General features: G+C 63.4%; 52 protein-coding genes (1 of these 52 cut by a window edge). 27 read left to right on the top strand and 25 right to left on the bottom strand.

The genetic code is table 11. The annotated features are described in order from the left end of the window. Positions 1–105: 105 nt before the first annotated feature. From tadA to IAE38_RS00015, 3 genes are all read right to left on the bottom strand, one after another. Complete coding sequence (tadA, locus tag IAE38_RS00005; RefSeq protein WP_201215148.1) at positions 106–585, bottom strand: tRNA adenosine(34) deaminase TadA; 480 nt, start codon at positions 583–585, stop codon at positions 106–108. Next, positions 585–1,967 (bottom strand): multicopper oxidase family protein, encoded by a 1,383-nt coding sequence (locus IAE38_RS00010; RefSeq protein WP_201163232.1) that lies wholly within the window; start codon positions 1,965–1,967, stop codon positions 585–587. Before IAE38_RS00010 ends, tadA begins: the two co-directional genes overlap by 1 nt. Positions 1,968–2,146: 179 nt before the next feature. After that, positions 2,147–2,707 carry a GNAT family N-acetyltransferase gene (locus IAE38_RS00015; RefSeq protein ID WP_201215150.1) on the bottom strand — a complete coding sequence of 187 codons (561 nt, stop codon included), beginning with the start codon at positions 2,705–2,707 and terminating at the stop codon, positions 2,147–2,149. Positions 2,708–2,818: 111 nt separating this feature from the next. On the opposite strand from IAE38_RS00015, the gene IAE38_RS00020 reads away from it, so the two are divergent. Both IAE38_RS00020 and IAE38_RS00025 read left to right on the top strand, forming a co-directional pair. Beyond that, positions 2,819–3,418 carry a TetR/AcrR family transcriptional regulator gene (locus tag IAE38_RS00020; protein WP_033728168.1) on the top strand — a complete coding sequence of 200 codons (600 nt, stop codon included), beginning with the start codon at positions 2,819–2,821 and terminating at the stop codon, positions 3,416–3,418. A 24-nt stretch (positions 3,419–3,442) separates the two neighbouring features. Beyond that, positions 3,443–4,021 (top strand): cytochrome b, encoded by a 579-nt coding sequence (locus tag IAE38_RS00025; RefSeq protein ID WP_060483452.1) that lies wholly within the window; start codon positions 3,443–3,445, stop codon positions 4,019–4,021. Positions 4,022–4,100: 79 nt separating this feature from the next. Here the strand turns inward: IAE38_RS00025 and IAE38_RS00030 are convergent, their stop codons facing one another. Beyond that, a complete protein-coding gene (locus IAE38_RS00030; protein WP_201215152.1) occupies positions 4,101–4,535 on the bottom strand; it encodes a hypothetical protein in 435 nt (144 codons plus the stop codon). A gap of 174 nt (positions 4,536–4,709) precedes the next feature. On the opposite strand from IAE38_RS00030, the gene IAE38_RS00035 reads away from it, so the two are divergent. Continuing rightward, positions 4,710–5,657 carry a helix-turn-helix transcriptional regulator gene (locus IAE38_RS00035; RefSeq protein WP_201215154.1) on the top strand — a complete coding sequence of 316 codons (948 nt, stop codon included), beginning with the start codon at positions 4,710–4,712 and terminating at the stop codon, positions 5,655–5,657. Between the two features lie 22 nt (positions 5,658–5,679). Here IAE38_RS00035 and aceE read toward each other — a convergent pair whose 3' ends face one another. Continuing rightward, positions 5,680–8,349 (bottom strand): pyruvate dehydrogenase (acetyl-transferring), homodimeric type, encoded by a 2,670-nt coding sequence (gene aceE / locus IAE38_RS00040; protein WP_201213639.1) that lies wholly within the window; start codon positions 8,347–8,349, stop codon positions 5,680–5,682. A 130-nt stretch (positions 8,350–8,479) separates the two neighbouring features. On the opposite strand from aceE, the gene IAE38_RS00045 reads away from it, so the two are divergent. Beyond that, on the top strand, positions 8,480–8,944 hold the full coding sequence (locus IAE38_RS00045; protein WP_201215340.1) for a MarR family winged helix-turn-helix transcriptional regulator: 465 nt from the start codon (positions 8,480–8,482) through the stop codon (positions 8,942–8,944). On the opposite strand, the gene IAE38_RS00050 is transcribed toward IAE38_RS00045, so the two are convergent. After that, positions 8,929–10,002, bottom strand: coding sequence for a transketolase-like TK C-terminal-containing protein (locus tag IAE38_RS00050; protein ID WP_201215156.1), 1,074 nt, complete (start codon positions 10,000–10,002; stop codon positions 8,929–8,931). The two genes, IAE38_RS00045 and IAE38_RS00050, sit on opposite strands and share 16 nt — an antisense overlap. A gap of 85 nt (positions 10,003–10,087) precedes the next feature. Between IAE38_RS00050 and IAE38_RS00055 the strand changes: the two genes are divergently transcribed. From IAE38_RS00055 to IAE38_RS00085, 7 genes are all read left to right on the top strand, one after another. Beyond that, positions 10,088–10,720, top strand: a complete 633-nt coding sequence (locus IAE38_RS00055; protein WP_201215162.1) for a glutathione S-transferase family protein — start codon at positions 10,088–10,090, stop codon at positions 10,718–10,720. A gap of 35 nt (positions 10,721–10,755) precedes the next feature. Then, positions 10,756–11,454, top strand: coding sequence for a LuxR family transcriptional regulator (locus tag IAE38_RS00060; protein ID WP_236403161.1), 699 nt, complete (start codon positions 10,756–10,758; stop codon positions 11,452–11,454). Positions 11,455–11,581: 127 nt separating this feature from the next. Next, positions 11,582–12,775 (top strand): aminotransferase class I/II-fold pyridoxal phosphate-dependent enzyme, encoded by a 1,194-nt coding sequence (locus IAE38_RS00065; protein WP_201163238.1) that lies wholly within the window; start codon positions 11,582–11,584, stop codon positions 12,773–12,775. Continuing rightward, the gene (locus tag IAE38_RS00070; protein WP_201215164.1) at positions 12,768–13,280 is read left to right on the top strand and encodes a DUF6190 family protein; all 513 of its coding nucleotides are present in this window, start codon (positions 12,768–12,770) and stop codon (positions 13,278–13,280) included. Before IAE38_RS00065 ends, IAE38_RS00070 begins: the two co-directional genes overlap by 8 nt. Further along, positions 13,273–14,073, top strand: coding sequence for a dihydrodipicolinate synthase family protein (locus tag IAE38_RS00075; RefSeq protein WP_201215166.1), 801 nt, complete (start codon positions 13,273–13,275; stop codon positions 14,071–14,073). Before IAE38_RS00070 ends, IAE38_RS00075 begins: the two co-directional genes overlap by 8 nt. Next, positions 14,070–14,915, top strand: a complete 846-nt coding sequence (locus IAE38_RS00080) for an iron-containing redox enzyme family protein (RefSeq protein WP_201215169.1) — start codon at positions 14,070–14,072, stop codon at positions 14,913–14,915. The genes IAE38_RS00075 and IAE38_RS00080 overlap by 4 nt, the downstream gene beginning before the upstream one ends. Then, complete coding sequence (locus tag IAE38_RS00085) at positions 14,908–15,147, top strand: Rieske (2Fe-2S) protein (protein ID WP_201215178.1); 240 nt, start codon at positions 14,908–14,910, stop codon at positions 15,145–15,147. Before IAE38_RS00080 ends, IAE38_RS00085 begins: the two co-directional genes overlap by 8 nt. A gap of 134 nt (positions 15,148–15,281) precedes the next feature. On the opposite strand, the gene guaA is transcribed toward IAE38_RS00085, so the two are convergent. The 4 genes from guaA to IAE38_RS00105 all read right to left on the bottom strand — a co-directional run bounded on the left by guaA (position 15,282) and on the right by IAE38_RS00105 (position 19,967). Then, a complete protein-coding gene (gene guaA / locus IAE38_RS00090) occupies positions 15,282–16,859 on the bottom strand; it encodes a glutamine-hydrolyzing GMP synthase (protein WP_028631457.1) in 1,578 nt (525 codons plus the stop codon). A gap of 126 nt (positions 16,860–16,985) precedes the next feature. After that, positions 16,986–18,455 carry an IMP dehydrogenase gene (gene guaB, locus IAE38_RS00095; protein ID WP_028631458.1) on the bottom strand — a complete coding sequence of 490 codons (1,470 nt, stop codon included), beginning with the start codon at positions 18,453–18,455 and terminating at the stop codon, positions 16,986–16,988. A gap of 150 nt (positions 18,456–18,605) precedes the next feature. Further along, positions 18,606–19,160 carry a hypothetical protein gene (locus IAE38_RS00100; RefSeq protein ID WP_028631459.1) on the bottom strand — a complete coding sequence of 185 codons (555 nt, stop codon included), beginning with the start codon at positions 19,158–19,160 and terminating at the stop codon, positions 18,606–18,608. 51 nt (positions 19,161–19,211) lie between these two features. Beyond that, positions 19,212–19,967 (bottom strand): sulfite exporter TauE/SafE family protein, encoded by a 756-nt coding sequence (locus IAE38_RS00105; RefSeq protein WP_201215341.1) that lies wholly within the window; start codon positions 19,965–19,967, stop codon positions 19,212–19,214. Positions 19,968–20,081: 114 nt separating this feature from the next. Between IAE38_RS00105 and IAE38_RS00110 the strand changes: the two genes are divergently transcribed. The 5 genes from IAE38_RS00110 to leuA all read left to right on the top strand — a co-directional run bounded on the left by IAE38_RS00110 (position 20,082) and on the right by leuA (position 26,071). After that, on the top strand, positions 20,082–20,969 hold the full coding sequence (locus tag IAE38_RS00110) for a LysR family transcriptional regulator (RefSeq protein ID WP_201215180.1): 888 nt from the start codon (positions 20,082–20,084) through the stop codon (positions 20,967–20,969). Between the two features lie 50 nt (positions 20,970–21,019). Beyond that, entirely contained in the window at positions 21,020–21,766 is a 747-nt protein-coding gene (locus tag IAE38_RS00115; RefSeq protein WP_201163243.1) for a transglutaminase-like domain-containing protein, read from the top strand. 79 nt (positions 21,767–21,845) lie between these two features. Next, positions 21,846–23,225: an exodeoxyribonuclease VII large subunit gene (gene xseA, locus IAE38_RS00120; RefSeq protein WP_201215182.1), complete on the top strand. Its 1,380-nt coding sequence runs from the start codon at positions 21,846–21,848 to the stop codon at positions 23,223–23,225. A gap of 3 nt (positions 23,226–23,228) precedes the next feature. Further along, positions 23,229–24,056 (top strand): M23 family metallopeptidase, encoded by an 828-nt coding sequence (locus IAE38_RS00125; protein ID WP_201215184.1) that lies wholly within the window; start codon positions 23,229–23,231, stop codon positions 24,054–24,056. A gap of 341 nt (positions 24,057–24,397) precedes the next feature. After that, on the top strand, positions 24,398–26,071 hold the full coding sequence (leuA, locus tag IAE38_RS00130) for a 2-isopropylmalate synthase (RefSeq protein ID WP_201163246.1): 1,674 nt from the start codon (positions 24,398–24,400) through the stop codon (positions 26,069–26,071). A 153-nt stretch (positions 26,072–26,224) separates the two neighbouring features. Here the strand turns inward: leuA and IAE38_RS00135 are convergent, their stop codons facing one another. From IAE38_RS00135 to zwf, 3 genes are read right to left on the bottom strand one after another with little or no spacing between them, the layout of a single operon-like run. Continuing rightward, a complete protein-coding gene (locus IAE38_RS00135; protein ID WP_201163247.1) occupies positions 26,225–26,905 on the bottom strand; it encodes a bifunctional 4-hydroxy-2-oxoglutarate aldolase/2-dehydro-3-deoxy-phosphogluconate aldolase in 681 nt (226 codons plus the stop codon). A 17-nt stretch (positions 26,906–26,922) separates the two neighbouring features. Continuing rightward, positions 26,923–27,663 (bottom strand): 6-phosphogluconolactonase, encoded by a 741-nt coding sequence (gene pgl, locus IAE38_RS00140; protein WP_201215186.1) that lies wholly within the window; start codon positions 27,661–27,663, stop codon positions 26,923–26,925. Next, on the bottom strand, positions 27,635–29,104 hold the full coding sequence (zwf, locus tag IAE38_RS00145; protein WP_201215188.1) for a glucose-6-phosphate dehydrogenase: 1,470 nt from the start codon (positions 29,102–29,104) through the stop codon (positions 27,635–27,637). Before zwf ends, pgl begins: the two co-directional genes overlap by 29 nt. Positions 29,105–29,314: 210 nt before the next feature. On the opposite strand from zwf, the gene hexR reads away from it, so the two are divergent. Continuing rightward, a complete protein-coding gene (gene hexR / locus IAE38_RS00150) occupies positions 29,315–30,178 on the top strand; it encodes a DNA-binding transcriptional regulator HexR (RefSeq protein ID WP_169774905.1) in 864 nt (287 codons plus the stop codon). Here hexR and IAE38_RS00155 read toward each other — a convergent pair. The 11 genes from IAE38_RS00155 to edd form a co-directional block, all read right to left on the bottom strand. Next, a complete protein-coding gene (locus IAE38_RS00155; RefSeq protein ID WP_201163250.1) occupies positions 30,171–31,025 on the bottom strand; it encodes a D-hexose-6-phosphate mutarotase in 855 nt (284 codons plus the stop codon). The two genes, hexR and IAE38_RS00155, sit on opposite strands and share 8 nt — an antisense overlap. A gap of 117 nt (positions 31,026–31,142) precedes the next feature. Further along, on the bottom strand, positions 31,143–32,435 hold the full coding sequence (locus IAE38_RS00160) for a carbohydrate porin (RefSeq protein ID WP_236403184.1): 1,293 nt from the start codon (positions 32,433–32,435) through the stop codon (positions 31,143–31,145). Between the two features lie 102 nt (positions 32,436–32,537). Further along, a complete protein-coding gene (locus IAE38_RS00165) occupies positions 32,538–33,692 on the bottom strand; it encodes an ABC transporter ATP-binding protein (protein ID WP_201215190.1) in 1,155 nt (384 codons plus the stop codon). Positions 33,693–33,695: 3 nt separating this feature from the next. Further along, entirely contained in the window at positions 33,696–34,541 is an 846-nt protein-coding gene (locus IAE38_RS00170; protein WP_201215191.1) for a carbohydrate ABC transporter permease, read from the bottom strand. Then, positions 34,534–35,442, bottom strand: a complete 909-nt coding sequence (locus tag IAE38_RS00175; RefSeq protein ID WP_028631474.1) for a carbohydrate ABC transporter permease — start codon at positions 35,440–35,442, stop codon at positions 34,534–34,536. Before IAE38_RS00175 ends, IAE38_RS00170 begins: the two co-directional genes overlap by 8 nt. A gap of 125 nt (positions 35,443–35,567) precedes the next feature. After that, positions 35,568–36,854 (bottom strand): ABC transporter substrate-binding protein, encoded by a 1,287-nt coding sequence (locus IAE38_RS00180; protein WP_201163254.1) that lies wholly within the window; start codon positions 36,852–36,854, stop codon positions 35,568–35,570. A 103-nt stretch (positions 36,855–36,957) separates the two neighbouring features. After that, complete coding sequence (locus IAE38_RS00185; RefSeq protein ID WP_201215193.1) at positions 36,958–38,208, bottom strand: D-mannose isomerase; 1,251 nt, start codon at positions 38,206–38,208, stop codon at positions 36,958–36,960. Between the two features lie 122 nt (positions 38,209–38,330). Continuing rightward, positions 38,331–39,785 (bottom strand): ATP-binding protein, encoded by a 1,455-nt coding sequence (locus IAE38_RS00190; RefSeq protein WP_201163256.1) that lies wholly within the window; start codon positions 39,783–39,785, stop codon positions 38,331–38,333. Next, positions 39,766–40,491 carry a two-component system response regulator GltR gene (gltR, locus tag IAE38_RS00195; RefSeq protein WP_201163257.1) on the bottom strand — a complete coding sequence of 242 codons (726 nt, stop codon included), beginning with the start codon at positions 40,489–40,491 and terminating at the stop codon, positions 39,766–39,768. Before gltR ends, IAE38_RS00190 begins: the two co-directional genes overlap by 20 nt. Before the next feature lies 1 nt (position 40,492). After that, positions 40,493–41,452 carry a glucokinase gene (locus IAE38_RS00200; protein ID WP_201215195.1) on the bottom strand — a complete coding sequence of 320 codons (960 nt, stop codon included), beginning with the start codon at positions 41,450–41,452 and terminating at the stop codon, positions 40,493–40,495. Further along, positions 41,449–43,275, bottom strand: coding sequence for a phosphogluconate dehydratase (gene edd, locus IAE38_RS00205; RefSeq protein ID WP_201163258.1), 1,827 nt, complete (start codon positions 43,273–43,275; stop codon positions 41,449–41,451). Before edd ends, IAE38_RS00200 begins: the two co-directional genes overlap by 4 nt. A gap of 263 nt (positions 43,276–43,538) precedes the next feature. On the opposite strand from edd, the gene gap reads away from it, so the two are divergent. From gap to IAE38_RS00235, 6 genes are all read left to right on the top strand, one after another. Further along, on the top strand, positions 43,539–44,540 hold the full coding sequence (gap, locus tag IAE38_RS00210; RefSeq protein WP_028631481.1) for a type I glyceraldehyde-3-phosphate dehydrogenase: 1,002 nt from the start codon (positions 43,539–43,541) through the stop codon (positions 44,538–44,540). Positions 44,541–44,653: 113 nt separating this feature from the next. Further along, positions 44,654–45,166, top strand: a complete 513-nt coding sequence (locus IAE38_RS00215) for an RNA polymerase sigma factor (protein ID WP_028631482.1) — start codon at positions 44,654–44,656, stop codon at positions 45,164–45,166. Between the two features lie 86 nt (positions 45,167–45,252). Next, positions 45,253–46,215 (top strand): FecR family protein, encoded by a 963-nt coding sequence (locus IAE38_RS00220; RefSeq protein ID WP_201215197.1) that lies wholly within the window; start codon positions 45,253–45,255, stop codon positions 46,213–46,215. A gap of 151 nt (positions 46,216–46,366) precedes the next feature. Next, positions 46,367–48,958 carry a TonB-dependent receptor gene (locus IAE38_RS00225; RefSeq protein ID WP_201215199.1) on the top strand — a complete coding sequence of 864 codons (2,592 nt, stop codon included), beginning with the start codon at positions 46,367–46,369 and terminating at the stop codon, positions 48,956–48,958. Positions 48,959–49,095: 137 nt separating this feature from the next. After that, positions 49,096–49,689 (top strand): biliverdin-producing heme oxygenase, encoded by a 594-nt coding sequence (locus IAE38_RS00230; protein WP_201215201.1) that lies wholly within the window; start codon positions 49,096–49,098, stop codon positions 49,687–49,689. A 52-nt stretch (positions 49,690–49,741) separates the two neighbouring features. After that, complete coding sequence (locus tag IAE38_RS00235; RefSeq protein ID WP_201163263.1) at positions 49,742–50,155, top strand: YbaN family protein; 414 nt, start codon at positions 49,742–49,744, stop codon at positions 50,153–50,155. Here IAE38_RS00235 and arcD (IAE38_RS00240) read toward each other — a convergent pair. After that, positions 50,135–51,562: an arginine-ornithine antiporter gene (arcD, locus tag IAE38_RS00240; RefSeq protein WP_201215203.1), complete on the bottom strand. Its 1,428-nt coding sequence runs from the start codon at positions 51,560–51,562 to the stop codon at positions 50,135–50,137. The genes IAE38_RS00235 and arcD (IAE38_RS00240) overlap by 21 nt on opposite strands. A 442-nt stretch (positions 51,563–52,004) precedes the next feature. On the opposite strand from arcD (IAE38_RS00240), the gene arcD (IAE38_RS00245) reads away from it, so the two are divergent. The 4 genes from arcD (IAE38_RS00245) to arcC all read left to right on the top strand — a co-directional run. After that, entirely contained in the window at positions 52,005–53,432 is a 1,428-nt protein-coding gene (arcD, locus tag IAE38_RS00245; protein WP_201215205.1) for an arginine-ornithine antiporter, read from the top strand. Positions 53,433–53,465: 33 nt separating this feature from the next. Continuing rightward, entirely contained in the window at positions 53,466–54,719 is a 1,254-nt protein-coding gene (gene arcA / locus IAE38_RS00250; protein ID WP_028631489.1) for an arginine deiminase, read from the top strand. 65 nt (positions 54,720–54,784) lie between these two features. Beyond that, complete coding sequence (locus IAE38_RS00255; protein WP_201213681.1) at positions 54,785–55,795, top strand: ornithine carbamoyltransferase; 1,011 nt, start codon at positions 54,785–54,787, stop codon at positions 55,793–55,795. 114 nt (positions 55,796–55,909) lie between these two features. Beyond that, positions 55,910–56,716 carry the 5' portion of a carbamate kinase gene (gene arcC / locus IAE38_RS00260; RefSeq protein ID WP_201215207.1) on the top strand. The gene runs 123 nt beyond the window's last position, so the window shows 807 of its 930 coding nt (coding positions 1–807); its start codon is at positions 55,910–55,912; the stop codon falls past the right edge of the window.

The following is a 56,716-nucleotide window of genomic DNA, read 5'->3' on the forward strand; positions in this document are numbered from 1 at the left end:
CGGTGCCATGCACCGCGCTGCCTGCTTCGCGGGTAAACCCGCTCCCACAGGTGGCGTGGCGTGCTTGAGAGATCGGTGGCTTGCCGAGATCAGGGCCGCAGCCGCTCAGCTCTTGGCGCGGCGAGCTTTGAAGAACTCGCTCAAGATCTGCCCGCATTCCTCGGCCAGTACCCCACCCTCGAACATCACGCGATGGTTGAGAAAGCCTTGGTTGAAGAACTGGCCCTGGCTTTGCACGATACCCGCCTTTGGCTCCAGCGCCCCGTATACCACCCGCGCCACCCGCGAATGCACAATCAGCCCCGCACACATGCTGCAGGGCTCAAGCGTCACGTAAAGCGTGCTGCCCGGCAGGCGGTAATTGCTGACCGCGTGCGCGGCAGCACGGATGGCCACCATTTCGGCGTGCGCGCTGGGGTCGCTGTCGGTGATCGGCCGGTTGAAGCCTTGGCCAATCACCTGGCCATGTTGCACCAGCACCGCCCCCACCGGCACCTCACCCAGTTGCGCACCCTCGGCGGCCAGGGCCAGGGCCATGCGCATGAAGTCCTGGTCGCGGCTGCGGTCGATGATCTGCGGGCGCATCAAACCACCGCGATCGCGGCCATCAGGCCGGTTTCCATGTGGTCGATGACATGGCAGTGGAACATCCACGTGCCAGGGTTATCGGCCACCAGCGCCACCTGAGCACGCTCGTTGCGGCCCAGCAGGTAGGTGTCGGTAAACCAGGGCTCCTTGATGTCGTGGCGATTCGACCCGATCACCTTGAAGCTCATGCCATGCAGGTGAATGGGGTGCTGGTACTGGGTCATGTTCTTCAGCTCGAAGATGTAGCTCTTGCCCTGTTTGAGCGTAGCGATCGGGCGGTCGGCGCAGGTCTTGTCGGTGATATCCCAGGCCTGGCCGTTGATCTGCCACAGGCTGGGGGGCTTGCCCTGGTCGGTGCCTACCGACACCTTGCCCGCCCATTCGAAATTGAAGTTCAGCTTTTCGGCATTCTCCAGGTCCGGCTCGGCGATCGGGTTGGCGGGCAATGCTGCCGGCCAGTCACCGGGGGTGTCGTTGCTGGCCACCGAACGCAGGGTACCCAAACGTACAAAACCGTCGCGCAGCGAGATCTCTTCACCCGCCTGTGGGATGCGAATGGCCAGGCAGATGCGCATGCCCGGGCCCAGCCAGTACTCATCCTCCAGCGGCCGCGGAGTAATGGGGTTGCCATCCAGCGCATACACCCGTGCCTCGCAGTTGCCCTTGAGGTTGAGCCGGTAGGTCCAGGTGTTGTCCAGGTTCAGCAGCCGTACCCGCACCACTTGCCCGGCCGGCAACTCGGTGACGGCATCGGCCTGGCCGTTGATGGTGATCAGCCGCCCGGCGGTGCCGTTGCGCGCAGCTTCGCGCGGGACGCTGAAGGGCATCCAGGCGCCCTGCTCGTCCACATGCCAGGTTTTCAGGCTGAGGGTGCGCTCGTGCTGGAAGCCCGTGGGCTCGCGCTCCTCGACAATCAGCGGCCCAACCAGGCCACGGCCCAGCTCTTCGGAGCTGCTGACGTGAGGGTGGTACCAATAGCTGCCGGCGTCTGGCACGCGGAACTTGTAGTCGAAATACTCCCCCGGTTTGACCGGCAACTGCGATACGTAGGGCACCCCGTCCATTTCCAGCGGCAGGCGAATGCCATGCCAGTGGATGGTGGTTTCGATCGGCAGGTGGTTGATGAAGCGCACCCGCAGCCAGGTGCCCTGACGCACCCGCAATTCGGTACCCGGGGCGCTGGGGCCAAAGGCCCAGGCCTCGGTCTTGTGCCCGGCCACCAGCTCTACCTCCAGCGGCGCTGCAATCAGCTCGTAGTCGTGGCCCGCGTTATCGTCCTCGACCTTGCCCAGCCAGTACCGTGCAGCGCCACCGGCGCCCAGGCCAACCACAACCAGGCCGGTCAGGCCTTTGAGCATTTGTCGACGGGTGAAGGACATGCAGCGGGAACCTCGTGTTAGGCGCTATCAAGCTGCCAGCATGGCTGACGATCAAGGGCGAATACGATACACCTGCATTTGCGAAAGATTAAGTGAAGTGTTGCCGCAGCGCCCACCGCGTCCCGCAAAGCGGGTTGCAATACGGAAAATGCCGCGCCAAATTCCCATTTACACCTTATTCAACAGCCCGAAGCACGGTCTCGCAGGGCACACGCCGCTGCCCATTCGTGGCGCAGCAAGGCGTACTGCTGGGTGTTTTCGTAGATCGGCAGCCCGTCCTGGTCGTTCTTGAACGTCACGAACTCTTTGAAGACGCCTTCGCGGCGCATGCCGAGCTTCTCGCACAGCCGCTCGGATGACCGGTTGGTGTCTTCCACGTAGGCGTACAGCCGGCGCGCCGCGCGCTGCTCGAACAGGTGGGCGAACAACTGGGCAGCGGCCTCATAGGCATAGCCTTGGCCGCCGAAGGCTGGGTTGAAGTTCCAGCCCACCGAGAACGTATCGTCCTCCGCTTCAGCGAACAGATCGCCAATCAGCTTGCCGGAGGTACGCAAGCATACCGCCAGGTACTTGCTGCCGGATGCCCGGTCCAGCGCTTCGCACTCGGCCGCCTGCACGTTCGCGAGGGCGAGCGACAAGAAGCAGCTGGAGACGGGTTGATGCAGATACTGGAAAAGATCGGCCGCATCCTCCTTGGCGAATGGCCTCAAGATCAGCCGCTCGGTTGCAATGGCTACCATCTAAGTCTCCTGGCGCCTCAACGGCGCACTGGTTGAGCTGACGATTATATTGACATGCGCCGCGTATGCAAATTAACGTACGCGGCGTATGCGATTCGTTCAGGAAAGCCCATGACCCAGCCACAACGGCGCACCCGCTCCAGCATGATCGAGGAAACCCGTGCCAAGCTGGTGGCGATCGCGCGGCAGGTGTTTGCCAGCCAAGGTTTCGCCAATACCTCAATGGACGACTTCACGGCGCAGGTGTGCCTGACCCGTGGGGCGCTGTACCACCATTTCGGCAACAAAGAGGGGCTACTGATCGCGGTCATCGAGCAAATCGAAGCGGAAGTGGGCGAACGCCTGCAAGCTGTCTCCGACGCGGCCCCTACGCCCTGGGAGGGTTTTCGCCGCCGGTGCCGCACGTACCTGGAGCTGGCGCTGGAGCCGGAAATACGCCGGATCATCCTGCAAGATGCCCGCGCGGTGTTTGGCGATGTGCCTCCCGCTGCGCGCTCGGTCGGCGTTGCCGCTTTGCAGCAGGCGCTGGACGGGCTGGTCGCCGAGGGCAGCGTGGCGCCACTGCACACCGGGGTGACTGCGCGGATGATCTATGGCGCGGTCACCGAAGCGTCATTCTGGATCGCCGAGCCGGACGCCGAAATCGAAACACGCCTGGGCGAGGCCCTCGACAGCCTGGATCGCCTGTTGGGCAACCTGCTTACCCGCTGACGCCACCCTGCCAGGAGAAACACAATGCAATGGCGCAACACCGCCACACGTTTTGGCGCCCTCGCCAAGTTCTTCCACTGGACCACCGCCGCCGCGTTCATCGCAGCCTACATCGTGGTCTATTACGTCATCTGGTTCATGGACGACACCTCGCCAGAGTCCTGGCCCGTGCTGAACGTGCATTGGGCGCTGGGTTTGCTGGTGGGCTTCCTGGTGCTGCCGCGGCTGCTGTGGCGCCTGCTGCAGGTACAGCCACACAGCCCGCCTGGCTCGAAGCTCGAGCATCGGCTGGCGCAGGTAGCCCATTGGGGGCTTTACGGGTTGCTGATCGTCATGCCGCTGACCGGCTACCTGGGTACGGGGGCGCCTACGGACTACGGCGTGTTCAGCGTGACAGGCTTCAACGAGACAGCCGCGTTTGCGTGGATCAGTGCCACGTATGGGGTGAGCTATGAAGCGTTTGAAGTCCCCATCGACGATATTCACCATTTCATCGGCAAATGGGTGGCGTGGGGGGTGGTCGGGCTGCACGTAGTGGCGGCAGTGTTCCACCATCGGGTACGGCGTGACGATGTACTGGTGCGTATGCTGCCGGGTCACTGAGCCGCAAGGGGTACAGAGGTTGCCTCTTCGCGAGCAGGATGCAGGCTTTCGAAGCAGGCATTACCCCTGCAAAGCTGTCTTATTTCTTGGCAGCGAGGTAATCGGTGAGGAAGGCTTCGGCATTACCCTGCTGTGACAGGCCTTCTGAATAGCCCACCGGGCGCGGCTGCGCTTCGCCGGGCAGGTACAGCTCGCCGCCCCACGTGCCCTGCACGATCAGCGCGACGAATTTCTTGCCGTCAACGGTGGTCCAGTAGCGCGTGTCCTTGCTGGTCTTTTCAACGTGCATTTTCTGAATGCGCATATCCCAGTCGTGGTCGATGCCCTCGACCTGCACCAGCGCCTCGTTGGCGGCGCGGTCGCCAATACGCAGCGTCCATACCTTGGCACCTTCAGTGCCCAGGTAAGCGACAACATGCTTTGCCACTTCAGGGCGTTCCTCGGCCTGAGCCTGGCTGAACCACAAGCTGAAGCAAGCAGCCAGCAAAGCTGGCCATTTAAGATAACCGGTCATGATTTTGTTTCCTGATCTGCAACAAACGCGTATTGAAAGCCTCAATATGCACGCTGCCAAGTCACCTGCCCGACCCTCACAACAATCAGCCGGCTGATCACAACGGCCATTGCCGAAAATGCGCGCGCGGTCCCACTTCTGCCCTACGCAACCCTGACGAGAACCACTGCCCCCATGCAATCGCTGACCCCTTACCTGGACACCACCTTCAGTTTCGACAGCCCCGGCTCGCTGGCCCAGGCTGGCGTGCTGGATACGCGTGCAGCGCAGGTAATGGGCAGCGCCACAGGGCACTATCGGGCGCAGACGGTGCGGGAGGGTTTGCAGTACTTCGATTGCCATCTGCATTTTGCAGAACCGCTGCGCATCGACAAGGTGCTACCTGAAAGCCTGTGCATCGTGCAGGTGTTCGACGGGATATGGCAGCACAAGGTAGATGGCACCCTGAACCAGTACGATGCCGGCCGTTTGCATGTGCTGGGCTTGAGCGAAAGCCTGGAAGCTCAAGACCAGTTGCCGGTCCACAGCCATGCGCGCATGGCGGGTGTGCGTATTGCCGGGGATGCGCTGCGCGAGCTGGCCCAGGACGATGAGCAGTTCAAGCCGCTGCTGGCGCTGATGGGCAACGGCATGCAGTTCAACCAACTGCCCCAAAGCCCTTCCTTGAGCCGTCTGTTCCAGCAACTCTACCGCTCGCCCTACCACGGCAGCTTGAGGCGCTTGCACTATGAAAGCCTCAGCCTTGGGGTCGTTGTGGAGTTGGCCAGCCATCTGTCTGGCCTGGCCCCAAAACCCACGCTGCACGAAGACCGCAGCCGCAGTGACCTGGCACTGGAAACACGCCGTTTGCTCGACAGCAGCCCAACTGCCCCGCCAACCGTCGCCCAGCTTGCCCGCCAGTTGAACGTGAGCGAAACCACGCTGCGCCGCACGTTCAATCAGCAGTTCGGGTATTCCATCCTGCAGCACGTACGGCGGCAGCGCCTGGAGCTCGCGCGGCTGCTCGTGCTGGAGCGCAAGTGGCAGATCTCGCAGATTGCCTACCATGTCGGCTATGCCAACCCGGCCAATTTCTGCCATGCGTACAAGGCCTACTTCGGGCACACCCCGGGTTCCGAATAAGGCCTTGCTCGCCGCGACAGCTTCACACGGTAATGGGGTCGACCTTGTCCACGTCGATTTCCATGTCCGCCAGCGCCTTGGCCACCACATCGCGGCCAAGCACGCCGTCGTCCGCCAACGCCTTCAGCGCTGCCAGCACCACAAATTGCCGGTCCACCTCAAAATGCCGACGTAGCGCCTCGCGGGTGTCGGACTGACCGAAACCATCGGTACCCAGCGCCACGAAGCGACGGTTGCCCACCCACGGCCTGATTTGATCGGCATGGATCTTCATGTAATCCGTAGCCACCACCACCGGGCCAGGGTGGCCTTCCAACACTTCGGTCAGATAAGGCACTTTGGGCTCATCCAGCGGGTGCAACAGGTTCCAGCGCTCGGCCTGCTGGGCATCGCGCCGCACCTCGGTGAGGCTGGTCGCGCTCCAGATCTCGCTGCTGACCCCGTAATCACGTGCCAGAATATCGGCCGCCGCGATGACCTCGGGCAGGATTGAGCCGCTGCCCATCAGCTGGACATGGCGCTTTTCGTTGCTGGCGTGCTCGATAGGCAGCCGGTACAGGCCTTTGAGAATGCCCGCCTCGCTACCCTGCGGCAGGTCGGGGTGCGGGTAGTTCTCGTTGAGTACGGTGATGTAGTAGTAGATGTCTTCCTGCTCGACGTACATGCGGCGCATGCCGTCGTGCACGATCACTGCCAGCTCGTAGGCGTAGGTGGGGTCGTACGACACGCAGCAAGGCACGGTAGCCGACATCACATGGCTGTGGCCGTCGTCGTGCTGCAAGCCTTCGCCCATCAGCGTGGTGCGCCCCGACGTAGCGCCCAGCAGGAAACCACGGGCGCGCGCATCGCCTGCGGCCCACAGCAGGTCGCCCACACGCTGGAAGCCGAACATCGAGTAGAAAATGTAGAACGGCAGCGTCATGACGCCGTGGTTGGCATACGAGGTACTGGCGGCAATCCAAGAGGACGTGGCACCCGACTCGTTAAGGCCCTCCTGCATGATCTGGCCGTCTACGCTCTCTTTGTAGTACGACAGCGTACCGGCGTCCTGTGGGGTGTAGAGCTGGCCCACATGGGAGTGGATGCCGATCTGGCGGAACAGGTTTTCCATGCCGAAGGTACGTGACTCGTCCGGCACGATGGGCACCACAAGCTTGCCGATGTTCGGGTCCTTCAACAAGGTGCTGAGAATACGCACAAAGGCCATGGTGGTGGAAATGGAGCGCTCGCCCGTGCCCTTGAGCTGAGCGTCGAGCGTGGACAAGGGCGGGATTTGCAGCGGCTCCACCTGAGCGTGACGCGCCGGCACCTGGCCACCCAGGCTGTCGCGGCGGCCTTTGAGGTAGCGGGCCTCTACGCTGTCATCCGCCGGGCGCAGGTAAGGCAGTTCACCGAGCTGGTCGTCAGTCAGTTCCAGGCCAAAGCGGTGGCTGAATGCCTTCACCGCATCGGCACCCATCTTCTTCAGCTGGTGGTTGATGTTCTGCCCTTCACCCGCCTCCCCCATACCGAACCCTTTGACCGTTTTGGCCAGGATCACCGTGGGCCTGCCTTTGTGGCGGGTGGCCGAGGCATAGGCGTTGTAGACCTTGACCGGGTCATGGCCACCGCGCGACAGCTTCCAGATCTGCTCATCGCTCAGGTCGCTGACCAGCTCCAGCAGCTCAGGGTACTTGCCAAAGAAATGCTCACGCACGTAGGCGCCGTTCTGCGACTTGTAGGTCTGGTACTCGCCATCCACGCATTCCATCATGCGCTGGCGCAGCAAGCCGGTTTTGTCCTTGGCCAGCAGTGCGTCCCAGCCACTGCCCCAGATCACCTTGATGACGTTCCAGCCAGCGGCGCGGTACAGGCTCTCGAACTCCTGGATCACTTTGCCGTTGCCGCGCACCGGGCCATCCAGGCGTTGCAGGTTGCAGTTGACCACGAAGATGATGTTGTCGAGCTTCTCGCGGCCGGCCAGCGAGATGGCGGCCAGCGACTCGGGCTGGTCCATCTCGCCATCGCCGAGGAACGCCCAGACCTTGCGGCCTTGATGTTCCTTCAGCCCACGGCTTTCGAGGTAGCGCATGAAGCGCGCCTGGTACGCCGCAGTGATCGGGCCCAGGCCCATGGATACCGTCGGGAACTGCCAGAAGTCCGGCATCAGGCGCGGGTGCGGGTAGGAAGACACACCATCACGGTCGGTTTCGCGGCGGAAGTTGTCCAGTTGCTCTTCACTCAGGCGCCCTTCGGTATAGGCGCGGCCATAGATGCCGGGTGCCGAGTGGCCCTGGATGTAGACCATATCGCCCGCAAAGGTGTCGCTGCGGCCACGGAAGAAGTGATCGAACCCCACGTCATACAGCACCGCCGCCGAGGCATAGGTGGCGATATGGCCACCAACGCCGGAATGCTTGCCGGCGCGCAGCACCATGGTTAGCGCGTTCCAGCGGATGTAGGCGTTCAGGCGTTTCTCGACATCCAGGTCACCCGGGTAAGGCAGCTCACGCTCGGGGGGGATGCTGTTTACATACGGGGTGGTCACCCGCCCGTGGAAGTCGCCGTGCACGGAAACGTCGAAGTCGAGCAGCTGGTCGATCAGGAAGTGCGCGCGTGGGCGCCCCTCGACCTCGACGACCGATGCAATCGAATCGATCCATTCGCGGGTTTCTTGAGGGTCTTCATCGCGAAGCGGATAGCCCTGCGCCATTGGTCACTCTCCTTGATGTGGCATCAGCTGGTCGTTGTTCAACCAACCCTTAGTTGCACTTGCAATTAAATCTATCGTCAATGTCTGTATGATTGCAACTGCAATGAACAGCCCTGACCTGGAAGAACCCATGACCATCCCGACGCCAGACCTCTGGTACAGCTTCATCCGTGCGCACCGCTGCCTCATCCGGGAAATCGAGCGGCGCCTGGCCGAACAGGGGCTGCCGCCCTACGCGTGGTACGACGCCCTGTGGGGGATCGAAAGCGGCGAACAGGGCGCGCGACGCATGCACGAACTGGCCGACGTCATGGCCATCGAACGCTACAACCTGACCCGCCTGGTCGACCGCCTGGAGAAGGACGGCTACGTGGCCCGGGAGAAAGCGGCCGAGGACGGACGGGGTGCAATTGCCCGTATCACAGACAGCGGCCGGGACCTGCGCAAACGGATGTGGGCGGTGTACAAGCACTCCGTCGAAGAGCTGTTTCTGGTGGCATTCGACGATGAACAACAGCGCGTCTTCGCCAGTGCATTGGAGCAGGCGAGCCGTAACGCTCGCCTGTCGCCAACACCCGGTCAGGCCAAGCGGTAGCGCGACAGCGCCTCGCTCACACTTGCAGTGCCCACTTCGCCACGCTCGGCCAAGGCGCGCAGCACCGTGACCACGATCCAGTGGCGATCGAGGTGCTGGCTAGGGTCCAGGCTATCGGCCCCCAATGCCGTGAAGGGCGCCGCGACATAGGCGCCGAGCTGCGCAGCGACAAACTCGGCATAACCCGTGACCGCGACCACCGGCACCTCGCTGGTACCCAGGCACTGTTGCAGGTGGCAACTGACAGGCGGCTCGGCGCGCTGCAGGCGCCTGGACCGGGCCTGCCGCTCGGCATCACGTGCCAGCCGTGTGTAGCTGGGGCAACTCCAGACCTCTGCATCAAGCCCCCACTCCCCGTGCAGCAAAGCCGCCGCCGCGCGCACCTCGCGCAGCATCAGCCCTGCTCCCAGCAAGCGCACCTGTGCCACGGCCCCCTCAGATGCCGACGTCAGGCGGTACATGCCCAGGTGCGCGGCCGAACGGTCGCAGGCCAGCCCTTCGCCAGGGATATCGTGCAACGTCATGTAGCAGAAGCCTGGCGCGCCTTCCAGATACAGCTCGTGCAGTGCACCGACCAGAATCGCCTTGGCCTCATCCCCGCAGGCCGGGTCGAACGGCGTGCACCTGCGGTTGGACGCCAGCCACAGAGGTAGCCAGGGATGCGCGCCCTTCGCCCAGCGCGACGGTGAGGACTCGATGTCATTGAGGATGATCCCGCGTTCAGCCGTCTGGGCAGTCAGCATGGACACCTCGGCCGACGTCGGTGCCTGCGTCATGTAGAAAAGCGGGCGCTCGTCGCGGCGCGACTGCTCGCTGAACCACAAGGGCCATGCGCTGATCGCCGTACCGCCCTGGGGGTCGGTGGCGCGGTCGTTGATCATCCAGAATTGCCCACTGGTCGTGGTACTGCCCTGCAGTCGCTTGAGCAAATCAAAGACCGTGAACAGCGGCGAGCCATGAGTGCCCGCCTTGTCCCGGTACCCCCGTTCGATCTCGGCGATGCAGGCTTGAGCGGCCGACATGGTATTGGGGGTGTGCTGTAGGCGCAGGTGGTCCATCCTTGAAACTCCTCATGCAGGTCTTGCGATCTGCAATAGGGATAATGCAGACTGATTGCAAATGCAACCACAAAGGAAGGATCCTATGGCTACGTCTGCATCACTGCGCCTGTACACTGCCGACACCCCAAACGGCCAGAAAATCTCGATCGCTCTGGAAGAACTGGGGCTCGACTACGAGCAGACCGACCTCGACCTGGGCAAGGGCGACCAGAAGCAGCCCGACTTCGTCAAGCTCAACCCTAACGGCAAGATCCCCGTGCTGGTCGATACCGCACAGGGGCGCACCTTGTTCGAGTCAGCGGTAATCCTCACCTACCTCGCCGAGCAACAGGGGCAACTGGGCGGTGAACAGGGCGTGGACAAGCTGCTGATCCAGCAATGGCTGAGCTTTCAAATCGCTAGCATTGGCCCGATGCTGGGGCAACTGTGGTGGTTCAGGCACGGCACCGACGTCAAAAATGCCCAGGCGCTGGAGCGCTACACTCGCGAGTCCTTGCGCCTGTATGGGGTGGTCGAGGGCGAATTGAGCAAGCGCCCGTTCATTGCGGGAGACCGCTACACCATTGCCGACATCGCGCTGTTCACCTGGCTGCGCACCTACGAGGAACTGGGCCTGGACATCGGCGCCTTTCCTGCCGTCAAGGCATGGCTCGGCCAACTGGAACAGCGCCCTGCCGTGCGCCAGGGCCTGAAGAAGTCCCGCGCCAACGCCTGAACACTTTCCCGCCTGATATAAAGAAGATGTTGATCATGAATATCAACGCTCACCTTCCCATCAGGCCTGGCCAGGACCCCAACCTGGCCAACCTGATCGAATTGCTGCCCTGCGAAATTGACTGCCCCTTCACCTACACCATCATCGACAAGCGCACGCTTGGCTTGTCGACGTTTCTCTCCAGCTACCCGCTGGCCTGGCAACAGGAGTACTGCAGCAAGGCGCTATACCGCGTTGACCCGGTGGTCGCCCACGGCGTGGAAAGCGTGGCGCCCTATTCGTGGATCGAAGCCTTCCAGCGCAAACCGATTGCCGGGCAAGGCGAGTTCGAAGCGCTGATGCGCCAGTTCTCCCTGGACGACGGCTACACCTTCGTGGTGCATGACCCGCAACACAGAATGGGCCTGCTGAACCTGTTCAACCGCGAACACAGCCCAGACTTCCATGCCAGGATCGATGCGATCAAGGGCACCCTGCAACTGGCTTTGGTGGCCTTCCACAGCTCGCTCAACGTCAGCACGAGCAATGTGTCGAGCATCGATCAGGCGCTCACACTGCGCGAGCAAACGATCCTCGGCTGGGTCGCCATGGGCAAGTCCTACAGCGAGATCGCCTGCATCTGCGACATACGCGAGCGGACGGTGAAGTTCCACATGGCCAACGTGGTGCGCAAACTCGACGTTCAAACCGCCAAGCAGGCCGTGTTCGAAGCATCGCGTCTAGGTATTGCCTGACGGCAGCGCCACCCACCGAGCCTGCCCGACAGCCTGGCCTGTACCTAGGTACAGTTATCAAGGGGCGCGGAAACCACAATGATTGAGCAGCACTACTGGTCAACCCAACAAGAAGAAGGGAATCACCATGAACCTGTCAGTCCTGCCCGCCCCCGCCTCCACCAGCCGTGCCCTGGAGGACATCACGCAACACGAGATCTCGGCGCTCAAGACGCGCCACAATCTTGCTGATGCTCACACGCACCAACACCAAAGTGCGAGCCAGGCGGCCATCGTTCGAAAGCTGCCACAGCTGTGGAACCGTGCGCAAAGCCTGACCCAGTACGAAAGCGAACAAGCCTTTATCAAGGCGTTTTATCAATTCCATGGCCAGCATCACGCGCTCAAGCGCAGCGATGAGATCTACCTGGTGTACGCCGCGTCGATCGCCATGCACATCACCGCGACCTACCTGCGCAAGCACAACCTGAGTGTGGGCCTCATCGAACCCTGCTTCGACAACCTGCACGACTTGCTCAAGCACATGGAAGTGCCGATGACGCCCCTGCCCGAAGCCATTCTGGCGGACCCCACCCAGGTGTATCAGTTGCTCGAGAAGCATGCGGCCAAGCTCGATGCGATTTTCCTGGTAGACCCGAACAACCCGACCGGCAGCTCGATGTTCGCCGACGGGCCGGAAACCTTCATCGAAGTGGCGCGCTACTGCCGCGATCACCAGAAGATCCTGATTCTGGACTTCTGCTTCGCATCGTTCATGAAAGTAGGCCACCGTGACCGCGTCGACGCGTACGCGATCTTGGACGAAGTGGGTACCGACTACCTGGTGATGGAAGACACCGGCAAGACCTGGCCGCTGCAGGACACCAAGTGTGCCACGCTGATGAGCAGCACTCGCCTGAACCCTGAGATCTACAGCATCGTCACCAGCGTGTTGCTCAACGTTTCCCCGTTCATCCTGCAGGTGGTCACCGAGTACATCCAGGACAGCGAGGCCGACGGGTTCGCCTCGGTGCGCGATGTGCTGCAAACCAACCGCAAGGTGGCACGTGAGTATCTCGACGGTACTTTGCTGCGGTATGTGGAGCCTGCGATCGAAACCAGCGTGGCCTGGTTCGAGATTCTGGACAAGGACCTGTCCGGCGACGACTTGCAGGCCTACCTGCTGGACCACCAGGCCTACGTATTGCCCGGCCGCTACTTCTTCTGGAGCAACCCGGAACAGGGCCGCCATTATGTACGCCTGGCCCTGGCCCGCGATCCGGGAGCCTTCGAAGCAGCCATGCAGGTGATCCGCCATGCCCTGGAGGCCTACAATGCCTAAGCACCTGCCCATCATCGATGCCACCGTGTTCATGGGCATGCATCACACCGATGCGGCCATTCGCAACCAGTCGCTCAATTTCTTCACCGAGCGGTTCAGCGACCAGGTGAGCATGAGTTTCAGCCAGATCGGCATCTGCGACGCCATCATCTGGAAGAAGGCGCGTGAACTACAGGATGTCTACTACCCCTTCATGGACGTGCTGCATTCGGAAATGGCAATCCAGCGCGGCGGTTACAGCGATCGGGTGATCGAAATGGCGGCCAGCAGCGCCGAGCTGTCCGGGCTTGCCCCTGAAAAGCGGCTGCAGGGGGCACAGGTGCTCGAATCAGAAGTGCCGTTCTACACCCACGACCGCGACTACCAGCAGTGCATCGCCTTGCGTCCGTTTCTGGCCAGCTTCCGCGAAACGGCGGTACCCGGGTCGTTCCATGGGGCGCTGCAGGCCCTCTACCAGGCATCGCTGGCGCTGAGCGTCGCGCCGGAGGACTTCGCGCATGTCTAAGCATCAGGTGTTGGTACCGCTGGTCACACCCCTGGATGCGCAGGGGGCGGTGTGCCGGCAAAGCGTTCAGCAATTGGTATACAGCTGCGCAGGCGTGGTCAGCGGCTTCATTCCCTGCCTGACCTCAGGCGAAGGGTGGAGGCTGTCCGAGCAGCAGTGGGCAGACATGTTGCGCTACACGCTGGAGTTCGCGAGTGACAGCCATCGTGTGGTGGCCGGTATCGAACTGCCCAGCACTGAAGCGGTGATCCAGCGCGCTGCCCTGGCCGAGCAGTTGGGGGCCAAGGCCATCATGGTCACCTCCCCCTTCGGTGGGCAACTGCATCAGGATCAACTGCTGTCGCATTACCAGCGCATTCATGAACAGGTCCCGCTGGAGCTGCTGATCTACAACGAGGCGGCACTGTCGGGGAACGAAAAGTCATTCGAGACCCTGCTCCAGATCGCGCGCCTGCCGCGTGTCACGGGGCTGAAGGATTCCCCCACCCAGCCGCCCAGCCAGGCACAGGTGGATCGGCTGCGTAGCGAAGGCATCGACTACTTCATCGGCTGGGAGCATCAGCTGGCGGGCACCTTGCTGAGCGATGGCAACGTCGTCTCGCTGGCGAACATCGAGCCCACGCTGTGTCGCATCGCCGCTGAGCCCCACCAGCCAGCGATCGCCGGGCTGGTGGAAGCACTGGATAAGCGTTACGGGTTGGGCGAGGAAGACTGGTACGCCCATGTGAAACGCGAATTGGTCGGCAGGGGGGTGATCGGTACTGCCCTGACCGTACAGGAGCGAGAACGATGAAAACCTCTCAAAAAGCACTGTTTCGCGCCAACCGGGCGCTGATCGAGCGGATGGTACCTCTACCGGCCGACCTGGTGCAGTTCGAGCGTACCTGGGTCGACAATGCGATCCGTGAAAGCCAGACGCCAGAACAGCCCGCAAGCTTTGCCGAGCTGCGCAAGATGCTGGCCGCGCTGGTGGAGCAGGACAAGGCCGACGAACCGCCCACAGCGCGCTACGTGGCGCAGGACATGGACCTCGACGAGTTCAAGATCCTGGTACAGGAGTTTGCCCTCGATGGCCTGACCGAGGCACAGGTGTTCTACCACCTGATGCCACGCTTGAGCCTGGAGGCCCAGATGCCCATGCTGCGCATGATGATCGACGAGTTCGGCTCCGGTAACATCAAGCGCTCCCACACCACGCTGTACAAGGTGCTGCTCGACGAACTGGGCATGCCGACAGACCTCGAGAGCAATATCAAGGCAAACGGTGAGGCCGGCTGCTCATTCCCCAACATGTTCTGCTGGTTGACCATGCGGGCCGATGATCCGTCGTATTTTGCCGGGGTGATCACGTACTTCGAGACCGTGGTGCCCTTCTTCTTTGGCTGCTATACCGCGCTGTGCGAGCGGCTGAGCATCAAGGCCCATACCTACTACACCGAACACGTACACATTGACGCTTTCCATGCCCTGGAAGGGCAACGGCTGCTCAAGGCCATGGATAATGACCGCGCACTCGACTACGTCAAGGCGTGGCAAGGCATCTGTATGGGCCGCCTGATCACCAATACCGCGTTCGATGAAGCGGTGTACAAAGCTCAAGCCTCCAAGGCGGGCAAGGAGGTGGCGCATGCTTGAAGAGGCGGACGTCGCCCTGCGGCCAGCCACCTTCACCGTGCAGGTAGGTGACCAGACCTACGTGGTGCCGAGCCTGTGCCCGCACAGGCAAGGCTGGCTGGAGCATGGCATGGTCAATCATGACCGTCGCACCATCATGTGCCCCCTACACTTCTCGGTGTTCAGCCTGGAAACAGGCGAACAGTTGAGCGGCCCGCACTGCGGCAGCCTCGCCTGCCGGAAGCTCACTTAACCCCTGAGCCGCAGCCACTCGACTTAATGATGTGCTGCCTTGCCTAGTCAGCCCCAAAAGGCCGAAAGCCCGCAATTACGCGGGCTCCCGGGGTTTATCTGACCACGTGCTCCTGGCTTACACCGGACGTGGGATCACTCCCACTCAATCGTCGCAGGCGGCTTGCTCGACACGTCGTAGGTCACCCGCGAAATACCTTCGATTTCGTTGATGATACGGCCGCTGACGGTTTCCAGCAGTTCGTACGGCAGGTGTGCCCAACGGGCGGTCATGAAGTCTACGGTTTCGACGGCGCGCAGCGCGACGACCCAGGCGTAACGACGGCCATCGCCTACCACGCCCACCGACTTCACCGGCTGGAACACCACGAAGGCCTGGCTGGTTTTATGGTACCAGTCAGCCTTGCGCAGCTCTTCGATGAAGATATGGTCCGCACGGCGCAGGATGTCGGCGTATTCCTTCTTCACTTCGCCGAGGATGCGCACGCCCAGGCCCGGGCCTGGGAATGGGTGGCGGTAGACCATGTCGTACGGCAGGCCCAGTTCCAGGCCGATCTTGCGCACTTCGTCCTTGAATAGCTCACGCAGTGGCTCGACCAGCTTGAGGTTCATCTCTTCCGGCAGGCCACCCACGTTGTGGTGCGACTTGATCACGTGGGCCTTGCCGCTCTTGGCGCCAGCCGACTCGATCACGTCGGGGTAGATGGTGCCCTGGGCCAGGAACTGGATGTTCGGCAGCTTGCTGGCTTCGGCATCGAAGATGTCGATGAAGGTGCGGCCGATGATCTTGCGCTTCTTCTCGGGGTCGGCTTCGCCGGCCAGGTTGTCGAGAAACTGCTTTTCGGCATCGGCGCGGATCACCTTGACGCCCATGTTCTCCTTGAACATGGCCATCACCTGGTCGCCTTCGTGCAGGCGCAGCAGGCCGTTGTCGACGAACACGCAGGTCAGCTGGTCGCCGATGGCGCGGTGCAGCAGCGCCGCAACCACCGAGCTGTCAACGCCGCCGGACAGGCCCAGCAGGACGTTGGCCGAACCCACCTGCTCACGCACCTGGGCGATGGCGTCTTCAACGATGTTGGACGGGGTCCACAGGGCTTCGCAACCGCAGATGTCCTGCACGAAGCGGGACAGAATGCGACCGCCCTGCTTGGTGTGGGTCACTTCCGGGTGGAACTGCACGCCGTAGTAACCACGGTTGTCGTCGAACATGCCGGCGATCGGGCAGCTGGGGGTGCTGGCCAGCACGTGGAAGTCGGCTGGCATCTGGGTGACCTTGTCGCCGTGGCTCATCCACACGTCCAGGCCCAGCACGCCGTCAGCGTCGATATGGTCTTCGATGCCATCGAGCAGGCGGCTTTTGCCTACCACGTCGACACGGGCGTAACCGAACTCACGCAGTTCGGAGCCTGCAACCTTGCCGCCCATCTGTTCGGCCATGGTCTGCATGCCGTAGCAGATGCCCAGCACGGGCACGTTCAGGTCGAACACTGCCTGCGGCGCACGGGGGCTGTTGGCTTCGTGAACCGACTCGGGGCCACCGGCGAGGATGATGCCGCGCGGGTTGAATTCGCGGATCGCTTCATCGTCCATGTCGAACGGGTGCAGTTCGCAGTACACCCCGATCTCGCGCACGCGGCGGGCGATCAGCTGGGTGTACTGGGAGCCGAAATCGAGGATCAGGATACGGTGGGCGTGAATATCGAGGGCCATGGGGGAATCTCTGATTCAGCTGCGAGCTTGAAGCTGCAAGCTGCAAGTTGATCGGGGAAAACGCGGTAGCTGCTGAACGCAGCCACCGCTTGGAGCTTGAAGCGCGAGGCTTACCGCTGCCAGCAATCAGCCGACCCGGTAGTTGGGGGCTTCCTTGGTGATCTGTACGTCGTGCACGTGGGACTCGGCCATGCCGGCACCGGTAATGCGCACGAACTCCGGCTTGGTGCGCATCTCTTCGATGGTCGCGCTGCCGGTGTAGCCCATGGACGAACGCAGGCCGCCCATCAGCTGGTGGATGATCGCGGCCAGCGCGCCTTTATACGGGACACGGCCTTCGATGCCTTCCGGCACCAGCTTCTCGGCGCCGGCCGAGGAGTCCTGGAAGTAGCGGTCGGACGAGCCTTGCGCCTGCGCCATGGCACCCAGCGAACCCATGCCGCGGTAGGCCTTGTAGGAACGGCCCTGGAACAGCTCGACTTCGCCTGGAGCCTCTTCGGTACCGGCAAACATCGAACCCATCATCACGCAGGACGCACCGGCAACGATGGCCTTGGACAGGTCACCGGAGAAGCGGATACCGCCGTCGGCGATCAGCGGCACGCCTGTGCCTTCCAGCGCAGCGGCAACGTTGGCGATGGCGCTGATCTGCGGCACGCCGACACCGGCAACGATACGGGTGGTGCAGATGGAGCCTGGGCCGATACCGACCTTGACCGCATCAGCACCCGCTTCGGCCAGGGCCTTGGCAGCAGCGCCAGTGGCGATGTTGCCGCCGATTACCTGCACGTGCGGGTAGGTTTCCTTGACCCAGCGAACGCGGTCGATCACGCCCTTGGAATGACCGTGGGCGGTGTCCACCACCACCACGTCCACACCGGCAGCGACCAGGGCGGCTACGCGCTCACCGGTGTCCTTGCCAGTGCCGACTGCGGCGCCGACACGCAGGCGACCCTGGTCGTCCTTGCTGGCCAGCGGGTAGGCCTTGGCTTTTTCGATGTCCTTGACGGTCATCATGCCCTTGAGGCTGAACTTGTCGTCGACGATCAGCACCTTTTCAAGGCGGTGCTTGTGCAACAGTTCGCGCACTTCGTTTTTGTTGGCGCCTTCGCGCACGGTGACCAGCCGCTCTTTGGGCGTCATCACGTCGCGGACCTTGGCGTCCAGGCGGGTTTCGAAGCGTACGTCACGGGAGGTGACGATACCGACCAGATCACCGTTTTCCAGCACCGGAACGCCGGAGATGTTGTTCAGGCGGGTGAGGTCGAAGAGGTCGCGCACGGTGGCGTCGGCTTCGATGGTGATCGGGTCCTTCACCACGCCAGCCTCGAACTTCTTGACCTTGCGCACTTCGCCGGCCTGCTGTTCGATGGTCATGTTCTTGTGAATGATGCCGATGCCGCCTTCCTGGGCCATGGCAATGGCCAGGCGCGCTTCGGTGACGGTGTCCATGGCGGCGGAGACCAGCGGAATGTTCAGCTCGATGCCACGGGTCAAACGGGTCTTGAGACTGACTTCATTGGGCAGTACCTCGGAGTAGCCAGGTACAAGGAGAATGTCGTCGAAGGTCAGGGCTTCTTGGCTGATACGCAGCATCGCGGGGGCTCCCGGGCGGGAAAAATGGAAGCGCGCCATTATACTGATGCACGGCGCGCCGCTCAATGTAAATCAAGCTTCAAGTTACAGGCGGCAGGCTACAGAACGGTGTGTGCCACAGGACCCAGGCCTTGACCGACTGGCACTGGCTTATGCCTTGGCGTTCACCTGCACTACTGCCACCGGCTGGTCGAGCCAGTCGGCGAAGTTGTCGAGGAAGGCCTGGGTGAAACCGGCCTCGCCCCAGTTGTTGAACATGAAGCCCAGGTTGGAGAAGGCGCACGGTTGCAGGAAGATGAAGCCATTGATGTCATCTTCGAACCCACACAGCGGGCAGGTGAAGTTGTCGCTGACCCCAGGCATCCACTCTTCGAGGCTTTCGAACAGCGGCTCGCCCACCTCGCGCCGGCATTCGGGGCAACCGGCTTCTTCAAGAAACCCCTCGGTGGGGGTATAGATGCAGCGCTTGAGCATCACTTCAAGGCCGTTCACCGCTGTGCCAAACGGCAGCTTTTCGGGGTGCAGGGCCACCTTGCGTGCCCCTTCGGCCAAGGCATGGCCCATGCGGTTGCCGGCAACCCCGCAGGTGGTCAGTTGCTCCTCGACGACCTTTTCCCGTACCAGCCAGCGCAGGATGGCACGGGCACGTGCCTCATGCACGGGGACGGTGGACAGCCGGGGAACGATGATGCTCTGGGTATTCATGAACGGTACAGGCCTGGGAAGCTGCAAGGGTCGGGCTATTCTACCCCCTGCTCAGGTGGTCAGGTACCGGCCGATGAGCGCCAGGCCGCTGGCCAGTACCAGCCAGGTGACCAGCCGAACGAAGGCTTCGCGCGACAAGCGACAGGCGAGCCTGCGCCCGCACCACAGGCCAACGAACATCACTGGCAGCAAGCACAGGGCAAGCAACAGCAACCCCTTGTCGGCATAGACCCCGGCGAGCATGAACAGCGACAGCCGTACCACCGTGCTGCAACTGATCAAGGCGCTCTGAGTGGCACGCACCTGCTCCTTGGCCTCCAGCCGCGCGCTCAGGTAGAGGGCGTAGAGAAACCCGCCACTGCCAAACAGCGCCCCGAACAAACCGCCCACCGTACCCATCGGCGCCGCCCACCAGCCGGCCAGGGTGGCCGGCCGCACCTTTACCGCCAACCCGTACAGCGCATACCCCGTCACGAACAGCCCCATCAACAGCAACAGCACGTCCGACTTGAGCTTCAGCAGGAACACCACGCCCAAGGTACAACCGATGGCCATGAACGGCAGCAGCCGCAGCAACTCGCCACGCACTACATCGCGGCGCGAAGGCAGCAGGTTGCCCAGGGCTGCCACGAAGTCCAGCAGCACCAGCAGCGGGATGATCCGGGACAGCGGCATGAAGTTGATCAGAATGGGCCCGGCCACCAGCGCGGTACCAAAACCGGCAATGCCGAATACCACATAGGCTGCAGCCACCCCCAGCAGGATGGGCAGCCAGCCGAGCGGGCTGAACGGCAGTTGGGCGAGCAGATCAGCGAGCATCCGGGGCACACCTTATAGTCATTTCAACCTACCTTAACCAGACCACAGGCATGCCGGCTAATATCCAATATCGCCACCCGCCATCTCGAAACGGCATAGCCCATGATCTCTACCCGCCAATTACGCTACTTCGTCGAAATCGCCGAAAGCGGCAGCTTCAGCGCCGCTGCCGAACGCCTGTACATTGCCCAGTCAGCCCTCAGCCGCCAGGTGAAGGAACTGGAGCAGCAACTGGGCACGCCGTTGTTCGAGCGCACCGCCCGCCTGCCTCGCCTGACGGCCGCTGGCGCGGCGTTCCTACCGCGTGCGCGCAACGTGCTGCAAGACCTGGAAAAAGCGGGTGACCTGGCCCGCGCGGTCGGCCAGGGCCTGCGTGGCAGCCTGCGGCTCAGCCATTCCAGCACCGTGCCGCTGACCGGGCTGCTGCTGCAACGCCTCAGTGGCTACCTGCAGGAAAACCCAGAGGTGTGCATGGAAATCGCCCAGCTGTCCTCTGAAGGCCAGCTTGAAGAGCTGGCCCACGGGCGCCTGGATATCGGAATGCTGCGGCTGCCGGTACTGCGTCAACACGAAGGGGTATGCATCGAGCCACTGTTCGATGAGCCGCTGTTATTGGCGGTGGCGGGCCACCACGCCCTGGCCAACCGAAAAAGCATTGGCCTGAACGAGCTGCGTGAGCAACCGTTCATCTCCCTCCCCCATCACCAGCGCGGCGGGTTGAGCTACCTGTCGGCAGAACTGTGCATGGCCGCCGGGTTCTTCCCACGGCCGGCCCAGGTGGTTTCGCGCAAGACCACCCAGTTGCAACTGATTCAGGCCGGGTTCGGGGTGGCGTTGCTGCCGCGGTGCATGCAAGACATCGCCCCCGCTGCACTGCGGTTCATCCCTGTGCACGACCATGGTTGCGTCAGTACGGTGGCGGTTGCCTACCGTCGGGATGCCGGGGCACTGGTCAAGCAATTCAAGGATCACCTGGGCGGCGGCGCTTGACCTTGAAGTAGCTACAGGGTCCACGCTAGGTAAAAAACGGAGGTTTTGCAATGAGCATTCAACAGCATTATCTGCAGCCCACGCCGATACTCGACTTCGACGCGCCGGCAATCAGCCGCCTGATTGAAACCCGCGGCTGGCGACAGCTGCCGCCGCAGCGCGGTGCCCAGGCAGTCTACGAGTTTTGCCGCGACGAGATTCTGTTCGGCTACAACGCCGGTGCCGACAGCACACCTGCGTCAGTAACCCTCGAAGAGGGGCTGGGTCACTGCAATACCAAATCGACCCTGTTGATGGCCTTGCTGCGTGCCCTGGGCATCCCTTGCAGGCTACGCGGCTTCACCATCGACAAGCGCCTGCAAAAAGGGGCGCTGACAGCATTTGTCTACTGGCTGGCGCCCCAGGAAATCCTGCACACCTGGGTCGAAGTTTTGCTGGACGGCAGTTGGGTGGTACTGGAGGGAGTGATTCTCGACCAACAGTACCTGCAGGCCGTGCAGGCCCGGTTCAGCGATTGCCGGCATGCTTTCGTGGGGTATGCGGTGGCCACTCCGTCACTGGCCGAGCCACCTGTTCAATGGACCGGGCGCGACACCTACATACAACGCGAGGGCATTGCGCGCGAACTGGGGCTATATGCTTCGCCCGATGCGTTCTATCGCGAGCACAACACCAACCTCAGCGGGGTAAAAGGTTGGGTGTACCGGCACTTTTTCCACCGGCAGCTGAACGCTAACGTGCAACGGATTCGCGCAGGCGCAAAGGGTGAGCGGCCCTGCGACCACGCCGGTCAATGACCCGCTTGCAAGCACTCGGCAACTGGCAACTACGACACAGGCACGACACCCTGCCCCGCTATCCTTTATAGTGCCGCCCATGATCAGAGACCCTTTCGAACGCCTCGGCCTTGACCGGGAAGTGCTCACCGTCAGCCAACTCAACGGCCGCGCCCGGGTGCTGCTGGAAGACGTATTCCGCAGCGTGTGGGTGGAGGGTGAAATCTCCAACCTTGCCCGCCCTGCCTCCGGGCACATGTACTTTACCCTCAAGGACAGCGGCGCCCAGGTGCGCTGTGCGCTGTTCCGGCAAAACGCCACGCGGGTGCGACAGGCATTGCGCGATGGCCTGGCAGTGCGCGTGCGCGGCAAGGTTTCGCTGTTCGAGGGGCGCGGTGACTACCAGCTCATTCTCGACACGGTCGAGCCGGCCGGTGACGGCGCGTTGCGCCTGGCCTTCGAGGCACTGAAGGAAAAACTCGGCGCCGAGGGGCTGTTCAGCACCGAGCGCAAGCAACCCCTGCCGGCCCACCCGCAGCGCATCGGCATCGTGACCTCCCCCACCGGTGCGGTTATCCGCGACATCATCAGCGTGTTCGCCCGGCGTGCACCCCAGGTGGAACTGAACCTGATCCCCACTGCCGTGCAGGGCCGCGATGCCATCGCGCAGATTGTGCGGGCCCTGCGCCTGGCCGACAGCCAGGGCTTCGATGCGTTGATCCTGGCCCGCGGCGGCGGCTCGCTGGAAGACCTGTGGTGCTTCAACGAGGAAGCCGTAGCGCGGGCCGTGGCCGCCTGCCGCACCCCTGTCGTGAGCGCCGTAGGCCACGAAACGGACGTCTCGATCAGTGACTTTGTCGCCGATGTACGCGCCCCAACCCCCTCGGCTGCCGCCGAACTGCTGGCCCCTGACAGCAGCGGCCTGCAACATCGCCTCGATGGCCTGCAACGGCGCCTGCTGTTGCGCATGCAGAACCGCCTGGCCCATGACCGCCTGCGCGTCGAGTCGCTGGCCCGGCGCCTGCGCCACCCAGGCGAGCGCCTGCGCCAACAGGCCCAGCGCCTGGACGACCTGGACATGCGCCTGCGCCGTGCATTCACGCACACCCTCAACCAGCGCAGCGAACGCATGGTGCGCCTGGAAACACGGCTGGCCGCGCAGCACCCCGGGCGTGCACTGAAGTTGCTCGGCCAGCGCCTGGACAGCCTGGCCGAGCGCCTGCCACGTGCCATGCGCGACGTGCTCAAAGACCGCCGGCAGCGTTTTCAGGCACAACTGCAGACCTTGCAGGTGGTCAGCCCGCTGGCCACCCTGGCACGCGGCTACAGCATCCTGCTGGACGAACGCGGCCAGGCCGTGCGCAGCGCCGAGCAGACGCACAACGGCCAGCGCCTGACGGCCCGCCTCAACGAAGGCGAGCTGCACGTACGCGTCGAAGACAACCACCTGACCCCGGTCACCCTCTCTTTACTGGACTGACACATGCCACGCCTGCTCGCCCCCCTGCTTGCCCTTACCCTCACGCTGCTGGCGACCGGCGCCCAGGCCAGCTACATCACCCGCACCCTCGACAAGCCGGTGCCCGGTGGCGTTGCCGTGGTCGACCTCGGCCCGGCCGCCAGCGCCCCCAGTGCACGCTTCGACGGCAAACCGGTACTGGTGGTGAAGGAGCAGGGCAACTGGCTGGCGATCGTGGGCATACCGCTTACCCAGAAGCCCGGCAGCGCTGTGCTGCAGCAAGGCAGCCGCAACCTGCCGTTCACCGTCGGCACCAAGCAGTACCCCGAGCAGCGCATCACCCTCAAGAACACCCGCCAGGTAAACCCTAACCCGGCCGACCTCAAGCGGATCGACCGCGAGCTGGCCGAACAGATCAAGGCCTACCGCAGCTTCAGCCCTGGCCTGCCCAGCAATCTGATCCTCGACAAGCCGGTGAGTGGGCCGCTGTCGAGCAAGTTCGGCGTGCGCCGCTTCTTCAATGGCGAAGAGCGCAACCCGCATGCTGGCCTGGACTTCGCCGTACCAGCCGGCACGCCGATCAAGACACCCGCCAACGGCCAGGTGATCCTGGTGGGGGACTATTTCTTCAACGGCCGCACGGTGTTCGTCGACCATGGGCAGGGCTTCATCAGCATGTTCTGCCATATGTCCAAAATCGATGTGAAAGTTGGCCAGCCCTTGCGGCGCGGGGACGTGGTGGGGCGCGTGGGCTCGACCGGGCGTGCGACCGGGCCGCACATGCACTGGAATGTCAGCCTGAACGATGCGCGGGTGGACCCGGCCATTTTCATCGGGGCGTTCCAGCCCTGAGATCGGCGGCAGGGCCAGCACGCGCCCTGCTTCCCTCGATTTGCGCCATCGAAAAATACCCAGCAAAAATACAAAAGCCTGAGCCGGATTAGTGCCATAAAATCTCGCAAAATGGCTTTTTTTAAGCATTCCTCTCAATTTTTTTCAAGCGCTTGCCATCCCCCACCCCACTGGTTAGGGTTGAGGGCATGAAAACCTTCAGCACCCTCATTCTGCTCCGACAACATCGCAGCCTTTGCCTGGTCAGCGCTCGACTACCAGGCTGAATCGCGTCGCCTCGCCCCTTACCTCGTTATTGCCCGGCAGGCCCGACCTCGGCCGCACACAAAAGGATTGCTTCCATGACCATGCTCAAAGACCCTTCGAAGAAATACCGCGCGTTCCCGACCATCGACCTGCCTGACCGTACCTGGCCGTCGAAAACCATCACCGCCGCGCCCATCTGGTGCAGCTCGGACCTGCGTGATGGCAACCAGTCGCTGATCGAGCCGATGGACGCGGAGAAGAAGCTGCGTTTCTGGAAGACCTTGGTGCAAGTCGGCGTGAAGGAAATCGAAGCCTCGTTCCCGTCCGCCTCGCAGACCGATTTCGACTTCGTGCGTACGTTGATCGAAGACGGCCACATCCCGGATGACACCACCATTCAGGTGCTCACCCAGGCCCGTGAAGACCTCATCGCCCGTACCTTCGAGTCGCTGCGCGGTGCCAAGAAAGCCATCGTGCACCTGTACAACGCCACCTGCCCGGCCTTCCGCCGCATCGTCTTCAACCAGGACAAGCAGGGCGTGAAGGACATCGCGGTGAACGCGGCCAAGCTGTTCGTCAAATATGCTGCCCAGCAGCCGGAAACCCACTGGACCTTCCAGTACTCGCCCGAAACCTTCAGCGCGACCGAAATGGAATTCGCCAAGGAAGTATGCGACGCGGTGATCGAGGTGTGGAACCCCACCCCTGAGCACAAGCTCATCCTCAACCTGCCGGCCACCGTGGAAGTTGCCACGCCGAATATCTACGCCGACCAGATCGAGTGGTTCTGCCGCAACATCAACCGCCGCGACAGCGTGATCATCAGCCTGCACTGCCACAACGACCGTGGCACCGGCATCGCCGCCACCGAACTGGGCCTGATGGCCGGCGCCGACCGTGCCGAGGGCTGCCTGTTCGGCAACGGCGAGCGTACCGGCAACGTCGACCTGGTCACCCTGGCCCTCAATCTCTACACCCAGGGTATCGACCCGTTGCTGGACTTCTCCGACATCGACGGCGTGCGCAAGGTCGTGGAAGAGTGCAACCAGCTTCCGGTTCACCCGCGCCATCCGTATGTGGGTGACCTGGTACACACCGCCTTCTCCGGCTCGCACCAGGATGCCATCCGCAAAGGCCTGGCCAAACAGCAGGACGGCGCGTTGTGGGAGGTGCCTTACCTGCCGATCGACCCGGCCGATATCGGCCGCAGCTACGAGGCCGTCATCCGTGTGAACAGCCAGTCGGGCAAAGGTGGCATCACCTACCTGCTCGAACAGGAATACGGCATCAGCCTGCCGCGCCGCATGCAAATCGAGTTCAGCCAGGTGGTACAGGGCGAAACCGACCGCCTGGGCCTGGAAATGACCGCCCAGCAGATCTACAGCCTGCTGCACAAGGAATACCTCCAGGCCAACGCGCCTTATGCCTTGGTCAGCCACCGCCTGCAGGAAGAAAACGGCCACAGCGCCGTGGAAGTGGAAGTTGCCGGCGAAGGCGAAACCACCCTGCACTGGCGCGGCAAGGGCAACGGCGCCCTGGAAGCCCTGGTGGCAGGCCTGCCAGTGGCCGTGGAAATCATGGACTACAACGAGCACGCCATTGGCGCGGGCACCAATGCCAAGGCAGCGGCGTACATCGAGTTGCGTGTGGCAGGTGGTCGCCCGGTGCACGGTGTGGGCATCGATGAAAACATCACCACAGCCAGCTTCAAAGCCCTGTTCAGCGCGCTGAACCGCTCGCTGAGCCAGCAGGAAGCCAAGGCGGCCTGATCAGCCATCGCGAGCCACCTCGCTCCACCGGAGGCCACGCTTCCCGGCAGGAGCGAGCCAAGTTTGCGATGCGCCGCCTGCGGCGCACCTTCCCCAGGCCAAAAAAAAGGGCGCCGACCAAGCGCCCTAAAAGCCGTAAAGCACACAACAAATTCAGTTGCCTTCAACCAGCGCCATCGCCTCGGCGCTGCAGGCCTGGATCCGCGCCCAGTCGCCGTTCTTGACCCAGTTGCTGTCCAGCATCCAGGTGCCCCCCACGCACATCACATTCGGCAGCGCCATGTAATTGCGCACATTGGCCGGGTTCACGCCGCCCGTTGGGCAGAAACGGACATCGCCGAACGGCCCGCCGAAGGCCTTGATCGCGGCAACCCCACCACTGATCTCTGCCGGGAACAGCTTGAAGCGGCGATAGCCCAGCGCATAACCCATCATGATCTCGGACGGTGTGCTGATACCCGGCAGCAGCGGTATCTCGCTCTCCACACCCGCCAGCAGGATGTCCTGGGTAATGCCCGGGGTCACCACGAACTGGGCACCAGCAGCCTCGACCGCGGCAAACATTTTACGATCGAGCACGGTACCTGCGCCCACGCACAACTCTGGGCGCTGCTCACGCAGCACCTGGATGGCCTTCAGCCCGTGCTGCGAGCGCAGCGTTACTTCCAGCGTGCGGATGCCACCTGCTGCCAGTGCGTCAGCCAGTGGCAGGATGTCTTGCTCGCGGGCAATGGTAATCACCGGCAGGATGCGCGCCGCTTCGCAGATGGCGTCGACCCGGTCGGCTTTCCCGGCCATGGAAAGCAGGGGCTGTGGGCGTTCGAGGGTGGTCATGACTGTGGATCCTTGGCTCATGGGCACCAGTAGATGTCCAGGGGGGCATGTAGAAAGGCGCGAATCGGCATTTGCGCGAGGTCGTTGCCAGCCAGCGCGGCGCGCAGGGTAGCGAGTTTGCCCTGCCCTTGCACGGACAGCGCAGTGAAAGCGGCGCCCGCCAGCAGCGAGCGGGTCATGGACAGCCGCTGGTGCGGTACCACCGGCGCGAGCATTGGCAAACAGCGACGCGGGTGGGTGGTGTCCAGCCCCAAGGCCAGGTTGGGGCTGCCGGGGAAAAGCGAGGCGGTGTGCCCGTCATCCCCCATGCCCAGCACCAACACGTCTATCGGCGGCAGCTCGGCCAATCCCTGGTCGGCCAGCTCGGCGGCCACCTCGAGGTTGGGCGCCTGCTGGTACAGGCCGAGGAAGCGGGCCTTGGCAGCAGCGCCCTTGAACAGATGCCGAGCCAGTAGCCCGGCGTTGCTGTCCGCATGTTCGACCGGCATCCAGCGCTCATCGGCCAGGCTGACCGTGACGTTGTTCCAGTCCAGAGGCTGGCCGGCCAGTTGTTCCAGGAAAGCCACCGGGCTGCGCCCACCCGACAACACCACGCAGGCATGCCCTTTGGCGGCAATGGCGGCGCGCAGGCGTGCAGCCACGTCTTCGGCCAGCGTTGTAGCCAGGGTACGGGCATCTGCCAGGGCGTGCGCTGTAGCGCTCGCGGGCAGTTGCAGTTCAGATATCGCCTCAGATGTCGCCATACCAGGCCCTCCCATCGCGTGTGATCAATGCAATCGAGCTCATCGGCCCCCAACTGCCGGCCGCATATGGCTTGGGGGCGTCACCGGCGTTACGCCAGCCGGCGATCAGCTGGTCGCACCACTGCCAGGCGTGCTCGATCTCATCCTTGCGCACGAACAGGTTCTGGTTGCCACGCATCACTTCGAGCAACAAGCGCTCGTAGGCATCCGGAATCCGCGCACTGCGCCAGGCATCGGAAAAATTCAGCTGCAACGGGCCGCTGCGCAATTGCATGCCCTTGTCCAGCCCCTGCTCCTTGGTCATTACCCGCAACGAAATACCTTCGTCAGGTTGCAGGCGAATGATCAGCTTGTTCCCCACCTGCAAACGTTGTTCCGGGGCAAAGATATAGTGGGGCGTCTCCTTGAAGTGGATGACGATCTGCGACAGTTTTTGCGGCATGCGCTTGCCGGTACGCAGGTAGAACGGCACACCCGACCAGCGCCAGTTGCGAATGTCGGCGCGCAAGGCCACGAACGTTTCGGTGTCGCTCTGGGCGTTGGCGTTGTCTTCTTCAAGGTAACCGGGTACCGGCTTGCCATCGCTGTAGCCGGCAATGTACTGGCCACGCACCACACGGGTGCTCAGCCCATCGCCGGTGATCGGGGCCAACGCCTTGAGCACCTTTACCTTCTCGTCGCGGATGGCGTCTGCAGACAGCTCGCTGGGCGGGTCCATGGCGATCAGGCACAGCAGTTGCAGCAGGTGGTTCTGAATCATGTCGCGCAGTTGCCCGGCCTTGTCGAAGTAGCCCCAGCGGCCTTCGATGCCGACCTTCTCGGCCACGGTGATTTCCACGTGGGAGATGGAGTTCTGGTTCCACTGGGTTTCGAACAGGCTGTTGGCAAAGCGCAGGGCAATCAGGTTCTGCACCGTTTCTTTGCCCAGGTAGTGGTCGATGCGGTACACGCGGTTCTCCGGGAAGAACCGCGCCACGGCGTCGTTGACCCGGCGCGACGACTCAAGGTCGTGCCCAATGGGCTTTTCAAGCACCACACGGGTGCGCGCACTGAGGCCTGCGTTGTCCAGGTTTTCGCAGATCGCCCCGTACACCGCGGCGGCAGTGGCAAAGTAGGCAATCAACGGCTGCTCGCCCGGCACCTGCTCGGCCAGGGCCTGATAACCCTCGGGCTGAAGAAAATCCAGGTGCTGGTAATGCAGCCGGGCCAGGAAGCGTGCGAGTGCCACCGGCTCCATATCCGCTTGCGCCACGTGCTGGCGCAGGTGCGCTTCGATGGTGTTCAGGTGGTCCTGTGCGCTGCCCGCTTCACGGGCCAGCGCCAGCAGGCGCGTCTGGGGGTGCAGCAGGTTGGCCCGGTCGAGTTGGTACAGCGCAGGAAACAGCTTGCGCAGCGCCAGGTCGCCCAAGGCGCCAAACAGGGCAAAGGTGCAAGGTTCGACACTGATTGCAGCCATGATGTTGGTTCTTTCCTAAAGTTGGACTAGGAATACCGCTTTCACATACGGTTTTCAAGGGCTAATGTAGTAAAAACCATAACATTAGACAGAAGTACGACAGACAAGTGGTGCGCAACCCGCACCGCCAGTACGATAGACGACCGTGCAAAAGGCCTGCTGCTCCCACAGCCGCCTGTCTTCCCGACCCAAGGACACCCCATGGACCGCGTGAGAAACCTCCTGGAACAGATCCAGGGACGCCTCGACGAGCTGAACAAGGCCGAACGCAAAGTCGCCGAAGTCATTCTGCTCAACCCGCAACAAGCCACCCGTTTCAGCATCGCCGCACTGGCCCAGGCGGCCAAGGTCAGCGAGCCTACCGTCAACCGCTTCTGCCGGTCGTTCGGCGTTAGCGGCTACCCCGAACTCAAGCTGCAACTGGCGCAGAGCCTGGCCAGCGGCGCCGCCTATGTCAGCCGGGCGGTGGAGGCCGACGATGACCCGGCGGCCTATACCCAGAAGATCTTCGCCAGCGCCATCGCTTCGCTCGACAGCGCCTGCCAGCAGCTCGACCCGCAGCAAGTCAGCCGCGCCGTGGACATGATGATCCAGGCCCGGCAGATCCATTTCTTCGGCCTGGGCGCCTCTGCCCCGGTGGCGCTGGACGCCCAGCACAAGTTCTTCCGCTTCAACCTGGCCGTGTCGGCCCACGCCGACGTGCTGATGCAACGCATGCTGGCCTCGGTGGCGCATACCGGCGACCTGTTCGTGATCATTTCCTATACCGGGCGTACCCGCGAACTAGTCGAGGTGGCGCGCCTGGCGCGGGAAAACGGCGCCTCGGTACTGGGCCTGACTGCTGCCGGTTCGCCGCTGGCCAATGCCTGCAGCCTCAGCCTGCACATTCCGCTGCCCGAGGACACCGACATCTACATGCCCATGACCTCGCGCATCATCCAGCTGACCGTACTCGACGTACTGGCCACCGGCATGACCCTGCGCCGCGGTGTGGACTTCCAGCCGCACCTGCGCAAGATCAAGGAAAGCCTCAACGCCAGCCGCTACCCCATCGAGGACGACGAGCTCAACTGAGCCGGTGCGCTTGCAGGCTCAGGTGCGCGCGCTGCCCCGGTGCCAGGCTCAGGCCTTCGTCACTGCCGCTGGCCGCTTCGACGCACACGAAGCGCTGGCACTCGCGGCCCGTCACACCCAGTAAGGGCCGGCTGCCCGGGTGCCAGACCACCGTGTCATCGCTGTCACCGGTGTCGATGCACAGCTCGCGCTGCCAGGCCGGGTCCTGCAACTGCACCCGGGGTATGCCCGGGTACACCCGCTGGCAGCCGCCCTTGAGCTTCAAGGCGCCACCCTGGCGGCAGGCCTGACGGCTGAGCCGGTCATAACCTTCGATGTCTTCCAGCCCGGACAGCGCTATCTCGGATACGTCACTGATACGCCAGTACGCCAGCAGCGCATGGCTCAGCTGGCAAGGCTCGCTGTCCTGGTGCTCGGTGCTCAGGCTCAGCTCCATGCGGCTGCCCAACTGGGCGTGCAGGTCCACCTGCCAATCGCAAAGCTCCAGCCGCCACCTGAGGCTGACCCCCTGCTCGTCCTCCTGGCTGTCCATCAGCTTCCAGTCCAGCAACCGCGCCCAGCCATGGGCTGGCCACAAATCCTCGCTAGGGTGGCGGCCATACCACGGCCAGCACACCGGCACACCGCCGCGGATGGCACCCACCTGCGGCCACTGCTCGGCGCACCACAGCCAGGGCCGTTCGCCTGCCGGTTGGAAGTGCAGCAGTTGCGCGCCCTGGCGGCTGAACACCGCCTGGCAGCGGGGGTGATCGATGACCAGCACATCACGCTGCTGGTAACGCTCCCACTCGAACGTCGGCCGCGGCCGCTGCGAGGCAAAGAAGCGATGAAGCGGATGTTCCGGCATGGTTCAGGGCTCTTGTTGTTTGAGGTAGCGCTGTCTCGGCCTGTCCCCGCTACCCACTGCGGGGCAGTGGGTAGCGGGCGCCAAAAAGGGATTGGCGTAAATTTACAACAAATGGCGTCAGAATGACGACTGAATCTTCAGGCCTGCGACCAGCGCGTTATCCACCTCGTCCACCCCGCCCGGGCTCTTGATGTACTGCAGGTTGGGGCGCACGGTCAGCCAGTTGGTCACATGGAAACCGTAGTACAGCTCGGCGTTGTACTCGGTGCGCTGCAGTGGCACGAAGCCCGGGTTGTCGTAATCGTCAATGCCGCTTTGCGCGTTGAGCTGCTGCGCGCGCTTGCGCACATCGTCGTTGACATGGATACGCGCGATGCCAAAGCCGATGTCGTCTTTGGGGCGTGCATCGAACGCGCCTTTGTACACCATGCCCACCTGCTGGTAGTTGTCCACCACGTTGGTGGCCTTGTCATGCACGGTGAAGTTGGCGAACAGGCTGAGGCCACGGTTGACGTCCCCGGCCTGGGCCGTGACTTGCTGCTGCGCCACCACCCACCAGCCATGCTTGCTGGAATGGGACTTGAAGCCCGACCCGCTGATACCCTGGGCATTGCCGTTCACGTCCTTGTAAACGTCCTGGGCGTCGGCAGTGCTGTAGTAGTAACCCAGGCGGTACTCGCCCGGCAGGCCGTTGACCTTGGGCGACCAGACCATTTCCACCGGCAGGATCGCCCCCTTGGTGCCGCTGCCGCTGAGCTTGAAGCCATTGCCGGTTTCCAGGTTGGAGGGGTTCTGCTCGTACGCGCCCACCTGCACGAAGAACTCCGGCGTGATGTTGTACTTGACCCGCAGCGCCCACTGGCTCACCGGCCAGTTGTACCAGATGCCGCCCACCCAGTTGCCCACCTGCGAGCCGCAGAACGACAGGTTCTGGAAGTCGCACGGGAAGCTGTTGAAGTCCTCGCCCTCGCCAAACCGGCCGAATTTCACGTCCAGTGCGCCATCAAAGTACTTCTGCTTGACCCACATCTGGGTCAGGCGCCAGGTCTGGCCACGGCCCCATACTTCCTGCACCGAGCTGAACTGCCCGGCGCGCGGGTCGCTGATGCGGTCGTTGGACAGGTTGCGGCCGCTGCGCTCGGTGATCGCCAGCTTGAACTCGGCATCGTGCCAGCCAAGAATCTTTTGCAGGTCCAGGTGCGCGCCCAAGGCAAACTGATCGCTGTAGCGCGCCGTCTTGTCGTGGTTGTAGCCGCCGCGCAGGTTACCGGCCACCTCCCCCACGTAGTCGACGGTGAAGTCGTAGCCCTTGTCGAGCAGCTCGGTACGGGTGCCACCCCAGTCCCCGGTCATCCATTTCGATTCACTGGAAAAGGCCTCGGCAGCTTGAGCGGCAGTGCTGCAGGCCATTGCCAGCGGTGCCAACAGGGCCAATGAGCCCCAGGCGGTGGTGCGTTTGCGCTGTTCCATCCCTTTACGTCCTCTTTTTTCTTATTTGATGGTGTTGACGAGTCAACGGCCCGTACTGGCAGCCGCGTTGTCCATTACGCTTGCGGTGGTGCTGGCCAGGCGCAGCCGTTCGCCGCTTGCAGCGTCGAACAGCAGCACCCGTGCCGGGTCGAATTGCAGGGCAAGCGTGTCACCTACCCGGCACGCCACATCCGGCGCCAGTCGGCAACACACCTTGGTCTGGTTGAGGGTGACGAACACCAGCAGGTCGGGGCCGGTGGGTTCGGTAACCTGCACCTCGGCGCGGATGCCGGGCAGGCCATTGCCCTGCGCACCGCCCAGGGCGATCTGCTCGGGGCGGATACCCAATATGATCTCGCGCCCTTCCAGCTCGGCAGCAGCGCCGGGCAACGGCAATTCGCAACGCGCCTGGCCACTGTCCAGCACGGCCACCAGGCAGCCGCCCTGCGCCGTCACCCGCACGGGCACGAAGTTCATGGGCGGCGAGCCGATGAAGCTGGCGACGAACTGGTTGGCCGGGTCGTTGTAGATCTGCTGCGGGGTGCCGAACTGCTGGATGATGCCGTCCTTCATCACCGCCACCTTGTCACCCAGGGTCATGGCCTCGATCTGGTCATGGGTGACATACACGGTGGTGGTCTTCAGGCGCTGGTGCATCAGTTTCATTTCGGTGCGCATCTCTACGCGCAGCTTGGCATCGAGGTTGGACAGCGGCTCATCGAACAGATAGATCTTCGGCCTGCGCGCCAACGCGCGGCCCATGGCCACCCGCTGCTGCTGGCCGCCCGACAGCTGCGCGGGTTTGCGCGCCAGCAGGTGCTCGATTTGCAGCAGCTTGGCCACCCGCGCCACCTCTTCGTCAATGGCCGCCTGGGGCATCTTGCGGATCCTCAGGCCGAACTCGATGTTTTCCCGCACGCTCATGGTGGGGTACAGCGCATAGGACTGGAACACCATGGCGATGTCGCGGTCCTTGGGGCTCATGCCGCTGACGTCCTGCTGGTCGATCAGAATGGCGCCGCCAGTGATCTGCTCAAGGCCAGCGATGCAGTTCATCAGCGTGGACTTACCGCAGCCCGAAGGCCCTACCAGAATCAGAAACTCCCCGTCCTTGATGGCCAGCTGAATATCCTTGAGGGTGTCCGGCAGGCCGCTGCCGTAGGTCTTGTTCACATTGCGAAGTTCGAGCGTTGCCATGACTTACCCCTTGACTGCGCCGGCCGTGAGCCCGCGCACGAAATATTTGCCTGCCACCACATAGACCAGCAGCGTCGGCAGCCCGGCGATCATTGCCGCGGCCATGTCGACGTTGTATTCCTTGGCCCCGGTGCTGGTGTTGACCAGGTTGTTCAGGGCCACGGTGATCGGTTGCGAGTCGCCGCTGGAAAACACCACGCCAAACAGAAAGTCGTTCCAGATCTGGGTGAACTGCCAGATCAGGCAGACCATGATGATGGGCGTGGACATGGGCAGGATGATGCGCCGGAAGATGGTGAAGAACCCGGCCCCGTCCAGCCGTGCGGCCTTCACCAGAGCATCAGGGATGCTCACGTAGAAGTTGCGGAAGAACAGCGTGGTAAACCCCAGGCCGTAGACCACGTGCACCAGCACCAGCCCGGTGGTGGTGCTGGCCAGCCCCAGCTTGCCCAAGGTAAACGAGGCGGGCAGCAGCACGGTCTGGAACGGCAGGAAGCAGCCGAACAGCAACAGCCCGAAAAAAAGCTGCGAGCCGCGGAACCGCCACATCGACAGCACGTAGCCGTTGAGCGCACCGATGGCAGTGGAAATGGCCACCGCCGGCACGGTGATCAATATCGAGTTCCAGAAGTAGCCACTCACCGTGCCCCAGGCCTTGACCCACCCCACAGTGGTGATCGCCGTCGGCCAGCTCAGCAGGTTGCCGGTACCGATGTCTTCGGGGGTTTTGAAGCTGGTCAGCAGCATCACCACCAGCGGTACCAGGTACAGCAGTACCGCCACCAGCAGCACGGCATGGATGGCCAGCCGCGCCGGGCTCAAGGCCGGTTTGTCGACAGCGCTATGCATGGCGTTTGCTCCGCAGTTCGGAATACAGGTAGGGCACCAGGATGGCCAGCACGGCGCCCAGCATCAGAATGGCACTGGCCGAGCCCATGCCCATCTGCCCACGGCTGAAGGTGAACGAGTACATGAACATGGCCGGCAGGTCGGACGAATAGCCCGGGCCACCTGCGGTCATCGCTGCCACCAGGTCGAAGCTCTTGATGGCGATGTGCGACAGGATCATCACGGCGCTGAAGAACACCGGGCGCAGGCTGGGCAGCACCACCTTCCAGTAGATGCGCGGCAGGCTGGCACCGTCGATCTGCGCCGCACGGATGATCGACGGGTCGACGCCGCGCAAACCCGCCAGGAACATCGCCATGATGAACCCGGACGCCTGCCACACCGCCGCAATCACCAGGCAGTACACCACCCGGTCAGGGTCGATCAGCCAGTCCAGGCGAAAACCCTCCCAGCCCCAGTCGCGCAGCAGCTTGTCCAGGCCCATGCCCGGGTTCAGCAGCCACTTCCAGGCCGTACCGGTGACGATCATCGACAATGCCATGGGGTACAGGTAAATGGTGCGGATGAAGCCTTCGCGGCGGATGCGCTGGTCCAGCAGCACCGCCAGCAACACGCCGATGGCCAGGCTGATGGCGATGAACAGGCCACCGAACACCAGCAGGTTCTTGCTCGCCACCCACCAGCGGTCGTTGTCGAACAGCCGCGCATACTGGGCCAGCCCCGCCCACTTGTAAGTGGGCAAGAAGGTCGAGGTGGTGAAGGACAGCACGAAGGTCCAGAGGATGTAGCCGTAGAACCCTACCAGCACGATGAACATGCTGGGCGCCAGTACCAGTTTAGGTAGCCAGCGCTGCAAGGCGTCCAGGGGGGATGCCCGCAGTTTCGCGGTTGCTGTAGTCATGGTGTGATTACCCGGGGCCTGGGCAGCCCCTTGTACAAGTCAGTCCCGGCCCTGCCGCCAGCCAGCCCGCGCCACACAGGCATGCCTGCAGGCGCCGGCTGGCCGGCGATACGGCCCTGAGGGCGTTACTTGGCCGCTTTGATCGCCGCCGCCAGCTTCTTCGCCGCATCGGCCGGGTCGGCCTTGGGGTCGTTGATGTAGTTGGTCACCACATCGAAGAAGGCCCCCTGCACGGCCAGCGTGGTGGCCATGTTGTGCGCCATGCTTGGCTGCAGGCCGCCATTTTTGGCGTCGGCCAGGAAGTCCTTGGCCGATGTCTGGGCGCAGGCATCGAAACCGTACTTGCCCATGTCGGCGAGCATGTCGTTGCGCACCGGGATGGACCCCTTGTTGGTGCTGAACACCTTCTGGAATTCCTCGCCCATGACCTTGCGCGCGATGTCCTGCTGGCCTGCGGCGGTGCCGGCGTCCTTCTGCTTGAACACTACCAGCGAATCAATGTTGTAGAGGAAGGCCTTGTCGGTACCCGGGAAGGGTACGCACTGGTAATCCTTGCCGGCGGTTTTCTTCGCCAGGGTCCACTCGCTCTTGGCCCAGTCGCCCATGATCTGCATGCCGGCCTTGCCGTTGATGACCTTGGCGGCCTCCAGGTTCCAGTCCTGGCCTTTGCCGTCCGGGTCCATGTAGGTGGCAAGCTTCTTGAGTTCGGCCAACGCCTTGATCATTTCAGGCCCGGTGAGGGTGGCGTTGTCCAGATCGACGAAGGCCTTCTTGTAGCCATCCGGCCCCATTACCGACAGCACCACGGTCTCGAACACCGTGCTGTCCTGCCAAGGCTGGCCGCCGTGGGCGAGCGGGATGATGCCGGCGGCCTTGAGCTTGTCGGCGGCTGCGTAGAATTCGTCAAGGGTAGCGGGCGCCTTGTCGATGCCGGCTTTCTTGAAGGCTTCGGGGTTGATCCACAGCCAGTTGATGCGGTGGATGTTCACCGGCACGGCCACGTAGTCACCGTCGTACTTGACCGTGTCGGCGACTTTTTTGTCGAGCAGCGAATCCCAGTTCTCTTGCTTGGCAACGTCCTTGAGCACGTCGCTGTCCAGCAGCCCGGTGGCGGCCCAATCCTGGATGTCCGGCCCCTTGATCTGGGCCACGCCCGGCGGGTTGCCCGCTACGGCACGGCTTTTCAGCACGGTCATGGCGGTGGCACCACCGCCACCGGCAACGGCGCCATCCTTCCAGGTGAAACCGTCTTTTTCGACCTGGGCCTTGAGCACATCGACGGCGGCTTTTTCACCCCCGGACGTCCACCAGTGCACCACTTCGACAGTGCCTTTGGCGTCGGCAGCCTGGGCAGCGAGGGGGGTTAGCGAGGCCAGCGAGATAGCGGCAGCGAGACGAAGGTAGGAAGTCATTGAAACACCTTATTGTTGTTATGCCGTGCAAGTCGGTCGCTTGCGTTGCATGGAGTCTAAACAGCGTGCGCGCCCCGCCAGGTAACGAAGCGATGCGCGATTGTCATCGTTTGGTTACATTGCCGGCCAACGCGGTCGCCAGGCTCGGGGCAAGCGGCAAGCCTGGCAGCAGCAAGGCCTGGTAGGCGTGGTAGAGGTCGGGCTTGCCTGGCCAGAGGGTGCCGGCCGGGCAGTTGTGCGGGTCGAGTTCGTGGTGCCAGCTGCCACCTTGCAGGTCGATGAAATGCTCGGCGATGAAGTCCCAGCAGCGGCGGTACCACAGCTCGTAGCGCGGGTCTGCGGTGCGCTGCAGCAAGGCAGCCGCACAGGCGCAGGCCTCGGCGTGCACCCAGTGCAGGCGCGCCCGTACCAGCGGCTGGCCAGCCCAGTCCAGGGTGTAGGCAAACCCTGGGCTGCCATCGGCCTGCCAGGCCTGCTGGCAGGCCGCCTCGAACAGCGCCTGGGCACTGTCCACCAGCCAGCCCGGCGCCGGCAGGCCAAAGCGCTGCAGGCTGGCCTCCAGGTGCAGCAGCAGCCGCGCCCACTCCAGGGAGTGCCCGGGGGTGGTGCCATAGGGGCGGAAGTGATCGGCCGGGTGGTCCTGGTTGTAGTCCTTGGCCGGCTGCCAGAAGGCGTCGAAGTGTTCGATCACCCGGTAGCCACTGGGGGCCGCGTGGGTGTGGATGATGCGTTCGGCGATGCGCAGGGCGCGCTGCAACCACAGGCTGTTGCCGGTGACATCGGCCAGGGCCAGGAACGCCTCGATGCCGTGCATGTTGCTGTTGGCACCTCGGTACGGCTCGGGCAATTGCCAGGCGCGGGAAAAGGTTTCCTGCAGGGCGCCCTCTTCTTCGTTCCAGAAATGCTGCTCGATGACCTGTATGGCGAATGTGAGCAGCGCCTGCGCACCGGCAACGCCGGCCACCACTGCCGAGCTGGCAGCCAGGGCAACGAAAGCGTGCAGGTAAGCATCCTTGCCACTGTCTTCACGCCCTTCTGCATGGGCGAACCAGCCGCGGTAATGCTCATCCCACAGCGGGCCGCGCAATGCGGCCACGCCGTGTTCGGCGTAGGCCAGATAACCCGGGATACCCTGCAAATGGGCCAGGGCAAAACAGTGGGTCATACGCGCGGTGGTCAGCGTTTCTGCGAAAGCACCCGGCGCAAGTTGGCCGTTGGCCTGCAGGTTGCCGAAGCCACCGGGCAGCCTTGCCGCCTTGGCGAAGGCCAGCAGCCGTTGGCCTTCGGCCAGGCGCCATGCAGTATGCGCCGGGGCGTCCAGCCAGCTGTTCGAAGCGGTGTTGTGGTTATTCATGGCCAGCTCGATCCTTGCCAGTCGTGGGGCGATTCTAGCCAGCGGGGCTGGGCGGGGTGTCACGAACGGGGGCATGTTTGTCACCAGTCAGTGACATGCCAACGCCAACGGCGGCGCGGGGGTCAGTCCATGCCCCGGGGCAGGTACAAGGTTACGCGCAGGCCACCCTCACGCAGGTTCAGCAGGCTTACCTCGCCCCCATGGCTATGGGCGATGTTGCGCGCGATACCCAGGCCCAGCCCGTACCCCTGCTGGTGCCCGGCAAGCCGCACATGGGGCTCGAACACTTCCTCCAACTGCTGCTGCGGCACGCCAGGGCCTTGGTCATCGACCTGCAGCACGAAGCCGGCCGCACCGTCGATGATGCGCAACCGCGCCCGCTCGCCGTACTTGATGGCATTGTCGATCAGGTTGCCTATGCAGCGGCGCAGCGCCAGCGGCTTGCCTGGGTAGGGCGCCAGTGCCCTGCCTTCCAGGGTGATGCGCCCATCGCGCAGATAGGGCTCGGCGAGAATCTCCAGCACTTGGTTCAGGTCCACCGGCTCGATGTTTTCATGGATGTCGGTGTCTTTTACGCACTGCAATGCGCCCTTCACCAGCAGCTCCAGTTCGTCCAGGTCCTGGCTGAACTTGGCTTGCAGGTGCTCGTCCTCCAGCAGCTCCACCCGCAGCCGCAGACGGGTGATGGGGGTGCGCAGGTCGTGGGAAATGGCACTGAACAGCTGGCTGCGTTCGGTCAGGTAGCGGCTGATGCGCTCGCGCATGCTGTTGAACGCCCGGCTGACTTCGATCACTTCGATGCCACCTGCCTCGGCCACCGGCGGCACGTCCGCTCCCAGCGACAGCTCACGCGCCGCACGGGCCAGGCGCTTGAGTGGCCAGCTTTGCCAATGCACCAGCAAACCGATGAACAGCAACAGCAACGCCGTGGTCAGGACGATGAAGCCAAGCTGCTGGCGCGGCAGGCGCTGCGCCTCAAGGCTGGTGTAGGGCTCTGGCAGCAACGAGGCGATGTACAGCCACTCCCCTTCGCCCAGGCGGATCTGCGTGACCAGCACGGGCGGCTTGAGCGGCTCCAGGGTCAGGGAATAATGGGCCCAGGAACGCGGCAGCTCGTCCAGCTTGAGCCCGCTATTGAAAATACGCAGGTCGTCCGGCCCGACGAATTCGACTGACACTTCCATCTGCGAACCCAGCCCTTCGTGCAGCACTTGCTGGAACACATCGATCACCGCCTGCTTGCGCGGCGTAACCGGCAGCACCGGCATGTCCAGCGGGCGGGCGTTGAGCGACACGAAGAAGCGGGTGCCCCCCATGCTGCGCAACTGGTCGAGCACCAGTGGCCGGTAGGCCACCGGCAACGAGCGGAAGTAACTGACGCTGGCACTCATGGAATGGGCCAGGCTGCTGGCACTGGCACGCAGGCCTTGCAGTTGGCTGGCGCGCAATTGCGCCACCCAGATGATGCTCGACAAGCCTTGAGCCAGCAGTACCACCAGCAAGGTCAGCAGCAGCATGCGCCCCAGCAGGGAGCGCGGCAGCAGGCGCCAGCGCCGTTCAGGGCGCATTGCAGACATGCGCCGCCAGCAGGTAGCCGCTGCCGCGCACCGTGCGGATCAACCGGGCAGGTTTGTCGGTATCGCGCAGCCGCTGACGCAGGCGGCTGACCGCCATGTCGACGATGCGGTCCAGCGGCATGGGCTCGCGGCCCCGTGTGGCATTGCCGATGGTGTCGCGGTCGAGAATCTGCTGCGGGTGGTCGAGAAACAGCTTGAGCAGGGCAAAGTCGGCGCCAGACAAGATCACCTCTTCACCGTCACGGTGGAACAGGCGATGGCTGACGGTGTCCAGGCGCCAGTCGTCGAACGCCAGCACGGCGGTGCCCGGCGCAGCCTGGCCGAACTCTGCACGGCGCAGCAGGGCCTTGATGCGCGCTTGCAGCTCACGCGGGCTGAAGGGCTTGCCCAGGTAGTCGTCGGCACCCAGTTCCAGGCCGATGACCCGGTCGGTTTCGTCGGAGCTGGCCGTGAGCATGATGATCGGCACGCGGGCCTGGCGCGGGTGCTGACGCACCCAGCGGCACAGGCTGAAGCCATCTTCATCGGGCAGCATCACATCCAGGATGACCAGGTCGCAGGGCGTGGTTTCCAGGGCGTGGCGAAACCCTGCACCGTCGGCCTGGGCATTGACCTGGAAGCCCGAGCGGCTCAGGTAGGTTTGCAGCAGTTCACGGATTTCCTGATCGTCGTCCACCATCAGGATGGATTTGCCGGCAGCGCTCATGTCAGTGGTCCAGCGCCTGCTGCAGGTTCACCCCGGCCCCCAGCAACCCGGAAAACTCCGCCGTCACCAGCCACACCGGAATGCCGGGGAAGTACCCGCTCATGCAGCCCTTGTCAGCGAAGCTGGCCGCAAACCCGCTGTGCACGAACAGCTCGGCAAAGCGCGGCACCACGCCGCCGACGATGTACACACCGCCACGGGCGCCCAGGGTAAGCACGTTGTTGCCGGCAACGCGGCCCAGAAAGCGGCAGAACTGCTCGACCACCGCCCGTGCCCGCGGCTCGCCGCCCAATGCGGCATCGGTAATGTGCGCGGGGGTCTGATGTTTGGGCGTGTCGCCATCCAGCGCGCACATGGCCTGGTACAGGCGCACCAGGCCACCACCACTGAGCACGGTTTCGGCGCTGACATGGCCAATCTGCCCGTGGATATGCTGGTGAATCGCCGCTTCCCGGGCGTTGCCCACCGGCAGGTCGACATGGCCTCCCTCCCCTGGCAAGGCATGCCAGCGCCGCTCGCCCAGGCGCAGCAGCGAACCCACGCCCAGGCCCGTGCCAGGGCCGATCACCAGCGCTGGCCGGGACGGGTCTGCCTGGCCCGCGCACACCTCGCGAAACTCGCCGTCGCGTAGCCGGGTCATGCCCAGGGCCATGGCGGTGAAGTCGTTGATCAGCAGCAGTTGGCCAACCTGCAGCCGTTGGCAGAACGCGCTGCGGCTCAGGCGCCAGTGGTTGTTGGTGAAACGGAATTCGTCGCCATTCACCGGGCCGGCCACCGCCAGGCAGGCAGCAGCAAGCCCGCCGCGCGGAATACCCAGGCCTTCCAGGTAGGTTTCAATGGCCTGCTCCGGGCTGGTGTAGTCCTCTGTGGCGAAGACCCGCACCTCGTGCAACTGGTTGTCACGCCACAACGCAAAACGGGCATTAGTGCCGCCGATGTCGCCGACCAGCAGGTCCTTCATTTCAGGTTCTCCAGGGCAGAGGTAAAGGCGCTGGCGCCCTGCTCTGCCGGGCTGAACGCCATGCGCATGAAGCCGAACAGCTCACGCCCGCACCCCAGGTCGTTGCCTTGCGGGGCCGGCGGCAGGTCGCGGCTGGCCAGCACATCGGCCGGCACCATGACCTGTAGCGTACCTTCAGCGCCATCGACACGCACCCTATCACCCTCGCGCACCCGTGCCAGCGGCCCGCCGTCGTATGCCTCGGGGCACACATGGATGGCGGCCGGGATCTTGCCTGAAGCACCCGACATGCGCCCGTCGGTCACCAGTGCCACCTTGTAGCCGCGGTCCTGCAGCACGCCCAGGAACGGCGTGAGCTTGTGCAGCTCGGGCATGCCGTTGCAGCGTGGGCCCTGGAAGCGCACCACGGCAACGAAATCGCACTCCAGCTCGCCGGCCTTGAAGGCATCGGCCAGCGATTGCTGATCGTGGAAGATTCGCGCTGGCGCCTCGACCACGCGGTGTTCAGGGGCCACGGCGGACACTTTCATCACCCCGCGGCCCAGGTTGCCCTCCATCACCCGCAGGCCGCCTTCGGCCGAGAATGGCCGGGCCACCGGGCGCAGGATGCTTTCGTCCAGGCTTTGCTGCGGGCCTTCGCGCCATACCAACTTGCCGTTGTCGAGGAAGGGTTCCTGGGTGTAGCGGCGCAAGCCATGACCCGCCACCGTGTTGACGTCTTCGTGCAGCAAGCCGGCATCGAGCAGTTCGCGGATCAGGAATGCCATGCCCCCTGCGGCCTGGAAGTGGTTGATGTCGGCCTTGCCGTTGGGGTAGACGTGGGACAGCGTCGGCACCACGTCGGACAAGTCGGCCATGTCCTGCCAGGTGAGCTGTATGCCAGCGGCCTGGGCGATGGCGGGAATATGCAAGGTGTGGTTGGTGGAGCCCCCGGTGGCATGCAGGGCCACGATGGAGTTCACCAAGGCCTTCTCGTCGACGATTTCGCCCAGCGGCATGAAGTTGCCGCTGGCCTTGGTCATGCGGGTGACCTGCTGAGCCGCCTCGGCGGTGAGCGCGTCACGCAGCGGCGTATAGGGGTTCACGAACGACGCACCCGGCAGGTGCAGGCCCATCACTTCCATCACCAGCTGGTTGGTATTGGCGGTGCCGTAGAAGGTGCAGGTGCCGGGGCTGTGATAGGACTTCATCTCCGACTCCAGCAGTTCCTCACGGCTGGCCTTGCCCTCGGCGTAGCGCTGGCGCACGTCGGCCTTCTGCTTGTTGGAAATGCCCGACACCATGGGCCCGCCCGGCACGAACACGGTGGGCAGGTGGCCGAAGCGCAGGGCGCCCATCATCAGCCCCGGCACGATCTTGTCGCAGATACCCAGCATGAGCGCCGCGTCGAACATGTTGTGCGACAGGGCCACGGCGGTGGACATGGCTATCACTTCACGGCTGGCGATGGCCAGTTCCATGCCAGGCTCGCCCTGGGTGACGCCGTCGCACATGGCCGGCACGCCACCTGCAAACTGGCCGACCGAACCCACCTCGCGCAGGGCCTGCTTGATCTGCTCGGGGAAGTGCAGGTACGGCTGGTGGGCCGAGAGCATGTCGTTGTAGGCCGAAACGATGGCCACGTTGGCTGCATTCATCAGGCGCAGGGTCTGTTTGTCTTCAGTGCCGCACCCGGCCACCCCGTGGGCGAAGTTGGCGCACTGCAGGCTGGCACGCATCGGGCCCTCGCTGGCGGCGCCACGAATCAGCTGCAGGTAGCGTTCGCGGGTGGCGCGGCTACGCTCGACCAGCCGTTGGGTGACCTCAAGGATGCGCGGATGCATGTACTGGACTCCAGGCTAATTGTAAGGGCGGTTTACCAGGCGCCGGCGCCCCGCCGATTGCAGCCTAGGCTCATGGTAGAGCGTCGCGCGGCATCGGCAAGGCCAAGGGCCAAACCACTCGTTGTAGGTTTAAACAAAATACTGCCACTAAAAAGGCTTGTTTTCTATCTGCAAGTGAATAATCTTGTAATTCCAACAACAAAACCGTTTCAGTGAAGCATCTTTGTGCCACAGGTTTCACTCGGACTGCCAGAGGTATCGCCATGACCCTTCGCATCGCCATCAACGGATTCGGCCGCATCGGGCGCAACGTCCTGCGCGCACTCTACACCCAGGGCTACCGCCAGGACCTGCAGGTGGTCGCCATCAACGACCTGGGCGACAGCACCATGAACGCCCACCTGCTCAAATACGACAGCGTGCACGGCACCTTCGACGCCACGGTCGAAGCCGACCACGAAAGCCTTACGGTCAACGGTGACCGCATTGCAGTCAGCGCCATCCGCAACCCTGCCGAACTGCCCTGGAAGGCCGAAGCCGTCGACGTGGTCTTCGAGTGCACCGGGCTGTTCACCGACCGCGCCAAGGCCGCTGCACACCTGGCGGCAGGGGCTGGCAAAGTGATTGTGTCGGCCCCCTCCAAGGGCGCGGATGCCACCGTGGTGTACGGGGTCAACCACGACGTGCTGCGCGCCTCGCACCAAGTCATCTCCAACGCATCGTGCACCACCAACTGCCTGGCGCCGATCGCCCAGGTGCTGCACCGCGAGTTCGGTATCGAGCAGGGCCTGATGACAACCATCCACGCCTACACCAATGACCAGGTGCTGACGGACATGTACCACAGCGACCCCTACCGCGCCCGCTCCGCCACCCAGTCGATGATCCCGAGCAAAACCGGCGCTGCCGAGGCAGTGGGCCTGGTGCTGCCGGAACTGGCAGGCAAGCTGACCGGCATGGCCGTGCGGGTGCCGGTGATCAACGTGTCGCTGGTGGACCTCACCGTCAACCTCAAGCGCGAAGCCACTGCCGAGCAGGTCAACCAGCTGTTCCTCGAAGCCAGCCAACATTCCAGGGTACTGGGCTACAACGCCCTGCCGTTGGTGTCCTGCGACTTCAACCACAACCCGCTGTCTTCCATCTTCGATGCCAACCACACCCGGGCCAATGGGCGCATGCTCAAGGTGCTGGCCTGGTATGACAACGAGTGGGGCTTCTCCAACCGCATGCTGGACAACTGCCTGGCCCTTTGCCAGGCGCGCTAGGTGCCGCGCCGTGTCTGCGGGCACGGCGTTTACCTTTCCATGACATTTACCCGCTTGACCTCCGAAGGTGATGATAAGCATTATCATTAACCCTTCGTCGGCCAGGTTTCCCCGTGAGTCAGTCCCGGTTCAACTCCGTCTTTCTCGTTCAGCGCCTCTCCCTGCTGCGCACCTTGCAGCGCATGGTCGGTAACCGCAGCACCGCCGAAGACCTGCTGCAGGAAACCTACCTGCGCGTGGCCCGCGCGCTGGGTGAGCGGCCCATCGAGCACATCGAGCCCTTCGTGTTCCAGACGGCCCGCAACCTGGCACTGGACCACCTGCGGGCTCGCCGGGTGCAGGCACGCATGCTGGTGGACGATGTGCCAGAAGCCGTGCTGCACAACGTGGCCGCCCCGGCCAGCAGCAGCGAAGATGCCGCCCACGCCGAACAGTTGCTCAAGCACTTGAGCGTCAGCCTGAACCAGCTGAGCCAGCGCCAGCAGCGCATCTTCATCCTCAACCGCCTGCACGGCGCCACCTACCTGGAAATTGCCGAGCAGTTGGGGGTGTCGTCCAGTACGGTGCAAAAGGAACTGAAACTGATCATGGCGATCTGCTTGGGAGTGGCCGAGCGGCTCGAATGAGCGTTACGGGCCTTTAGCAAACCCAGCCACTTGCCACGCCGTGCCGGAGCCCTGATCATCCGGAATCAACCACGCAAGGACTCACCGTGACAGACCACCCCGCCCCTCGCCCGTCACCTGCCGGGCCCAGCCCCCGTGCACGTGCCCAGGACGAGGCGCTGGACTGGCTGGTGCGCCTGCAGTGCGCCGACGCCGCCGACACCCAGGCGTTCGAGGCCTGGCTAAGCGCCGCGCCGGAAAACGCAGAGGCCTACATTGCAGCAGAAGCCTTGTGGAACGGCGCAGCGGTGCACCAGGCCGCTACCCGGCTGCACCGGCAACAGCGCCGCACTTGGCGTGGCCGCGTACGCAGCCACTGGAAACCCCTGGCCACGGCAGCCTTGCTGGTGGCCGGGCTGTTCACGTTCGGCAACCTGCCCGTGCGCCTGCAGGCCGATCACCTCACTGTGGTAGGTGAACGCCAGCGTGTGGAGTTGCAGGGTGGGGCCAAGGTGCTGCTGAACACCAACTCGGCCTTTGCCAGTGACCGCAAGGGCGGGCGCGAAGTTGCCCGCCTGCTGCAGGGCGAAGCCTACTTTCAGGTACCCGAGGGCGCGCCGCAGCCGCTCGAAGTGCAGGCGGGGCCGTTGCGCGCACAGGCCCGCGACACCGATTTTGCCGTGCGCTACCTGGGTGGTGAGGCACTGGTCAGGGTGCAGCGCGGCGATGTCGACCTGCAGGGCGAACGTGATCAGCGCATCCGCCTGCGCGCGGGCGACAGCATCAGCGTGGGCCCCCAGGGCTTTGGTACACCCCAGCGCCTGGACATGCGCAAGGACCTGGCCTGGGTCGACGGCCGCCTGGTATTCGAGAACTGCCCACTCAGCCAGGTACTGGCCGAAGTGCGCCGCTATTACCCAGGCTGGATCATCAACCGCAACGCGCGCCTTGAAGACGTTGCGGTCACCGGCAACTATCGCCTGGACCAGCCGCTGGAAACCCTGCGCGCGCTGGCACACATCACCTCCGCACAGCTGCATGAATACCCCGCGCTGGTCATCCTGAACTGACCACTTTCCACCCGCAGCAGGCGCCGTGCGCGAATTATTTTTACGCACTCTGAAGGGCTCGTCCGTCTCGTCATAGCCAATGCAACTGATTCTTGTTCAAAACAAGAGCAGCCATCACCTATTACAGACCGCGCGTCAGGGAGCGCTTTCGATGTCCACAGGTACCCATTGCCCGTCCACCCGCCCTCACCGTTCGGGACGTCTGTCCCTGCTGACCCTGGCGCTGCTCGCCTGCGGGGCCTGCAGCCTGCCGGCCTGGGCGGACCAGCCCGCTGCCAGCGCCAGCACCACGCGCATGGGCGACTACCGCTTCAGCATCCACCAGCAACCCCTGGTATCGGCGATCAACACGTTCAGCCAGGTCACCGGTTGGCAGGTGGGTTTCAACGCCCAGCTGGCCAACGGCGTCGCCTCCCCAGGGGTGCAAGGCTCCCTGACACCAGAAGCAGCACTGGAGCGCCTGCTGCGGGGCACGGGCCTGGCGTATCGCAAGATCAGCAACGGTAACGTGGTACTTGAAAGCAAGGCCGGTGGCAGCGTGGTCGCCCTGCAGCAGATGACCGTCAGTGCTACCCGCAGCGCCCAGGACGTGGCCCAGGTGCCCAGTACGGTCAGCGTGCATACCCGCGAGCAACTGGACCGCAACAACGTCAACAGCATCCAGGACCTGGTGCGCTACGAACCCGGTGTCTCGGTAGCCGGCACCGGGCAGCGCAGCGGCCTCAACGGTTTCAACATCCGCGGCATCGATGGTGAGCGAATCCTCACCCAGATCGACGGGGTGTCGATCCCGGACAGCTTCTTCTACGGCCCATACGCGCAAACCCAGCGCAATTACGTAGACCCGGAAATCGTCAAGCGCGTGGAGATCCTGCGTGGGCCTGCGTCGGTGCTGTACGGCAGCAATGCCATCGGCGGTGCCGTGAGCTACTTCACGCTGGACCCGGAAGACATCATCAAGCCCGGCCAGGACGCCGGCGCACGCCTGAAAGCCGGCTACAGCTCGGCAGACGAAAGCTGGCTGACCTCCGCCACCGTCGCTGGGCGCCAGGGTGACGTGGATGCCCTGCTGCACCTGAGCCAGCGCAACGGCCACGAAACCGAGAGCTACGGCAAGCATGGCGGCACCGGCCTGTCGCGCACCGAAGCCAACCCCATGGACGCGCGCACCACCAACGTGCTGGCGAAGGTAGGCTGGAACCTGGCGGATGACGCACGGCTGGGCCTGACCTACGAACGCTACAAGGACGACCGTGACCAGAACATTCTGAGTGCAGTGGGCGGCCCGTTCATTCCCGGCTTTGGCGCCATGAATTCCTACCGCATGCGCACCGGCAACGACACCATCACCCGCGAGCGCTTTGGCATCAACCACCAGTTCGCGCTCGACAGCGTGCTCGCCGACCAGGTCAAGTGGAGCCTCAACTACCAGATCGCCAAGACCGACCAACGCACCGACGAGTTGTACGTGGCCTCCGGGCGGCAGGTGCTGCGCGACCGGCAGACCACCTACAAGGACCGCCAATGGGTATTCGACGCCCAGCTGGACAAAGCCTTCAGCCTGGGCCAAACCGACCACCTGCTCACCTACGGCACGACCCTCAAGCACGAGAAGATCACCGGGTCACGCAGCGGCACTGGCACCTGCGTGAACATCGGCGGCACCTGCCGTGGTATCGGCCAGGACAGTGCCCGCGATGGCCAGGCGCTGGTCAGCGATTTCCCGGACCCGACCGTGAACACCTACAGCCTGTTCGTGCAGGATGAAATCCGCTGGCACAACTGGACCTTCCTGCCCGGTGCCCGCTACGACTACACCCGCATGGAGCCGCGCTTCACCGAACGCTTTCTGCGCGGGTTGGAAGCCACCGGTACGGCGCCTACCTCCCAGAACGATTCTGCCCGCAACTGGCACCGGGTTTCGCCCAAGTTCGGCCTGACCTACGCATTCGACGACCACTACACCGCCTATGGCCAGTACGCTGAGGGCTTCCGTACGCCAACCGCCAAGGCCATGTACGGGCGCTTCCAGAACCTGGACCAGGGTTACCGGGTTGAGGGCAACCCAAACCTGGAACCAGAAAAGAGCAAGAGCTTCGAAACCGGGCTGCGTGGCAATTTCGATGCTGGCCACTTCGATGTGGCGGTGTTCTACAACAAGTACCGCGACTTCATCGACGAAGACGCCGTGCAGAGCAGCAACCTGGAGCAGACCTTCCAGGCCAACAACATCAAGCACGCCACCATCAAGGGCGCCGAGGTCAAGGGCCGCCTGAACCTCGATCAGCTTGGCGCTGCGCCAGGCCTGTATGCGCAGGGCTCGCTGGCCTACACCTACGGCCGCAACGATGACAGCGGCCAGCCGCTGAACACTGTCAACCCGCTCAAGGGCGTGTTCGGCCTGGGCTATGACCAACAGCACTACGGTGGCCTGCTGAGCTGGACGCTGGTCAAGCGCAAGACCCGCGTCGACGACAGCACCTACTACGCCCCCGATGGCTCGGCATCGAAGTTCCGCACCCCCGGCTACGGCGTGCTGGATTTGACCGGGTACTACAAGGTGACCGACGACGTCACCATCAACGCGGGCCTGTACAACCTCACCGACAAAAAATACTGGCAGTGGGACTCGGTGCGCAGCTATGACGGCCAGGGTGAAGCAGCAGTGACCCAGCCCGCCAACATCGACCGCCTGAGCATGCCGGGCCGCAATTTTGGCATCAACGTCGTCTGGGATATCTGACAGGCCCTCGGTGGCGCGAGCGTTGCTCGCGATGCGCCGCCCACGCGGCGCCCCACCAGCCGGTCATCACTTTTTTTACGCACCCGCCCCCACTGCTTCGTCTTGTATTCAAACACCCCTCATCCAAGGATTGCCCCATGCCCGACCGCCCAGCCCTGCGCTCCCAGCGCCTGAACCAGGTCACCCACGCCCCGCACGCCGAGCTGGATGCCCTGGTCAAGGCCCACGCCCCCTTCGACAGCCGCGAAAGCTTTGCCCGCTTCGTCGTTGCCCAGTACCTGTTCCAGGCCGAACTGCAGCCCTTGTACAACGACCCCGACCTGGTCGCCATTGTCCCCGACCTCGCCCAGCGCTGCCGCGCCCAGCAGGCACTGCTGGACCTGGCCGACCTGGGCACGCAAGCACCCGCCGCCCTGCGTGGTCCCCTGCAGGCCCCCAGCCTGGGTGAAGCGATGGGCTGGATCTTCGTCTCCGAAGGCTCCAAACTGGGGGCTGCGTTTCTGATCAAGCGCGCCGCTGCGCTGGGCCTCTCCGACAGCTTCGGCGCCCGCCACCTGGGCGAGCCGCAAGGCGGACGGGCCGAGGGCTGGAAGCAGTTCACCCGCATTCTTGATGGCCTGGACCTTACGGCCGAGGAAGATGCGGCGGCAGAGCGCGGCGCAGTGGCTGCCTTTGCGCGTTTCACCGAACTGCTGAAACACGCCTACGCCGTGGACGCCCAGTTGGTCTGATACGCTGTACCTGGCACCTGACCGGTGGCCGAACCGTTTTTGCAGTGAGACCATGACCCAACCTGCCCGCTCGAAACTCGCCCGCCTGCTGTATGGAATCCTGGCTTACGTAAGCCTTGGGGTGGGCTTGGTCGCCATCGTCATTCCTGGCCTGCCGACCACCGAATTCATCCTGTTGTCGGCCTGGGCGGCGACGCGCAGCTCGCCGCGCCTGTCAGCCTGGCTGGAAAACCACCGCTTGTTCGGCCCCATCCTCTACAACTGGCGTAACGGCAAGGTGATCAAGCGGCGGGCCAAGGTCAGCGCCACGGTCAGCATGTTGCTGTGTGCAGGGTTGATGCTGGTGTTTCTCGAGCATCACTGGCCCGTGTTCCTGGCCATCGCCGGCATGACCCTGGGCAACCTTTGGATCTGGTCCCGGCCAGAACACACCTGCCCGGCCCCGTCACAGGCTCAGCAGCCCTGAATACAGCGCGTAGGCCGCAAGGCCTGCGCCTGCCAGCACGGCTGCGAATATCAGCTTTTCCCACGGGCTGAACAGCGCCAGCCCACGTTCGTGCCGGGCCTTGGCAAACAGGATGACACCAGGCGCATACAGCAACGCCGACAACAGCAGGTACTTCAGGCCACCGGCGTACAGCAGCCACAGGGCATACAGCAAAGCCACCAGCGCCACCGCCAGGTCCTTGCGGCGCACAGCGGCCTGCCCTGCGTAAGTCTCTGCGCGTATGGCCAGCAACACCGCGTAGGCAGCTGACCACAGGTAAGGCACCAGAATCATCGACGATGCCAGGTAGATGAGGCTGGTATAAGTGCCAGCAGACACCAGCGTAATCAGCAGGAACCCCTGGATCATGCTGTTGGTCAGCCACAAGGCATTGACCGGCACCTGGTTGTTGTTCGCCCTGGCGAGAAAGCGCGGCATGGTGTGATCCCGAGCCGTGGCATAGAGGATCTCGGCGCACAACAGCGCCCACGACAGCAAGGCACCCAACAGCGAAACCGCCAGGCCAAGGCTGATCAGCAACGCACCCCACGGCCCGACGACATGCGCCAGTACCGCGGCCAGCGAGGGGTTCTGCAGCCCGGCCAGCTCCGGTTGGGCCATGATGCCCAGCGACAGCACGTTGACCAGCACCAACAACGCCAGCACACCGACAAAGCCGACCACCGTGGCCTTGCCCACGTCCGCCCGGCGCTGGGCTCGCCCGGAATAGACACTGGCCCCCTCGATGCCGATAAACACAAATACCGTCACCAGCATCATGTTGCGCACCTGCTCCAGCACACTGCCCAGCTGTGGGCTGCCCTGGCCCCAGATATCCCGGGTAAAGATATCGGCGCGAAACGCGCAGGCCGCGATCACCACGAACAGCACCAGCGGCACCACCTTGGTCACGGTGGTGACCAGGTTGATGAACGCGGCTTCCTTGATGCCGCGCATCACCAGAAAATGCACGGCCCACAGCAGCACCGACGCGCCGCCGATGGCAGCAGGCGTATTGCCTTCGCCGAACACCGGGAAGTAAAAGCCCAAGGTGCTGAACAACAGCACGAAGTAGCCGACATTGCCCAGCCAGGCACTGATCCAGTACCCCCAGGCCGACGAAAAGCCCATGTACTCGCCAAACCCGGCCTTGGCATAGGCATAAACCCCCGAGTCGAGCTCAGGCTTGCGGTTGGCCAGGGTCTGGAACACGAATGCCAGCGCCAGCATACCCACCGCAGTGATCGCCCAGCCGATCAGCACCGCGCCGGCACCGGCACGCGCTGCCATGTTCTGCGGCAATGAAAAGATGCCGCCCCCAATCATGGAGCCCACCACCAACGCGATCAGCGCACCCAGCGGAAGTTTCTGCGTGTTTTCGCCCATGCTTCAAGCCACACCCTATCGCTGAACTGTCGTCATACACATGTAACCCAATTGATGTTCATGTAATCCATTGCATGTATAGCGCCTCCCACGTCGCCAACCCACCCCATTCATAACTCAATTGTCTATGCAACGCGCTTGTAAAAACCTCGCGGTTGCCAACCCCTTCACACTAAACCGTTAAAACTTTTAATTTCAGCAAAAAATTTGCGATCACGGCAAAACCGTCTAGTTTCAACCCTCGCAGGCCATCAAGAGCCACTGCTCTGGAATGACATGGAGGTGCCAGCACATAAGGCCTGCAGCCGAAGCAGTCGGCACTCTCCAGGAGCCCCGTGAAGTTTTTTGCGACTTCACACTGCCGTGCACTGATCCACATCAGGGCATGGCCACGGCGTCGGATTTAATCTGATGTCAACTTTCTCCTGGCAGGAGTTGTTAAATGTCTGATGTTTCCGGAAAACTTAAACTCGGTGCATTAGTTGCACTTGTGGTCGGCTCCATGATTGGTGGCGGCATCTTTTCACTGCCGCAGAACATGGCCGCCAGCGCAGGCGTTGGCGCCGTCCTGATCGGCTGGGCCATTACCGCCGTGGGCATGCTGACCCTGGCGTTCGTGTTCCAGACCCTGGCCAACCGCAAGCCTGACCTCGACGGCGGGGTGTACGCCTACGCCAAGGCCGGGTTTGGCGACTACATGGGCTTTTCCTCGGCCTGGGGCTACTGGATCAGCGCCTGGCTGGGCAACGTCGGCTACTTCGTGCTGCTGTTCAGCACCCTGGGGTACTTCTTCCCGCTCTTCGGCGAAGGCAACACACCTGCCGCCATCATCGGCGCCTCGGTACTGCTGTGGGCGGTGCATTTTCTGGTGCTGCGCGGCATCAAGGAAGCCGCGTTCATCAACCTGGTCACCACCGTAGCCAAGGTCGTCCCACTGGTGCTGTTCGCACTCATCTGCCTGTTCGCATTCAAGCTGGATGTGTTCACCGCCGACATCTGGGGGGCTGGCACGCCCGAGCTGGGCAGCGTGATGAACCAGGTGCGCAACATGATGCTGGTGACCGTGTGGGTGTTCATCGGCATCGAGGGCGCCAGCATCTTCTCGTCCCGCGCAGCCAGGCGCGCTGATGTGGGCAAGGCCACGGTGATCGGCTTCATTACCGTGCTGCTGTTCCTGGTGCTGGTGAACGTGCTGTCGCTGGGCATCATGACCCAACCCGAACTGGCCGGCCTGCAGAACCCGTCGATGGCGGCCGTGCTGGAGCATGTGGTTGGCCACTGGGGCGCGGTGCTGATCAGCGTCGGGCTGATCATCTCGCTGCTGGGGGCGCTGCTGTCGTGGGTGCTGCTGTGCGCCGAGATCATGTTCGCTGCCGCCAAGGACCACACCATGCCGGCGTTCCTGCGCCGCGAGAATGCCAACCAGGTACCCGCCAACGCCCTGTGGCTGACCAACGCCATGGTGCAGGTATTTCTGGTGATCACGCTGTTCTCCAACAGCACCTACCTGTCCCTGATCTACCTCGCCACCTCGATGATCCTGGTGCCCTACCTGTGGTCGGCTGCCTACGCCGTACTGCTGGCCGTGCGCGGGGAAACCTACCAACAGGCCCTGCGCGAGCGCCGCAAAGACCTGCTGATCGGTGGCATCGCCCTGCTCTACGCCATCTGGCTGCTGTATGCCGGCGGGGTGAAATACCTGCTGCTTTCGGCCCTGCTCTACGCACCTGGCGCGATCCTGTTCGCCAAGGCCAAGCGGGAACTGGGCCAGCCAGTGTTCACCCGCGTGGAAAAGCTCATCTTCACGGCCGTGGTCATCGGCGCCCTGGTGGCAGCCTTTGGCCTGTACCGCGGTTTCCTCACGTTGTGACCCACGTTTTCAATCGTATGGAGGATAGAAACCATGTCCGCTGAGAAACAAAAATACGGTGTGCATTCCGAAGCCGGCAAGCTGCGCAAGGTGCTGGTGTGCGCCCCGGGGCTGGCCCACAAACGCCTTACCCCCAGCAACTGTGACGAACTGCTGTTCGACGATGTGATCTGGGTGGACCAGGCCAAGCGTGACCATTTCGACTTCGTCACCAAGATGCGCGAACGCGGCGTGGATGTGCTGGAAATGCACAACCTGCTGACCGATATCGTGCAGCAACCTGAAGCGCTGAAATGGATACTGGACCGCAAGATCACCCCCGACACCGTCGGCGTGGGCCTGACCAACGAAGTGCGCAGCTGGCTCGAAGGCCTGGAGCCGCGCCACCTGGCCGAATTCCTCATCGGCGGTGTGGCGGGCCAGGACCTGCCCCAGAGCGAAGGCGCCGAAGTGGTCAAGATGTATAACGATTACCTGGGCCATTCGAGCTTCATCCTGCCGCCACTGCCCAATACCCAGTTCACCCGTGACACCACGTGCTGGATCTACGGTGGCGTCACGCTCAACCCCATGTACTGGCCGGCACGCCGCCAGGAAACCCTGTTGGCTACCGCCATCTACACGTTCCACCCGCAGTTCACCGGCGCCGATTTCCAGGTGTGGTATGGCGACCCGGACAAGCAGCACGGCCAGGCCACCCTCGAAGGCGGCGACGTGATGCCGATCGGCAACGGCATCGTGCTGATCGGCATGGGTGAGCGCACCTCGCGCCAGGCCATCGGCCAACTGGCCCAGAGCCTGTTCGCCAAGGGCGCGGTGCAGAAGGTGATCGTGGCTGGCCTGCCAAAATCCCGCGCTGCCATGCACCTGGACACGGTCTTCAGCTTCTGCGACCGCGACCTGGTCACGGTTTTCCCGGAAGTGGTGAGCGAGATCGTGCCGTTCATCATCCACCCCGACGAGAGCAAGCCCTATGGCATGGACGTGCGCCGCGAACACAAATCGTTCATCGAGGTGGTGGGCGAGCAACTGGGCGTGAAGCTGCGTGTGGTCGAAACCGGCGGCAACAGTTTTGCCGCCGAGCGCGAGCAGTGGGACGACGGCAACAACGTGGTGGCCCTGGAGCCGGGCGTGGTGATTGGCTACGACCGCAACACCTACACCAACACCCTGCTGCGCAAGGCCGGCGTGGAGGTGATCACCATCAGCGCCGGCGAACTGGGCCGCGGCCGCGGCGGTGGCCATTGCATGACCTGCCCGATCGTGCGCGACCCGATCGACTACTGACTCCCTCACCCCGGCCGCCCCACCCGGTGGCGGCCGGCGCGTTCAGCACTCCAAGGAGAACCGTCATGGCGTTCAACATCCGCAACCGCAACCTGCTCAGCCTCGAACACCACACCACCCGCGAGCTGCGCTACCTGCTGGACCTGTCCCGTGACCTCAAGCGGGCCAAGTACACCGGCACCGAACAGCAACACCTCAAGGGCAACAACATCGCCCTGATCTTCGAAAAAACCTCCACCCGCACCCGCTGCGCATTCGAGGTGGCCGCCTACGACCAGGGCGCCAACGTCACCTACATCGACCCCAACTCGTCGCAGATCGGTCACAAGGAAAGCATGAAGGACACTGCCCGCGTACTCGGGCGCATGTACGACGCCATCGAGTACCGGGGCTTCAAGCAGGAAATCGTCGAAGAACTGGCCAAGTTCGCGGGCGTACCCGTATTCAACGGCCTGACCGACGAATACCACCCCACCCAGATGATCGCCGACGTGCTGACCATGCGTGAGCACAGCGACAAGCCGCTGCACGACATCAGCTACGCCTACCTGGGTGATGCACGCAACAACATGGGTAACTCCCTGCTGCTGATCGGCGCCAAGCTGGGCATGGATGTGCGCATCGCCGCGCCCAAGAGCCTGTGGCCCCACGATGACCTGGTGCAGCGGTGCAAGCAGTACGCCGAGGAAAGCGGCGCACGCATTACCCTCACCGAAGACGCCAAGGCTGCAGTCAAGGATGTGGACTTCATCCACACCGACGTGTGGGTGTCGATGGGCGAGCCGATCGAAGCCTGGGGCGAGCGCATCAAGCTGCTCAAACCCTACCAGGTGAACCCTGAGCTGATGAAGGCCAGCGGCAACCCACGGACCAAGTTCATGCACTGCCTGCCGGCATTCCATAACAGCGAAACCAAGGTAGGCAAGCAGATCGCCGAACAGTACCCGGACCTGGCCAACGGCATCGAAGTGACCGACGACGTGTTCGAATCGCCCGCCTGCATCGCGTTCGAGCAGGCCGAAAACCGCATGCACACCATCAAGGCGATCCTGGTATCGACCCTGGCTGACCTCTAAACGCTTACAGCTGCAAGCTTCGAGCTCCAAGCCACAAGAAAAAGCGGCCCATTACGCGCCCCCGCCTCTCCTTGAAGCTTGAAGCTTGTAGCTTCCCTAACAAGGACATCTCCCATGCGAATCGTGGTTGCATTGGGCGGCAACGCCCTGCTGCGTCGCGGTGAACCGATGACCGCCCAGAACCAGCGGGCCAACATCCGTACCGCCACCGAACAGATCGCCAGGATTCACCCGGGCAACGAGCTGGTGATCGCCCACGGCAATGGCCCGCAGGTAGGGCTGCTGTCCCTGCAGGGCATGGCCTACAAACCCGACGAAGCCTACCCCCTGGATGTGCTGGGGGCGGAAACCGAAGGCATGATCGGCTATATGATCGAGCAGGAACTGGGCAACCTGCTGGACGCCGAGGTGCCTTTTGCCACCCTGCTGACACAGGTGGAAGTGGACGCTGACGACCCTGCCTTCAACGACCCCACCAAATTCATCGGCCCGGTGTACAGCCAGGCCGAAGCCCAGCGGCTGGCGGCAGAAAAAGGCTGGGTGGTGAAGGCCGACGGCGACAAGTATCGGCGTGTGGTCGCCAGCCCCGCGCCCAAGCGCATCTTCGAGATCCGCCCGATCAAATGGTTGCTGGAAAAAGGCACCATCGTGATTTGTGCCGGTGGCGGGGGCATCCCCACCCTGTACGATGAAAACGGCAGGCTCAAGGGCATCGAGGCCGTCATCGACAAGGACCTGTGCTCGGCGCTGCTGGCCGAGCAACTGGAGGCAGACCTTCTGGTCATCGCCACCGACGTGGATGCGGCGTACATTGACTTTGGCAAGCCAACGCAGAAGGCCATTGCCCAGGCTCACCCCGATGAGCTGGGCAAGCTGGGCTTCGCGGCCGGGTCCATGGGGCCGAAGGTGCAGGCAGCCTGC

It is taken from the genome of Pseudomonas sp. S32 (genome assembly GCF_016648095.1).
Lineage (GTDB): Bacteria > Pseudomonadota > Gammaproteobacteria > Pseudomonadales > Pseudomonadaceae > Aquipseudomonas > Aquipseudomonas parafulva.

Excerpts from the sequence above, each read along its gene's own strand:
- IAE38_RS00155 (WP_201163250.1), bottom strand. The coding sequence starts at position 31,025 with ATGCCGGAACATCCGCTTCATCGCTTCTTTGCCTCGCAGCGGCCGCGG.
- IAE38_RS00190 (WP_201163256.1), bottom strand. The coding sequence starts at position 39,785 with ATGTCTGCAATGCGCCCTGAACGGCGCTGGCGCCTGCTGCCGCGCTCC.
- IAE38_RS00085 (WP_201215178.1), top strand. The coding sequence starts at position 14,908 with ATGCTTGAAGAGGCGGACGTCGCCCTGCGGCCAGCCACCTTCACCGTG.
- guaB (WP_028631458.1), bottom strand. The coding sequence starts at position 18,455 with ATGCTGCGTATCAGCCAAGAAGCCCTGACCTTCGACGACATTCTCCTT.
- IAE38_RS00255 (WP_201213681.1), top strand. The coding sequence starts at position 54,785 with ATGGCGTTCAACATCCGCAACCGCAACCTGCTCAGCCTCGAACACCAC.
- IAE38_RS00185 (WP_201215193.1), bottom strand. The coding sequence starts at position 38,208 with ATGAATAACCACAACACCGCTTCGAACAGCTGGCTGGACGCCCCGGCG.
- IAE38_RS00025 (WP_060483452.1), top strand. The coding sequence starts at position 3,443 with ATGCAATGGCGCAACACCGCCACACGTTTTGGCGCCCTCGCCAAGTTC.
- IAE38_RS00135 (WP_201163247.1), bottom strand. The coding sequence starts at position 26,905 with ATGACCACCCTCGAACGCCCACAGCCCCTGCTTTCCATGGCCGGGAAA.
- gap (WP_028631481.1), top strand. The coding sequence starts at position 43,539 with ATGACCCTTCGCATCGCCATCAACGGATTCGGCCGCATCGGGCGCAAC.
- IAE38_RS00165 (WP_201215190.1), bottom strand. The coding sequence starts at position 33,692 with ATGGCAACGCTCGAACTTCGCAATGTGAACAAGACCTACGGCAGCGGC.
- IAE38_RS00110 (WP_201215180.1), top strand. The coding sequence starts at position 20,082 with ATGATCTCTACCCGCCAATTACGCTACTTCGTCGAAATCGCCGAAAGC.
- IAE38_RS00170 (WP_201215191.1), bottom strand. The coding sequence starts at position 34,541 with ATGCATAGCGCTGTCGACAAACCGGCCTTGAGCCCGGCGCGGCTGGCC.
- IAE38_RS00060 (WP_236403161.1), top strand. The coding sequence starts at position 10,756 with ATGAATATCAACGCTCACCTTCCCATCAGGCCTGGCCAGGACCCCAAC.
- xseA (WP_201215182.1), top strand. The coding sequence starts at position 21,846 with ATGATCAGAGACCCTTTCGAACGCCTCGGCCTTGACCGGGAAGTGCTC.
- leuA (WP_201163246.1), top strand. The coding sequence starts at position 24,398 with ATGACCATGCTCAAAGACCCTTCGAAGAAATACCGCGCGTTCCCGACC.
- IAE38_RS00100 (WP_028631459.1), bottom strand. The coding sequence starts at position 19,160 with ATGAATACCCAGAGCATCATCGTTCCCCGGCTGTCCACCGTCCCCGTG.
- gltR (WP_201163257.1), bottom strand. The coding sequence starts at position 40,491 with ATGAGCGCTGCCGGCAAATCCATCCTGATGGTGGACGACGATCAGGAA.
- pgl (WP_201215186.1), bottom strand. The coding sequence starts at position 27,663 with ATGGGAGGGCCTGGTATGGCGACATCTGAGGCGATATCTGAACTGCAA.
- IAE38_RS00050 (WP_201215156.1), bottom strand. The coding sequence starts at position 10,002 with ATGGACCACCTGCGCCTACAGCACACCCCCAATACCATGTCGGCCGCT.
- edd (WP_201163258.1), bottom strand. The coding sequence starts at position 43,275 with ATGCATCCGCGCATCCTTGAGGTCACCCAACGGCTGGTCGAGCGTAGC.
- IAE38_RS00160 (WP_236403184.1), bottom strand. The coding sequence starts at position 32,435 with ATGGCCTGCAGCACTGCCGCTCAAGCTGCCGAGGCCTTTTCCAGTGAA.
- IAE38_RS00230 (WP_201215201.1), top strand. The coding sequence starts at position 49,096 with ATGCCCGACCGCCCAGCCCTGCGCTCCCAGCGCCTGAACCAGGTCACC.
- IAE38_RS00030 (WP_201215152.1), bottom strand. The coding sequence starts at position 4,535 with ATGACCGGTTATCTTAAATGGCCAGCTTTGCTGGCTGCTTGCTTCAGC.
- IAE38_RS00200 (WP_201215195.1), bottom strand. The coding sequence starts at position 41,452 with ATGAAGGACCTGCTGGTCGGCGACATCGGCGGCACTAATGCCCGTTTT.
- IAE38_RS00055 (WP_201215162.1), top strand. The coding sequence starts at position 10,088 with ATGGCTACGTCTGCATCACTGCGCCTGTACACTGCCGACACCCCAAAC.
- IAE38_RS00075 (WP_201215166.1), top strand. The coding sequence starts at position 13,273 with ATGTCTAAGCATCAGGTGTTGGTACCGCTGGTCACACCCCTGGATGCG.
- arcD (WP_201215203.1), bottom strand. The coding sequence starts at position 51,562 with ATGGGCGAAAACACGCAGAAACTTCCGCTGGGTGCGCTGATCGCGTTG.
- IAE38_RS00225 (WP_201215199.1), top strand. The coding sequence starts at position 46,367 with ATGTCCACAGGTACCCATTGCCCGTCCACCCGCCCTCACCGTTCGGGA.
- tadA (WP_201215148.1), bottom strand. The coding sequence starts at position 585 with ATGCGCCCGCAGATCATCGACCGCAGCCGCGACCAGGACTTCATGCGC.
- IAE38_RS00180 (WP_201163254.1), bottom strand. The coding sequence starts at position 36,854 with ATGACTTCCTACCTTCGTCTCGCTGCCGCTATCTCGCTGGCCTCGCTA.
- IAE38_RS00035 (WP_201215154.1), top strand. The coding sequence starts at position 4,710 with ATGCAATCGCTGACCCCTTACCTGGACACCACCTTCAGTTTCGACAGC.
- IAE38_RS00115 (WP_201163243.1), top strand. The coding sequence starts at position 21,020 with ATGAGCATTCAACAGCATTATCTGCAGCCCACGCCGATACTCGACTTC.
- arcD (WP_201215205.1), top strand. The coding sequence starts at position 52,005 with ATGTCTGATGTTTCCGGAAAACTTAAACTCGGTGCATTAGTTGCACTT.
- IAE38_RS00070 (WP_201215164.1), top strand. The coding sequence starts at position 12,768 with ATGCCTAAGCACCTGCCCATCATCGATGCCACCGTGTTCATGGGCATG.
- IAE38_RS00065 (WP_201163238.1), top strand. The coding sequence starts at position 11,582 with ATGAACCTGTCAGTCCTGCCCGCCCCCGCCTCCACCAGCCGTGCCCTG.
- zwf (WP_201215188.1), bottom strand. The coding sequence starts at position 29,104 with ATGGCTGCAATCAGTGTCGAACCTTGCACCTTTGCCCTGTTTGGCGCC.
- IAE38_RS00175 (WP_028631474.1), bottom strand. The coding sequence starts at position 35,442 with ATGACTACAGCAACCGCGAAACTGCGGGCATCCCCCCTGGACGCCTTG.
- IAE38_RS00015 (WP_201215150.1), bottom strand. The coding sequence starts at position 2,707 with ATGGTAGCCATTGCAACCGAGCGGCTGATCTTGAGGCCATTCGCCAAG.
- IAE38_RS00125 (WP_201215184.1), top strand. The coding sequence starts at position 23,229 with ATGCCACGCCTGCTCGCCCCCCTGCTTGCCCTTACCCTCACGCTGCTG.
- IAE38_RS00235 (WP_201163263.1), top strand. The coding sequence starts at position 49,742 with ATGACCCAACCTGCCCGCTCGAAACTCGCCCGCCTGCTGTATGGAATC.
- arcA (WP_028631489.1), top strand. The coding sequence starts at position 53,466 with ATGTCCGCTGAGAAACAAAAATACGGTGTGCATTCCGAAGCCGGCAAG.
- IAE38_RS00010 (WP_201163232.1), bottom strand. The coding sequence starts at position 1,967 with ATGTCCTTCACCCGTCGACAAATGCTCAAAGGCCTGACCGGCCTGGTT.
- IAE38_RS00020 (WP_033728168.1), top strand. The coding sequence starts at position 2,819 with ATGACCCAGCCACAACGGCGCACCCGCTCCAGCATGATCGAGGAAACC.
- IAE38_RS00080 (WP_201215169.1), top strand. The coding sequence starts at position 14,070 with ATGAAAACCTCTCAAAAAGCACTGTTTCGCGCCAACCGGGCGCTGATC.
- guaA (WP_028631457.1), bottom strand. The coding sequence starts at position 16,859 with ATGGCCCTCGATATTCACGCCCACCGTATCCTGATCCTCGATTTCGGC.
- IAE38_RS00045 (WP_201215340.1), top strand. The coding sequence starts at position 8,480 with ATGACCATCCCGACGCCAGACCTCTGGTACAGCTTCATCCGTGCGCAC.
- aceE (WP_201213639.1), bottom strand. The coding sequence starts at position 8,349 with ATGGCGCAGGGCTATCCGCTTCGCGATGAAGACCCTCAAGAAACCCGC.